Here is a 51645-nt window from a genome sequence, read left to right as displayed (position 1 = left end):
CAGATAGTCCAGCGTAAGGGTCTGGCCTTCCGGCAGGATTTTGCGCGTCAGGTTGCCCCAGTCATCGTATTCATAACGGGTGATGTGGCCGCACGGGGTTTCCTCCTGCGTGACCAGTTGCTCGGCATTGTGGTGCCAGGTGGTAACATGCCCGTCCGGGTCGATAACCCGGGTCATCCCCGGCGCATACTCAAATCGCCCCGGATAATAACCGCCGCTGCCCACGGTATAGGTACAACGCCCCTGCGCATCATAGCGGTACTCCACGGCGGTCTGGTCACCGTCCGACCAGCGGCTGATCAGCCCCTGGTCATTGTATTCATAAAACAGGTGAAAATGCTGGGTGCTGTCAGCGTCCGCCAGCCAGCCGTTGTCGTGATAGCCGTAGCGTGCCATCACTTCATCCTGTTCGTTATCACGGCGGCGTATTTCTTCCAGCTTACCATCTTCACGGTACAGCAGCGCCAGGGCCGGGCCGTCACTGTGAGTGACGCCGGCCAAGCGATGTTCGTCACTGTAGTGGAACTGGATCCGGTTGCCGTACACATCCTTCAGGGCACCCAGTTGCCATTGCAGCCCGCCATCTTCGGCCGGTACCGGCACGGTGAAATGCTGGCTGACCGGATTGTTACGCTCCTGCAAACAAAAGCCTGTCCCGTCCCGGCTCAGCGTGAAGTTCGGGTGTTCCGGGTTTCGGCTGCGCTGCTCATGCGGCATCAGAATAAAGTAAAGGCATGCGCCTTCGGTAGTACGGATGGCGATTTGGTCGCCATTGATCACCGCACTGCCCGAAAAGGTGTCGGTCCAGTTTTCACCCAACAGCCCCCGTTCGCCCGGTGACCAGCTGCGCATAAAGGTGAGGGGAATGGTCTGTCCCAGTTCGATATCAATGCGCTGGTCAAACAACATGCCGGTTGTCACGTCGATAGGGTCTTTACAGAAGAAACGTTTGGAGGCCTCCTGGTAACGTTTTGCCCCCTGTGTTTCAAGGTAGCCGCGTCTCGCACTCTGACAGCGTTCGGATAAATCTTTTTTGACTGCCTTGCCGGCTGTATTGGCCCCTTTTTGGGCGCCGTTCAGCACCCTGGCGGCACCGCCTTTCATACCACGCCCGGCATTGCTGATGCGCTTTCCCGCCTGACTGACACGATTTTTGGCGTTTGCTGCCACCTGTTTCACATGGTTTTTGGCCGCGCTGGCGGCCACTTTTGCCCCCGCCCTGGCGCCTTTTGCCGCACTTTGGGCCGCCCATTTCGGGTTTTTGGCCGCTTTTTGTGCCCATTTTTTGGCGTTCTGCGCCGCCATCTTCGCGCCCGTGAGCACCGCCTTCGCATCCCGGATATTGGATTTGGCCTCTTTCACCGCCAGCCTCAACAGGGCTTTTCGCCCGCCCTTGGTCAGGAGCTTGAGGCCGACTTTCATCAGTCCCCGCTGGGGGGGCACCAAAAATTCTACCGCCACCAGCAGCGCCCGCTGCCAGGGCGAGAATTCTTCGGCAATGTCCATGTAGGTGCCCTGCCCGGAGCCGATAAGGACGGTACTCGCCCCGCCCTTGATGGTCGCCCCGCACACCAGTTTGTCCCCCTCCCGCGCGGCCGCCTGGCTATTGATAAACACGGTTTCGCTGCCTTGCGCAATCAGCGACCCGGGGTGTTTACTGCATCCCGATGTATCGACTTCGGCGCGGGCCGCCTCTTTCCCCTCGATTTTGACGTTTTTCGACCCGGACGTCAGCGCCCCGTCCGGTGAGCACACACTGTCACACATTCGCGTCACGGCGGCACTGGCATTGGCGATAGTGCCGGCCATTTTGCTCACGATATAACCACCAACGAGCAGCCCCCCGATCGGGCCCAACAGGAGACCGACCGCCCCGATAACCGCCGCCGCAATCAGGGCACCGGCGACTACCCCCGCCAGCGCGGCCAGAAAGCTGCTGTGCTGGATAGGGTCATCGACCCGGGCCGCTTTCGGCCCGTTGCCCCCCTTGGCTGACGCGGTACCGGCTCGAACGGCGGCCATTCGGGCGGCGCGTACAGCCGCCCCTTCCAATAATCCCATGGCTGGCCTCCTGTCAGGCAGCGTTAAAACTGCTCACCACACGCAGCAGAACATTGCGCCGGCTGTCGTTAAACGGCTGTGTTGAGGTCAGGTTAAAAGCCAACAGTTGATCACCCCTGATTTGTAACACCACGATCTGGTGCATCTCACCCTCCGGGCTCTGCCAGTGGTAATCCAGCCGCCATGCCAGCTCGCCGCTCAGTTCCATCTGCGACCGTCCCTGCTCCTGATACCCCGGCAGGTGGGTGACGAACTGGCTCAGCGTCTCTTCGTAAAAGCTGGCGTGGTCGGTCCCCACCGGCACCGGCGTGCGGTTAATCACCAGATTCGCCCCGCTCTCGTCGGGCAGGACAAACACGTGCATCGATTCGTCGCGCCAGTCGGCCGGGATTGTCAGGGTGCCTTCTTTCATTGGGTAAGTTTGTGCGCTCATGGCGTTTCCTTTTTCTCTTTGTTTATTTGTCAGTGAAATGGCGGGGTCAGTCCGCCGTTAATTCAGGGTGATCAGCGTGCCGTTGATAAACACCCCTTCGGCGTTCATCAAAATCGTGTTGTCGTTAAAGGCCAGCGCGATCCCTTCGGTGTCCAGCTGGATTTGGCTGTTCCCCACCATCAGGCTGATCGCATTGGCCGCTTTATAAAACTGGGTGCCCGGCTCTTCCCCTTTCTCCCCCTCCGTCACGACAACGACCGAACTGGCGGCCGTACTGCGGGTCTGGCAGATTTCTTCCGACAGGTTGCCTTGTGCCACTGTTTTTTGTTCATCCCCCGTCTGGATGGTCAGCGTCCGGTTCCCCTTTTCCACCACCAAACTCTGGTTGTCTTTCACCGTGGTGTGCATGTCCTTCTGCGCATGCAGCGACAGCCGTTCACTGCCTTTCGCATCCTCAAACAGCAGCTCGTTGTACCCTTCCCCTTTGTGGGTCTTGGAGCGGAAGGCCATCTGGGTTTTGCTGCCCGGCAGCCCGCCCGGCGGGATGTTGCTGGCGTGATAGGTGCGCCCGGTGACGATCGGCTGGTCCGGGTCGCCGTGCAGGAAGTCCACCACCACTTCCTGGCCGATACGGGGGATGGCCAGCATGCCCCAGCCCTGTCCGGCCCACGGCTGGGTGACGCGTATCCAGCAGGAGCTGTGGTCATCACTGTTGCCGTAACGGTCCCACGGAAACTGGAGGCGGATGCGCCCGTACTGGTCACAGAAGATTTCTTCCCCCGCCGGGCCCACGACTTTGGCGATTTGCGGGCCGTCAACCACCGGTTTCGGCAACGGGGCCGGGCGCCAGCTCTGGTTATGGCGGATAAAGCTGAAATGGCTGTGCAGGGTGGTGCCGCTGTCACCGGTGGCGGTTTCCCGGGCCTGCGGCTGGCTGCCGGAGTGGCTGGCCCCCACAACCTGCCACGGCTGGTTGAGGTCAGGGCGCGGGTGGTTGGTCAGGGTGAACAGCCGGCCCGGCTGGACCGCGATGGCGTGTCCGCTGCCCTGCCCCATTACGGCGTCGTTGCGCAGCGCTTCAAGGCGGTAGCGGGTGAAGGCTGCGCCGTGCGCTTCGTCCTTAAAGCGGCCCGGGTAGTCGTAATGCTCGTAATACATCTCCTGCAGGGTTTCTTCCTTCATCTGCGCCCGGAACTCGGCCCCCCAGGCCGGGTTTTTGAAGGTGTAGTCTTTGAGTTCAACCTGGGCCGGGCGCACCTGTGCGCTGTAGGTCAGGCTGCTCACGGAAGGCTCGCCCAGGGTGCTGCCTTCGCCGGGCTGATAAGGGATGACGATGCCCGGCGGGACGGAGCCGGCATCGTCGGCAAACACCAGGGTGTTACGGCCGTTACCGCATTCAAAGAAGTAGAAGATGCCCTCTTCCGCCGTCAGGCGTTGCAGGAAAACAAAGTCACTTTCCTGATACTGCACGCAGAATTCCCGCTCGGGATGCGGATGGCGCAGGCTGAACACCACGTCGCGGATGCCGTGCTCTTTCAGGAGGGTGGTGACGATGGTGGCAATGTCCTGCTGCTGGAAGATGCGCGAGTTCTGGCGCAGGGTCGTGCGCCACAGGTCAGGGCGAATGGTCATCTGGTAGGTGGTCTGGTGCAACCCGGTGTTACCCTGCTCAAAGCGGGCCACCATTCCCGTGATGCTGCGCTGTTCAACGCCCTCCTGCAGGATGGTCAGGGTCGCGGCGCGGTCAAGGACGGCCGGAAAGTCAATGGCCGGGTCGGCACTCGCCAGCCCGACATTCAGGTGGAACGGCTGGGAAAAGCCTTCCGTCAGGTCGAAGTCGGTGACGACAAAGGTCTGCGGCGGCAGCCCCGCCGCCGCCTAACATGGCACCGGCTTTTTGCAGGGCTTTGGTTGCGGCGTTCTGGCCGCTGGCGGCCCTGGCCGCTGGCGGCCCGTGCCGCCAAGCCCTGGCCGCCCGCCGCACTCTGAGCGCCGCTGACAAAGCCGTCGGTGCTGCCGGCAATGCCGCCTCCGGCACGGCCGCCGCTTAAGCCCCCCGGCATCCCCGCCACCTGCTGCACCATTTGGGCGGCCTGCTGCCCCTGCCGGACAAGGGCCTGCCCTTTCTGAAGTTTCGCAATGCGCTTTTTCATCGACATACTGTGTCTCCCTGATTAATGCCCGCCGTCAGTGCTGACGGCCTGTTCATGGCGTTGGGTACTGCTTTCGCTATTTTTTTCAATCTTGTTATCGGTGCGGCTTTCCCGCGGGTCTGTCGCCTGACGCAGCCGGTCATAGCGGCCGAGCAGGGCGTTAAAGCGCTCATCGATGCCTTTCAGCAGCACCGGCGGGGCGGACTCGCCTTTCGCCGCGTAGACGCTCAACTGACGCAGCAGCTCTTCCAGCGGGATGTCACTGCCGTGGCTGCGCTGAATGTCATAGATGGCGGTTTTCAGGTAGGACAGCGTGAAGCTGCCGCGGGTCCGCTCCTGCAACAGGATTTTGTCCGCCAGTTGCTGAAGCTGGTCGCGGGTGGTGTTCCAGCTTCCTTTCAGGGGCACGCTGTCAATACGGGCAGCCATCGCCTGTTCCCACTGGCGGGTGATGTGCCGCTGGCTCGGCGACGCGGGCCAATGTTGTTCAGCCGTGCCTTTCAAGGTGCGGGCAGCTTCCCATGTTGCCAGCGGGGGTGTTTCCGCCAGCCTATCCAGCTGGTTCTGATAATTTTCCAGTTCGGGCCGATACAACCAGGCCAGCCGGGCCCCTGTGGGTTGGGCCGTGATGGCGTTGAGTTGTTGTTGCAGCGGTTTGTAGAACAGCAGCCAGCTGCCCACCAAAACCAGCAACCCCAACAAAGCCCCGAGGCCAAACCCTTGCCATGCATTTAAACCTTTCGGCGGTTGTTCAGGAAATTGGACGTGAACCCGCTGTGGGTGCCCGGCCGCTGGCGGGCTGTCAGTGCGCGGCGGTGGCGGCGGTGGCGGCGCAGTTTCCTGTTCCGCTTCCGATTGTTGGGACAGATAGACTAAAGGCGGCATCTGTACCGGCTGTGACGCCGGTTTGGCGACTTGCCGGGGTTTTTCCAGCTTCTTCGCTGAGTTCTGGAAGAACCACAACAAGTTCTCAACACGCGGCAGGCGTTTCAGGTCGGATTGCTGTAACCGGTCGATAATCAGCTGGAGTGCCCGTTCAGCGCGGTAAATCATCCGCAGGTCACCGGCGGCAAAATCCAGCTGACGTAACACACTGCCGGTACGGGTGTGGAACCACTCCAGCAAGTCAGTCCGTACCTGCGGCTGAGGCGGCCACAGCGTGTCCCATTCGCTGACGATAACCCCGGCCAGCAGTTCACAGCCTTCAGTGAAACCCGCCAGCCCGTTCAGTTGCATCCGCGCCAGGGTGTAGTAAATCGCCGTCTGCAAATCGACGCCGTTGGTTTTGAATATCGTCAGGGACAGGGATTCCACCAGCGGCCAGTTGACTTCCGGTTGCGCCGGATGGCTGGTTTTGTTGATTTCATCGCGGATAACGGCAAATTCCGGCAGGTTCAGCGGACTGCCGCCCGCCCGGATGATGAGATTTTCAGGGTGCCCGCTCATATTCTCGCTTTTCTCCTTAAAAAAACCCCTGCCCGAAGGCAGGGGGAGGTACAGAAGGTCGTCACCTTAATAGAGGGTGTCCGGCAGTTTGAACTGGCTGAATAGCCCGCCCGCAAATGGATTGTCCGATTCGTCAACGTAGATGCGGTAGGTCATCTCACCCCCGTCCACGTTGAAACGCACGTCAAAGAAGCCCGGCTGAACGTTGGTCAGCTTACCGCTGTTGATCAGTCTCAACTGGGCCCACGGCCCCGTGAAGCTGATGGCGCGCGGGGCCTGATTGCTTCGGTCCGGCATCAGGGTCAGCTTGCTTTCGGTGCCGGCCCGCATGGAGTTCGGCCAGACCAGACGCGCCACATTGCTGCGGCCGTGAGAGTAATCCACCAGTTGGCCGTCGAGGTTCAGCAGGGCGCGGCGTTTGTTGCCGGTCAGGCTGACGGGTTCGATGGCAAACTGCGTGCCGAGGCCGTTCTGCGGGGTAAAGAAGGTGGTCCGGATACGATTCGCCGTTTCCAGCTGTTTCATCACATCCGGCCGGATCAGGATCTTGCCGTCCGTGCCCGTGGTCAGGCCATTATCCACAAACGGTTTCAGGCTCTGTTGGTAGAAGACATCCAGTGTGCCGCCCGGGCGGAAGAAGCGCTCAAACTCACTCAACGGCACTTCTTCACGCGCGTTAGGGTTGAACGGATAGCGGCCCGCCAGATAGGTCTTGTACTGTTTGACCACGGAGTCGTTCCACTCCACTTCCAGCGAACGTATCGCTTCCATCATCACCACACGCCACGCCTGTTCAGCCAGCTCACCCACCCAGCGGTTCAACGGCTCCGGCAAGGTTTTCGCCATCTGCTGCACTTCAAAAATGGCATCACTGTTGTTCTTGTCCAGACGCATCTGCACCGCTTGCAGGGCGGCTTTGCCCGGTACCGGCGAGTTCTGGATCGCCAGCAGGTAACGGTGCAATGCCGTCAGTTTTTGGTAGACACTTTGCAGTGTGCTGCCCTTGTCACCGCGTTCAACCAGCACCCCGGTTTCCGGCGCAAAGTCATGGCTGATGCGGTTTAACAGCTTATAATCCGACTGCGCCAGCAAAGCATCTTTTTCCTTTTGGCTCAGTGAATTACCCATCACCGGCGGGTTGGTGTTATCACTCAGGATTTGCAGTGCCCGCTTGACAGGCTGCTCACCACTGATCACCTGTTCGATGGCACTGATGGCCTGCGGCAGATCATCAAAGTCACGTATTTCGAGGTTATTCATCGACGCCCGCCATGTGGCGGTGTACTCGGCCAAATACAGTTCATTGATTTCGCCCTGAATCCTTTCCTGATCTTCTTCACTGTACTGGTCGTTATGCTGTGATAATCCCGTCTCGTTGGATTTATCTTGATTATTCTTTGTGATGTTCAGTACCCAGCTATCCATCTCGGTCAGTTTCGTCAGTTCACCTTTCTGCCGGACGAAGTAATCCATCAGACCGTGGCGGGTCAGTAACTGGGGGATCACCAACCGTTTTTCGTTGCTGGCAATAAACACGTCGTCAAAGCTCGGGCCAATCTGGTCACGCAGGTTGATTGGCGCTGACAGTACGTCCTGTGCCTTGATCCGCAGGTTCTGGTAAACCCGTTGTTTGACGGAGAGGGTTTTCAGCTCCTGCTGGGCCTGTCGCATCGGCTTCACAAACGGGGTGAAGCGATCGATAGCGTCCTGATCGCCTTTATCCCGCTTCTCTTTCCAGTCGGTCGTATCCAGAGCGTAATCCAGATGAGTCAGCAACGCTTCCTGCACATTACGCTGGCCGTGAAACGCTTTACTCCAGCGCTCACGCATGTACTGCTCGACCAGCCCATTATTACGTTTGCTTTTATCTTCCATCATGCGCATCACACGCAGGATCTCGAGTTTTTCCTCACTGCCTGCCGGGGCGTTATTCAGATCATCCAGCAGCCCCTGCATCAGGGACGGCAGGAAACGCTGTTCCAGCAGTTCTACGTAGGTGCTTTCCACACGTTGCCCAACACTACTGCCCTGATACAACGCCATGTCAGTCAGGAAGGATTTGTTTTCACGGTGGTTGCCGTAAGCCAGCGTCGCGTCACGGATCGGGTTAAGCTGTGACAACTGGAGGTTACCGTAGCGGTCATCGCCTTGCGGCGGGGGAATGGACAGGAAGTTTTTCGCCTGTGCCAGTACCTCTTCACCCGCCCGATAGTTTTTCTGGTAGAAATAATGCCAGCCGCCCCACATCGCCATGATGACCAGTGCGCTCACCGTGGAGAAGGTATACAACTGGCGGCGGTTGCGGCTCAGCCAGATACGGTTTTCAGCCGCCAGATTCGGCTCTGCCAGTAAAACATCTTCAAACAGGGAGTGGGTGAAGTACGGCAGGGTGTCGCCCGCTGGCCAGGTCGGGAACGCCTGCGAGCCCAGATGATACTGCGCCGAAGCAGATTGGGTGAACAGGTCGTCCATCTGCCCTACCTGATGCGCCGAGGTCAGATAAACCCCGCGCAGGGTCGGGCGATGGTGTTCGTCGTTATACAAAATGTCATCCAGCATCTGGACGATATAGCTGTACAAGCCCTGAATCTGACGGGTGAAACTGAACAGGGCGCTGCGCTGGTTGGCATCCACATTGTTCAGCATCATGTCTGGCATGGCCGTGTTCAGGTTGTTCATCCACTGCTTCCAGAACTGTTCCAGTTCACCGCGCCACGCTTTTTCATCACGGTTATTCAGGCTGAATGTCACACCGAGGATCTCGTCACGCAGTTTGCGATCCAGTGACTGGTACATCGCTTCAAAGCCGTACAGCAGGTCAATTTTGGTCATGACCAGATAGAGCGGTAACTGGCTGTGGAAGGTCAGACGAATGTCTTGCAAACGCTGGTGAATTTCACGCACGTAACGTTCACGCTGTTCGCGGCTATCCGTCAGCAGGCGCAGGGTATCAACGGTCAGAATAATCCCGTTGAGTGGCTGGCGCTGACGGTTTTCGGTCAGCCAGTTCAGCAGCGATTCCCACAGGCGGCTGTTGATTTGTGGCTTGTCACTGTTAAGCGGGACGGGCTGGTCAATCAACTGGCCTTTCGGATCGATGATGACCGCTTTTTCCCCCAACCAGCAACGCAGCATCAGTGGAATGTCTCCATCCTGACGCAGATATTCCGGTGCCGCGATTTCGGATAGCTTATAGCCTTCCTTAATCAGTGAGGTTTTACCGCTCTTCTGGCTACCGATCACCATGTACCACGGGCGTTCGTACAAGTAATTGTACGAGTCCAAGTGGCGTTGCAACTGGGATTTCCAGTGGTCGAGGTAGCGATCCTGATGTTCAATATCTACCCGAACCGGATCTACCACTTTCAGTTCAACGTCAAGATTGAGTTTTTCCAGTGTCCGCAAGCGACGCCACGCTTTCATGCCAATCCAGAACAGCACTATCATGATGATGATGGCGGTTGCCAGCCAGCGGGCCGCGAGACTTTCCAGCGGATAGTCATTGCGGATGTTCCATTCTGGTCCCCACCACCAAACCGCTATCAGGAGCAGGCAGGGGATAAGCGCCAGAATCAGTGCCATTGTAGCCTTGAGACGTGGCAACGACTTAAACTTCGACAGCGCCGGTAAGGCCGATTTCAAAGGTGCCAAAGATGACAAAGAGGGCCATTTCATGGGTTAACGCTCCTGTTTGAAGCCGTATCCTTAGAGGAGGAAGGAAGTTTTTCAGCCAGTAAAGTCAGTAGGCCGGGTTCCCATTGAGTGAGTAACATGTGTTGTCCAGTGTGTAACAAGTTCCGGTAATGCTGTTGAGCCAGCGCTGTCATGCCCGCTTCTTCAAGCAATTGGGCATTGAGCAATTGACCGTAGAATTGATCCCGTGGCTCAGTAAGCTGTTGCTGGTGTTCTTCCAACATTTTCAGGGCCGCTTCTAACCCCTGTTGCTGGAAACACTGCCAGATAGCTTCCTGATCAGCAGAAACGGAACCGTTGCCCGTTGCCGCTGGTTCAGGTGTGAGCCAGTTGAGGGTTTCTGGAGAAATAAACGGACTCATGTCGGAAAAACTTAAGGTTTTCAACACAGGTAACCGTTCCAGAAATGCGTTCAGTTCGTCACGAATGGCCAGCGCGACGTTCACATAACCCAATTGTGCTGCGGCCTGTGCGGCGATGACATGCCCATCCAGCCAATAAGGTGCCAGCGTCAGGCTTTGTTCAATTTGCCGGAGCAATTTGTTGTCCGCCGTCGGCAATCGCGCCAGATAATCGGCTGTGCGATCCGCAGCAGTCGGTGCCAACGGGGTTTTTCCTGTCGCATTCGCCATGGGTGCCGTGGTAATGGTGTGCCAGACAGCGTGACGGCGCAGGGAGTAACCAATGGGAGATTCGGGATGCCGTTCACACAGCAAGTCGGCTACCGTCATCAGGGTCTGCTTCCACGCTTTTTCGCTTGAGCTGTTGACGTCCACTTCTGGCATCGGCGCAGCTGCGTAGGTCTGGGACGTGGGTTCCCCGGACTCCATCGTGGATGCCGGCGCAGTCGCTACCGGAGCCGGTTTTGGGGCTGTCGGTGCGGTTTCTGGCTGACGGTTATAACGAATACGCAGTTGATCAACTTCTTTGGCAAGTTCCGGTTCATTGGCATGCCAGCATTGAGCCAAGTGTGCAAATGCACCTTGTGCATCATCCCGTTCATTTTTGTTCGCCCGTTCAATGAAACTGCCTTGCGCGGACTCAAAACGCTTGAGTACCTGCTGCGCCAGCCGACGCTTTATCAGCGGTTTGACTGGCCAAGCCTTTTCCCAGTAGTTTTTGACATACTCGGTCAATAATTCCAGGGCGAGGATCAACTCAGCCGCATTGCCGGCATGTTGCAAAGTACGCAACAGGTGCACCATCAACCGGAAATCCTTGCAGTTTTCGCTCAACAGTTGCAATGCCTGCCGCTGGATCTCTTCAATATCCAACGAACTATGCGACAGCGAGCCAAATTTGATCATTTCGCCGTCAATGTATTCCCATGAAGGTTCACCATCTCCCAGCGCTTTGCCAATCTGTTCATCGGACAAAGGAGCCAACAGAGAGCCGAACCAGTCAAATTGTGTTCTGATGTCCATGTCGATTACCAACGACAAGCAGCGCGCAATGGTTTGGCTGCCTGCTCCAACTGAGAAATGTTAAAGGTTATCTGGTGACCATTACTGCCCGTAATGGTCACCCGTTCGCTGTTCATCAGGCGCTTGATTTCCTCAATGCCCGGTAAGCCACGGCTGGATTCCCATAAGTAACCGTGTTCGCGCACAAACCATTCCGTTCGGTACTCGGCTTTATCTGTTGTCACGGTGACAACACCGGATTCCACGGCTTTAGGCAGTGCCACCTGCAAACGGGTGATACTGTCGATGCAACTCAGCATTAATACGGGACGCGGGGGTGCTACCCCAAGCGCGGGCGTGGTCAGGATAACCGGGGCCTCACCGTTCTCTCCCTGCTTCACTATGAAATCAGTGGAGTAATCGGTGCGTTTCATCTCCTGTTCCATCGCCTGCCGCCATGAAGGCCCCATATTTTCGATAGGAATTTGTACAGTTTTGAACTTGAGGTTATTCAACGCACTGTCATAACATGCCAGCCGGATAAGAGGAGAAGGCTCAAAACGGCAGTTATACAGTTCATCTAAATTTTGTTCTTCCTTTACCGCGACTGCTTCCTTTGGTTCTACCACCGCCGCAAGCTTAGGATTCCCTGCCAATGACGCGAGTAATGAGCTGATAATTAAAACAATATTCATAATCTACACCCGTATTTAGCCAGTTTGTAAACCAACGTCCGCTGGGCAATGCCCAAGCTTTGCGCAATCAATCGGGTGTCGTTACCAAACTGACGCTGACGTTGAACCAACACGGCGCTTTCAAATTCTTCTATGGCCTTTGGCAGATTATCGATATGACTGTAATCCACGGAGATACTGCTGACTGCCGCTGGGTTTTTCGATTCACTCAGGGAAGCCAGCAGTTCATCCAATTGTTTTTCTTTCTGGCGTTGAACCTGAAATACCTGGCGGATTTGGCGTAACTGTCCACGCAGTTGTTCGAGTTCCTGCAATTTTTTCAGGCGATGTTGCATAACATGGCAATAAATGCCGAACATGTTTTCATTGTTGGTGAAATGGTTGACATTTTCGGCAAATATGGCGATTACACCGCAAGCCTGCCCGTTGCAGTCAAACAGGGGAATGCCGTACAACCCACAGTTATGCGGTAACTCTGCAATAAACGTGCGGAAGTAAGGATCATCAATGCGCGCCCCGTGATTAAGGGAATCCCAAACTGTTGGGGTTCCCTTGCGTAATACTTGTATCAACGGATTATTGACGTCATCGATAGCCACATGCAGCCGACGTGAATTGGTCTGCTGAGGTTCCGGCAGGTTGTAGCTTTCCAGCCTGTTTTCAGTGATGTTAAGCAGGAAAACCAACAGGGCATCAAAACGCGAGCTATGGCTGACCTGCAAAAAATGGTCAACCAGTTGTTCTATAGTGTCATCGTCCAATAACGCTAACGCGCTTTTCAGCCGCTGTTTCATTATTCTGCCTCCTCAACCTCTGCCTGAAACTCGTGCTCTGCTACGGTTAAGCGGATAGCGCTGATTTGTGTCCCCGCAGCCATTTTCTGCAACAGCAGTAATGAAACCGGCGGTAACAGTGCGCCATCAATGATGGACTCCAGCATACGGGCACCGTTTTCTGCACGGGTAGCACGTTGCAGGATCTCTTCCGAGACTTCATCACTGATAGTGACTTCGGCGTTGAAACGTTGAGTCAGCAGCGTATACAGTCGGGCCAGTTTGCTCTGAATGATGGTTTTCAGTGTTTCATGGCCCAGCGGCAGATAAGGAATCACTTCCATACGTGCCAACAGTGCCGGCTTGAAGAATGCCGCCAATTCGGGATAAAGCAGGTCGTTGAGCTGATCCGGCTGTTCAGCATTGTCTATGATGGTTTGGTAGCCCAGATTAGAAGTCAGGAAGAACACGACGTTTTTACAGTCGATGATGCGCCCTTCTCCATCAGCCAGTTCCCCTTTGTCGAACGCCTGATAGAACAGGTTCAGTACATCCGGGTGCGCTTTTTCCACTTCGTCCAGCAAAACAACGGAATACGGTTTCTGGCGGATAGCTTCGGTGAGCACGCCACCTTCTCCATAACCGACGTAACCCGGAGGTGAACCAATCAGGCGGGAAACCGTATGTTTCTCCTGAAACTCAGACATGTTGATGGTGGTGAGGTATTGGCGACCACCGAACATCAGTTCCGCAATTTGCAGGACAGTTTCGGTTTTACCGACACCGCTTGGCCCCACCAACAGAAATGCCCCCAGAGGACGACCGGGACGGCGCAAGTCCGCACGGGCGGTCAGCAGGTGTTTATGCAGGCATTGGATTGCCGTTTCCTGCCCTTTGATGCTTTGCCCCAAGTGAGTCGGCAGTTCAGTGACGATGGACAGTTCGCTCTGTGACAAGCGGTTCAGTGGAACGCCTGTCCACTCAGCAATGACCGCCGCAATCTGGGTTTTGTCCACGTGTGGAGAAACCAGAGTTTGTTTCTGCTGTAGCTCTGCCAGTTGTGCGTTAAGCACCGCCAGTTTTTCGATCAGGGATTGTTCATCGGTAGAGCGCTCACCGGCAGTTTCTTCGACTGCTTCAGCTGCTTCGGCTTCTTCAACGGCCTTGTCTTGCTCGTCCGCTTCATTTTCTTCCGCGTTTTCAGCAACTTCTTCAACCGCTTTTTCAACGGTGGTTTCGGCCGTTTTTTCTGCATCAGCCGATAAAGAATCATCAGCCAGCAATTGGCTGCGCAGGTCGATGATCTGTTTCACCAATTCCTGTTGCTGTTGCCAGTTACTTTCCAGCTCAGCAAGTTGCCCCTGAATCTCTTTCTGCTGGTTTTGCAGCTCTTCCAATCGCTCCGCATGGACGTTCAGCCCCATACGCTGCTCTCTTTCCAGCACGTCGATTTCCATTTGCATCTGGTGCAATTCGGTCGTCAACGAAGAGATCTGACGTGGTGGTGAAGTCAGGTTGATAGCAACACGGGCACAGGCCGTATCCAGTACATCAATCGCTTTATCCGGCAATTGACGGCCGGAAAGATAACGGTCACTCAATACCGCAGAGGATTTCAGCGCTTCATCATCAATCAGAACACCATGTGCCTGTTCATAAATGGCACGCAGGCCACGCATGATAACTGTGGCTTCGTCTGCGGTTGGCTCAGAAACTTTCACCAGTTGGAAGCGACGGGACAGGGCAGCATCTTTTTCGAAATACTTTTTGTATTCACTCCATGTAGTCGCCGCGATGGTTTTCAGTTCGCCACGTGCCAGTGCAGGTTTCAGCAGGTTGGAGATATCCAGACCACCCGCTTGGTTACCGGCACCAATCAGAGTGTGGGCTTCATCGATAAACAGGATGATGGGCTTTGACGACTGGCTAATTTCAGCCATGATGCCTTTGAAACGTTTTTCAAATTCACCTTTAACCGCAGCACCCGCCTGCAATGCCCCAAGATCCAGTGTCATCAGTTCACTGTTGCGCAATTTATCCGGTACGCGATCGTTAATGATGCGCAATGCCAGACCTTCAATCAGGGCACTTTTACCTACACCGGCTTCACCGACAACGATAGGGTTGTTTTTGCGACGACGGCAAAGAATGTCGATCATCAGATCGATTTCATTATCACGGCACAAAACCGGATCGAGTTTGCCCTGACGGGCTTGTTCGGTCATGTTTTGGGTAAAGCGAGCCAGCAGGCTGTCGCTGTTTGCCGGATGTACCCCCTGCCCCTCTTTATCGCTGGCAGCAAAAGGTTGCTCGGCAGAGCCATTTGTCCATTCAGCAAAATTCTGGCGGAGCAATTCACGGTTGATACCCGCCAGCAAACGCGCAGTTTGTGGTGCCAGATAACGCAGTGGGCTGAACAGCAACGCAATCAGCATAACGCCGCTGCGCAGTTCGCTGTGCTGCATTTCTGTAGAGGCCAGCAGCCAACTATCCTGCAACCACTCCACCAGCATCGGGGAGAAATTGGGGTAAGCCTGCACAATCGACTGATGATGCGTCATCACCTGATCGAGTTGTTCTTTCACTAGATCTTTATCAATGTCTACTTTATTTAGAATCAGTCGCACATCACTGAGTGGGGTATCGATCATGTGAAGCAGCAGTTGTGCAACTGTGATTTCAGGTTGTTGCTGACTGACGCAAGATGCCGCCGCCGCTTCCAGTGCATGGCGGGTCATCGGGTTTAAACGATTTACAAGAGTGGGCAGATCAATCTGAATCATGGCGACTTCCTATCTCAATAAGTTACTTAGCTGCTTTAATATGTCTTGGGTCTGATCACCGAGGCGAATGGCATAGAAGCTGTAAATGGCAATCAGCAAACCTGCGCTGATACAGAACAGGTGTTTGATAGTCCATCGTCTGCTCAGGCGATAACGCGCATCACTCTCGTTGATATTGACGTACAGCGTGGTCGGCGGCGCATCTCCGCGCAGTGAGTGAAGCTGTTGTTGCAAGCGGCGGAACAGGCGCTCAAAGTCATCGCTTTTCTGGGTGCTGACTTTGTAACGTCCGCGATATCCCAGACAGAGACAGAGGTAAATGAACTCCAGCAGATGCTGGTAACGCTGCGCCTCTCCCATTAAGCGTTCAAGCAACACGAAAACTTTCTCACCTCCCCAGGTTTCATTGTGGAAGTGAACCAGCAGTGATTGCTTCAACCAGCCATTCTGACTGTTCCAACCGTGCCCCAACGCGGTTTCATCAATGAAGGTGCACAGTACGTAACGAAATGAAACAATCGCGCCGGGTTCATAACCCTTCGTTTGCAGAAACTGCTCAATGGCTCGAATGTCAGTCACAACCTGTTGGTAAAGCTTGTCCGGCAGTGCCTGATCATTCATGTCCTGTAAGCGTAAAACCATCCCCAACAACGGGGTGGCGGCATCGATCATTGGGTTGAGGCTTTCACCCCGCAACGGTAGCTGGTACTGATGCTGAAATGTTTTCAGCGTTTCAGACTTTTCCAGCGACAGACTGTCAACATTGATATCACTCATGATTATTCCTTACCGCCCCTGATAGCCCAGAGCTGCATATCTAAGTCAGGGAAATCCCCTGATACGTGGAATGCGATGGAATTTCCCTGCTGGATTTCTTTCCATGCCGGGCTCTTCTGATCCAGACGGAAGTAGGTATATCCAGAGTGATACGGCAACTGGCGAGGTGCTGCGGACAGTGCAATCAATGGCACGCCCGGCAACTGAACGCTGACCAGATCGCGGATTTTTTCCATCGAAGTGACTTTGGTTTGCTGAACGAACTGACGACGCAATTGTTCCTGCGGCGTGCTGGCGCTGATTGCCAGTACGAATTCGGCTTTACGCAGCAGATCGTTGTCGTGGAGCGTTGCCACACGGATACCGCCTTCGTTCTGTTTCAGGGCAATCGACGTTGCACGCGGTGTCAGAACGACGTTCAACGCATCACGGATTGCGTGCATTGCATCCTGAAAAGTATCTGTCAGGTTATTGTGGTCATACGCCAATACATTCCCCGGCAGGCGGCTTGCATCGGTGAAGGTTCTCAGCTCACCACACGTCTGGAGCAGTTCGGTATATAAATGCAGCGGGTGCAGAACGGTTTGTTTTGCATAATGGTTGAACAACGGCTGAACACGGTTAAGCAATTGCAGCATCATAAATTCCGCGACATCCGCAACACCTTGCTGACCCGGCGAACCGATACGTTTAGCCAGTGTTCTTGAACGCTCTGTCAGCAGGCCATCGATTTCCACCATGAAACGCTTGAGCTTGTCAGCCACGAAGATCGACAAACACGTCGGGATAAATTCGTTATCCAGAACGATAGTGCCGTCTTTTTGTTTTTCTTTGATACGGCACAATGGGATCGCAGTGTACGCACTCATATCCTCTGAACCTTGCATCAGGACTGGCGTCAATTGAGCAAGGTTAAGCATGAAGGCATCACCGCCCTTGGTATGCAGGTCACGAATATCCGTCGGCAGTTCCCGATAACGCACCGCACTCTGGATTTCTGCATCCCGATCAGCAATTTCCCGGATGGTATCGCTGGACATGGGTAACGCCAGATAAATATCTTTGCTTTTCAGGTCATTGATATTTTCAATATCCAGCGGTTTTGGCAGCAAGTCCTGGCTGGGTGCCGAAAATAAGGTGCCATCAGGCATAATGCCGCTGGCTTCGGTAATCCCAATGCGTCCCAGTTTAAGCAGATCATCATTGATGCTCAGAGAGCTGAAACCATGCGCATAAGGTGTCAATACTGAAACAAGGCTATGTGCCAAATAATCAATGTGTTTTTGTTGTTGCTGAAAATGTTGTGGCTTGATGAATAATCCTTCGTGCCAAATCACCCGATTTTTACCTGGCATGATTACTCCTCCTCTTTTCTAAGTTCGACGTCGTTATTTCTGACATGCACCAAGATGTGGTAATGGCGACCGATGTCTTTTACCCGGATGATCTTTTTCCATTCAGATTGGTTTGCATCTGCATAGTGAACGATGACACCGATGTAACGGTTCTTCTTTTCCAATGTGATGGCTTCCAGAGGCTTGTATTGCCCCGGCAGCAGCGTGTAATCCTGATGATCGATGTAGTTTTTCCCCAGTGCCTTTTCGAGTTTGTCGCTTTCAAGCTGGTCGTAATCCGCTGCCAGAAAACGAGAGTCTTCACTGAGATAAACCAGATTCATTTCAACAGGCGCCGCTTCACCACTTTCATTGGGGTTGATGTCGGGTTCAGCCAGCAATGTAATGTTGGCAACAGAAGCCTGATCATCAGGTTTACCTACCGGTGTGGAAGGGTCCCAGATAACCTGACCAACTTTTTTTGTTGCGTTCCATGCACTGCTACAGCCGTTCAACAACATCACTGACAGCAATAAAATCCCTACAGCCCATATACGGCGACTAGCGGAATGTGTCATTGCTGGATTCCTCCAAGCCCTGACGCAATGCACGGTCATAAGCCTGCTCATACACCTCGCGGAATAACTTTTCGAACCCTTGTTGACGGCTGGAAGCTAATTCGCGGTAGTAATTGGTGTACATTTCCCACGCCCAGGATGCGTCTTTATTTTTGACTTCGTTACTGCGGCGATAATGTGAGAAACGGCGGAGCAGTTGATCTGGGGAAAAAGCTTCCAGCATAGTGTCCAGCGCGGCAGAAATGGCCACGCGGTTGGCCTGATAGTGCAGTTGCAGGTTTTGCAGGCTTTCCGCTACTGCCGCCGGCGCAGACAAGTGAACAGGGCTTTTCTGATCTGAGAACATCACCTGCATGGTCGTGTCATAATCCATGTTCAGGCGCAGCGGGTTATCTTCGATAGGACGAAGTTGTTTATCACGCAGCCCGTGTTGTTCGCGTTGAAGCGCCAATAACCCTTCAATCGCGGCTTTCATGGTTTTGCCCATCTCTTGCAAAAAGTCATTCGCCTGCTGGCTATCATGCAAAGGCAGTCTGGCCCCCAGACCACGCATAAGAGGGGTAATAGCAACATGATCAACATCCATATCTTCGTACTGCCGATCGGAAGCGATATCCGGTAAATCAAGGAACTCCTGATCCATAACACTGCCTCGGTTATCAGAAATAGGGTTAGCAAATGGCGGTGATTGATAATGATCCGGTGGCAACAGTTGTTCCGTATCGTCGGCCTCAACTTCCGGTTTCAGCGTGGTCAGGCTTTCACTGTCAAGTACCCGAAGCGGATCATCACTGAAACGGTGCATCACCGTCGGAGCAATACTTTCATCATGGGCAAACACGGATTTTTGTAGCAGCACGCCTTCCATCATGGCATCCAGCGGGTTGCTGTAACTGGAAACCAATGATTCCGGTGATACGGTTGAAGGATCAACGCGATCTGATTCAGAAAAACTGATGTGGATCTTGATCGATAAATTGCCGACTTTGATTTGATCGCTTTGCTGCAAACGGATCAGACTTGACTGAGGCGTCAGGGTCGCCTTGTTGATTTGCACCGGCTCAGCAAGCACTTGCAGGCAGAATGCCCCATCCTGCCATTTAATGGCGAATTGTGACGGACGAACATTTCCCTGCTGATCCTGCACAGACCAAAGGTGGCTTTCACTGCTACCGACCGTACCGCCCTGTGTCGAGAACTGGCAATTGGCAGCTTTACCACTTTCCAGCTGTTCACTATTAAGAACCCGCAATGAAAGGGTTGGTTGATGTTTTTCCATAGTCGTTATTCCATAACTGAAATTGTGACAAAGGGTTTCTTTTCCGGTTCGCCGAGAAAACTGGTCCACCCCAGATGGTTATTCTGCTTCGCCCCCAGCACCATGCCGCCGACTTGATTCTCAGCCAGACCGAGACGCAGTTCCCAGGCAAACTGGCTACGCATGACGAAGGAGATAAACATCACCAAAGGAAGATAGTTCTTTCCATCAGGCAGGAATGACAGAAACCGATCACGCGTCAGGTCGTTGATGCTAAGCAGGAATTTTCCGCTGTAATCCCCGACCCATGAACCGATGGTGAAGTTTTGTCCCAATACAGACAGTTCGGTATCACCGATTTTCTGCCCTTTATTGGTTCCCCCCAGACGATTCTGCTGATCCATCGGGATGGTGACTTTTCTGAACTGCCAACCGTGCAGCGTGACATCCTGCAAATCAAAACAGTGGGAAACGAGGCTGCATATCACTTCCGGTGAGCGGCCCGGGCTTGCCAACAATCCTGCATACGCCAGCATCTTGCTGTGGTTGATGTTCAGCATCCGGCGGTTGACATCACTGCCTAAACCGACAAGGGAGAACATGCGCTGGGAAAAGTTATCTTCCCCGCCCTTCTTGAAGCAGATGTAATAGCGGTATTTCCGCCAGATCTGATGCAGGAGCGTAATTAAGCGATGGTTGAAAAGGTTGAGAAAATCCGTCAGGCGGTTTTCTCCCTGAGCATCTTCCCATGCCAGCGAATCCAGATAGTAGCCCGGCATCGGAGACTGGCTACCGTGCAATCCCATAAAGGAAACTTCCAATTCGAAGTATCCCTTTCTGGATTGTGCGAGTGAGATGACATCACGCGTCGGAAACGCCAGACTGGCACTGGATCGGAAACGGACAGACTCCAGATCGGGACGATCTGTCTCTCCGGTTTTTTCCCACGCTACCGCTAGCTGGTTAAGTAACTCAACCAACTGGTAAAAGTTGTATTGTGAGATGTCCAATGCCAGTGGCTTGGCAGGATCCTGTTCCGTGATTACATCAACGAGTGTTGACCTATCTGTACCGGCCATTCATAACATTCCTGATTATCTAGATTGATTACCTTCAACATATGAAAAGCATTGACGCTGGCATACAGTGAGAAAAACCGTGACAGAATCGTACTGAACAGATAAAGCTCGCCTTCTGAACTGAATGCCTGTTGCCGGATATATAGCGTTGAGCGCAATCCACGCACAGGCTGACCACGGAACAGACGATCTGTCGGCTCTGTTTCAATCTTTTCAATGGCATCAAGACGTTTCTGCGATGAACGCTTGGACTGACGGTTGTGAATACTTGGAAAATCGTAAGTACGCAGTACCTGTTTCAGCGCGTCCCTATCCAGCAATGACATGTAGTTCAGCGACATATTTGACAGCAGTGACCAATGCAATCCGCCATCCAGCAGAGGATAGAGAGGCACTGACGGCCGCGTGATATTGCGGAATGTCGCAAATGACGGGCTGCCGATTGAGGGATAATTAATATCGCCAACACGCAGTTCCAGCGGCAATTCACGGTTGGTACAGGTCAAACTGATAGAGACATTCTCTTTCAGCTTGAGTCTGAGCAGATCGGATTCATCTCCCCGCACAAATGAGATGAAATGTTCCAACCCCCTGCGGAAAGGCGATTCTTTCACCCGAAGGCGGTAATAACGCATTGAGCGTTCGTCTTCGTTATCAATCTGGTGATTGAAACTCTCAAACGGGGTATAAACACGTTCGCCGATACGGGCACGGCTGCGTTCACCATTTTCACCTGTCAGCCAGCTTTCCACGCCGTCAATGGAGAAAATGTCGTAGTTATCCGGAAAACTGTAACTGGCCTTCAATGGATATTCAGTCTGGCTGCCATTAAGCTCAATAGCTTCACTGTCCATAGGGAACAGGTTGATTGCCGGCGTACAGTGCAGACGAAAAGTGTCATGGCGGACCTTGGCTTCTGGTGGCAGTGCCTGAGAAAAATGTAAATTCAGTTTGAAGTCTTTGGTTTTAAGATCTTCAGGCAGTTCCGGGAAACCTTTCACATCAAAAAACAGGAAGCTTTCCGCGAAACAGAAATATTCCTGCAAAATGCGATATCCCATGTAGGCATTTTTCGGGTAAGGCAACAGCGCATCTTCCCGCTCAAATCCCACGGGCACAAAATCAAAATCGGGCAGCGGGATCACGGTATCGCCCACGACCAGTTCCGCTTTTCTGAAGTAATAACAGAGCCAGAAATAGAGCTGGGAAGTGGTATAGTTATCACCACTCAGATAAAAGCGCAGTTTGCCCAGCTCCAGTTCATGCAGGTTCAGTTCGGTTTTCGACGCAAAATTCAGGCCGATGATCCCGTTCTCATTACTGTTATTGACGGAAATGTCGCGGATGGAAAGTGGAAATAACCACACATCACGGCAGAGCGTGAAGGTACAGCGACCGTGATCGTCTTTTTTACCGCCCGATTTTTCGTTCGAATAAATATCATCCTGAGTTGACAGCGTGTGGCTCATAATCTGAGTACCACGCTTAACCTGTGTCGCTTTCGTCACAACACTCTCATCAGGGGTATACTCAATGATGGTCATGCTGGGGGTTGGACGCAGGTAGTTCGGCCACAGCATATTGAGCAGGCCGTGGGTCAATTCAGGGAACTGATCATCAATCTTTGCCCGCAGGTTGCCGGTCAGGAACGCAAAACCTTCAAGCAAACGTTCAACGTCGGGGTCAGAACCTTGTTCTGACAAAAATGCGGCAAGATGAGGACGCTCAACTGCGGCTTCTTTCCCCAGTTGTCGCAGATAGTTCAACTCATCTCTGAAATATTTTTCAAATGACATTTATTGAGATCGCTCCAGGCAGTAGCGCCGGTTGTTATCCAACTGGATGCTAAATTCCACAAGGTCGTTGATATCATCCAGAGAGATTTCAGCGCTGATATGAAAGCTCAGCAGCAACGGATCTGAATCATCATTGATAGCGCTGACAGAAACCGCTGATATTCTGGGCTCATAATTTCTGATGCACTCTTCAATCGCCCATTCGATACTTTGCTTGAAATCCACCGATGTTGCGGTCGCGTCATTAAGATCAATGACACCCAGGTCAATGGCGCTTTGGCACGCACCGGGACGGGAATTCAACACTTCATTCAAATGCTTCTTGATAGAATCAAGCAGTGCACGCATCCTTGACTGATGGGAAGAGCCGGAGCTCTTCCCTTGAATGCGCTCAAACAGACTGGCAGAGCTGCCTCTGTTCCAACTGTACAGCGCAGCCATGATTATTCCTTATCCAAACGTCCAACCAGAGACAGTTCGAAGCTTGCACCCATGTACTTGAAGTGTGGGCGAACCTGCATCGCAACCTGATACCAGCCTGGATCGCCTTCAACATCCAGAACCTTGATTTCTGCTGCACGCAGAGGACGACGGCTGCGAACGTCAGTTGGTGGGTTTTCCTGATCAGCAATGTACTGTTTCAGCCACATGTTCAGTTCGCGCTCCAGATCCTGGCGCTCTTTCCAGGAGCCGATCTGTTCGCGCTGCAATACTTTGATGTAGTGAGCCAGACGGTTGATGATGAACATGTACGGAAGCTGTGTACCCAACTTGTAGTTGGTTTCCGCAATTTTCCCTTCACGGGTATTCGGGAAAACTTTTGGCTTCTGCACTGAGTTTGCAGAGAAGAATGCGGCGTTATCGCTGCCCTTACGCATGGTCAGGGTGATGAAGCCTTCTTCTGCCAGTTCAAATTCACGACGGTCAGTGATCAGCACTTCAGTTGGGATCTTCGCCTGAACCTGACCCATTGCTTCGTACAGATGAACAGGCAAGTCGCTCACGGCACCACCGCTCTGTGGGCCAATAATGTTTGGACACCAGCGGTATTTAGCGAAGCTGTCAGTCAGACAACTTGCCAGCAGGTACGCAGTGTTACCCCACAGGAAGTGCTCGTGGTCACGGCTGACATTTTCCTGATAGTTGAAGTTTTTGATTGGGTTTTCAACATTGGAATAAGGCAGACGCAGTAAGAAACGAGGAGCGGTCAGACCTAAGTAACGTGAATCTTCAGATTCGCGCAGTGCACGCCATTTAGTGTGTGAAGGGCCTTCGAAGACAGACTTCAGATCTTTGATGGCAGGCAGATCGGTAAAGCTGTTAACACCGAAGAACTCAGGTGAAACAGAAGACAGGAATGGCGCGTGAGCCATCGCACCCACTGAACTGACGTACTGCATCAGTTTGATGTCAGGCGTGGTGTTGCCGAACGCATAGTTACCGATGACGGCGGCAACAGGTTCACCACCGAACTGGCCGTAGCCTGTGGAGTAAACGTGCTTGTAAAAACCAGACTGAATAATTTCAGGAGAGAATTCAAAATCTTCCAACAGTTCATCTTTAGTGGCATGAATGATGTTGATCTTGATGTTTTCACGGAAATCAGTGCGATCCACCAGAATTTTCAGTGAACGCCAAGAAGATTCCAGTTCCTGGAATTGCTTGGCATGCATAATTTCATCCATCTGCTCGCTGAGTTTTTTGTCCAACTCAACGATCATTTTATCAACAAGCAGTTTATTGATAGGTTCTTCGTTAGAGCCAGTATCCAAAATGCTGCCAATAAACGCGGCAACACCTTGTTTAGCGATGTAGTAGCCGTCATTTTCCGGTGTCATTCTTGCCTGGGACATAATCTCATCAAGCAAGGAGGTCGTTGCGCCAGAAGCAATAGCTGTGCTGTTTTCTTCGTGCTGAGCCATTTAAAAATTCCTTTAACCAGTTATTTTTTATTGACGATTTCAAGTTCTTTCAGGAGTTGCTCACGAACGGATTCATCATCCAGCAGTGACTGCAAGCGAGAACGAAATGCTGGGATATTTCCCAATGGGCCTTTTAATGCAACTAATGCCTCACGAAGTTCGAGAAGTTTATTTAATTCAGGGACTTTCTTCGCGATATTATCTGGTGAAAAATCGCTCAGAGATTTTATATCCACATTAACTGATAGATCTTCTTCACTTTTTTCATCGAGGCGGTTAGGAACATTAAAAGTCAGGTTGATGTTCGCTTCATTCATTACGGCATTAAAATTGTTCTTATTGATAGAAACTGTTTGCCGTTCTTCAATTGGCGTATCTTCGCTCTTTCCTTTCAAGTCACCAACAACCAGAAGATTCAGAGGTAATTCAACTTCTGCGGTTTGATCACCGGTGTTAGGAACATACTTAATATTAATTCTTTCTTTCGGAGCTACGCTACCTGGACTATTCTTACTCATATTTGAATCCCTTTGGCTAATACAACCATGAACTGTCTAACAACTCATTATTGGTGAGAGAATGATTCCAATGTTTACCTATATAACAAATACAGAAGATCTCCCTAAAAAAATAGGCAAAAGAAGACAACTATATTTGCAGGTACGAATAGTTTTATATCAACATATAGTTAAATAATCAGATATACCCTATCCAATCGTGGAAATAACATCGATATGAAAAATCGTCAAGTTCGAGTTTGACATTTTATTTTTTTGATGTAAAGCCAAAACACAAATTGATAAAAGCCTCTATTCAAGCTTTTAATCTATTCATATCCATACATAGCCAGTTATAACCAATCTTTTCTCCTAAAATAGAGAAAAGTTTGGTTTTACTCTCTACAAGAGTGTGCAGACCCATTACCTATTAATTGTATAAAAAGAAATATTTTTCATTTTCAACTGAATAAAATATAACCTTCAAGTCGTATTTTATAATTATCGTCAATATCATTTTTTATTCTATTTTGATTAATTAATTATCATTACAACCCAAATTATTTTCATTTTTTTGATCTAGTTAACACTTTATGAATGATCATGAAAAACATTTAAATAAAAAATAAAATATCATTATATATCAATAAATTAAAAACACACCAAAATCAAAGAACACTTTATAACCAGTTTAACCGGCTTATTGTTTATAAAAACTCAGTCATAAATTTCACAACGGCAATGATTATAAAATTTTTATTTGTCATTGAATTAGAGTGCGAGTTGCATTTTTCAAATGACTTTGCATTAGACAATTTCAGCTTTATTATTCGCCCCGAGTGTTTGGCAAGCGATAATTTCATTTGATTTATAAATGGGATAATCACGTAAGGAACGAACACTTACACTAATATTGGTAAAATTTTATAGGATATTCATATGCCAACTCCATGTTATATTTCCATCAATGGTAAAACTCAGGGCAATATTACCGCTGGCGCATTCACTGCTGAATCCGTAGGTAATATCTTTGTTCAAGGTCACGAAGACGAAATGCTGGTTCAAGAATTTGACCACATCGTTACTGTTCCGACTGATCCACAGTCTGGACAACCTTCTGGCCAGCGTGCGCACAAACCGTTCCGCTTTACCGTTGCATTGAATAAAGCAGTTCCTCTGCTTTACAACGCATTAGCTTCTGGCGAAATGCTGACAACTGTAGAGTTGAAATGGTACCGTACCTCTATCGAAGGTAAACAAGAGCATTTCTTCACTACTAAACTGGTAGATTCAACTATCGTTGATATCGACTGCAAAATGCCACACTGCCAGGACCCAGCAAAATCTGAGTTCACTCAGTTGGTTCGTGTTTCTCTTTCTTACCGTAAGATCGAGTGGGAACACACTACTGCTGGTACTTCTGGTTCTGACGACTGGCGCGCGCCAATTGTTGCTTAATATCTTATTCATTAAGTATTAAGTAATAACCTTTCAGCCAATGAATATTATTCATTGGCTGATTCAATCAGATACTTCTTGATTGCCCTGCTAATTTAATTTAATTCCCCTTTTTCTCTCTTATATTTGTTTTTCTGCTTTTTTCCCACTGTCAGATTTTTATGTGGTAATTATTTTTACAATGAATAAAGATGAATGAATTCATAATCACAGTTGTTATTAATGAACAATAAATCATCTAATGATAAATAAATGCCTTGCCTCATGTTTTTCACCCTTCTCCCTAAAAACCCTTTCATTAATATGACATAAGCAAAACTTTCAAATAAACAGCACAAAGTGAAATGGGCATTTTAATTAAAGCCAAATTAAATTTAATTTATGTCCTTAATAATAAGAGGGAAAATAACCAACTCGAGTTATTATAAGCCACTAAAGTAAATTTATAACTACAAATAATAGATCAGAACAAAAAGCAATCGTTAATCAGTGCAAAATAAAATATTTTCTATGCTCTAATGATTAATTAATAAACCAGGAAGGTTAATCTTAACCCAACACGATACTTTTTCCATCAACTATTGTCATTTGGGTACTCCCATGATTAAAAGGACGGCAATTTTCATATTATTAGGTACGGCACTTCAGGTAAACGCATCACCTGATGTGATGTCCTCTATTCTCCCTACAGATGAAACGAGAAGAACCTTACAGGACAGCTCGAGGGAAATAGATCAGTTAATTGAAGAACGACGCCATCAGGGGCTAATCAATCGTACCGATAGCGTGTCACCACAAAAAGTTTCCCCTGTACTGGTAGATGCACCTCCGTGTCTGGCTATCAACAGCGTTTATCTTCAGGGCATTACTCTACTTTCGCTGAGTGACCTGAATACGCTCAGCGCACTGCCCGAGAGTTGTATCACCAGTAATGAGATTAATAAGCTATCAGCAGAAATAACTAACCTTTATATTGCCAAAGGCTATATTACCGCGCGGGTGCAATTTATTCCCCCCAACCCGAATGGCGAACTGGGGATCAATGTGGTTGAGGGTTTTGTTGAAGCGGTAGAAGGCAGCGATCGCTGGATCAATAGCCAGACGCTCTTCCCGAACCTGACAAACAAACCACTGAACCTGAATCAACTTGATCAGGGTCTGGATCAGGCGAATCGTCTGCGCTCAAACAAAACAACGCTCGATATTCTGCCCGGCACAGTCAATGGTGGCTCCATCGTTAAACTGCACAATCGGCATTCCGCCCCGTGGAGAATAACCACCACAACCGATAATTACGGGCAAAAAAGCACCGGGAAATGGATTACGCGGCTTAATGCCAGTGTAGACAGCCCACTGGGATTATCTGACTTTGCCAGCCTCAGTGGCAGCAGCACGATTGATAAACCCAATCACCAGTACAACCGTGCCTATACCCTGTTTTATTCGATCCCTTACGGCGCCGTTACTGTCAGCGGATTCAACAGCTATTCCCAATATACCGGCCATCCACACTTACAGATACATTCGGTCAAAATACACGGAAATTCAAAACAAACAGGAATGCGTACCGATTGGGTGTTCCATCGCAATCAATATCAGATCGATACCCTACACGCCCAATTGGTTTATAAGAATTACAACAACTATTTCGGAGACGGCAAAATCGCCGTCAGTAGCCAGACATTGAGCATATTCGAACTAGGGGTTAATCACTTACGGCTTATTCCCGCAGGGTTGATCTCCCTTGATATGAGTATTGAACAGGGAATGCCGTGGTTTGGTGCTCAAACCTCCAGCACCAGTCTGAACAAACGATTTACCAAAGGGAAGTTATCAGCAAATTTACAGCGACGTTTCAAGCTCTTTGATAAGCCTTACCATTTTAATAGCCAACTTTACGCCCAGTACAGCCCGAACGGGCTGCCGGGTGTTGAGTGGATTAATGTGACCGACCGCAATACCGTACGAGGATTCAGCAAAAATGTGTCATCAGGCGATAACGGCTGGTATCTGAGGAATACGCTTTCCCACTCAATACCCATCTCTAACGGCTCACTGTCACTGCATACAGGTGTGGATATCGGACAGATCAAAAACCATCGCAGTCAGAATAGCAGACAAAGCAACCAGAATGGCTGGCAAAGTAGTGCCGGATTAAGTGCTGGTCTGACACTGCGCTATCAGCAACTGTTTGCCGATATAGAAGTAAGTCGAGGCAAATTGCTCTCCCATCAAAATAGGAACACGGATGAACCTATGCAACTGTTAACCCGCTTTACTTACACTTTTTAGTTTTTCGCACCATTTGACGTTTTTTAACGCAGCCAGTTTTGGGGATTATCCATCCCCAGAGCACTGCTCATGGCAATAAAGAAAGTAACTAAAGGTAATTATATGAAAAACAAAGTATTTAAACTCTCTTCCACAGGAAAACTCGCCGCATCTATGGCAATTATCCTGGCAACTTGTTCGGTCAGTTTTGCAAACGGTATTATTCCGGGAGGTGATGCAGCACATCGCCCGGATGTTATTCAGGCTGACACGGGTGCGGCAGTAATAAATATTGTCGCGCCTTCTGAATCAGGGTTATCACATAACCAATATCAGGATTACAACGTTGATCAAATGGGAGCGGTATTAAATAACTCATTAGTTAATGGGCCATCACAATTGGCAGGTGAACTATCAGCCAACAGCAACCTGAATGGGCAGGTTGCCAGCGTGATATTAAATGAGGTGATTAGCCGTAACCCGTCTTTCTTACTCGGGGAGCAAGAAATATTTGGTATAGCCGCCGACTATGTACTGGCAAACCCTAACGGTATTACCTGTAATGGCTGCGGTTTTATCAATACAAATCAGGCAGCACTGGTTGTTGGTAACCCACTGGTCGAAAATGGCGTGTTGCAGGGATTCAGCACTTTTGATAACCAGAATGCCCTGAAGATCGGCAACAGTGGTTTATCCCGCAGTAACGTACTGAATTTGATCGCGCCTAAAATTGGTAACGATGGTCAAGTCATTGCCTCAAAAGCGATCAATATCACGACGGGTAACAACCAAGTTTCAGCCGATGGCCGCGTTTTGGCTTCACAGCAGGAGAATATCACTGCACTCGACAGCTACTATCTTGGCAGTATGCAGGCCGGACGTATTCGTATTCTGAATACGGCGGAAGGCAGTGGTGTGAATCTACAAGGCAAAATGACCGCTAATGAAGGTATTGATATTGAATCCTACGGCGATATAAAACTGGAAGCGGCGGCCTTGAAAGGGGGTGATATTACTTTACAGGCTAATAATTTGCTGTCTCGGGGACGCCTGAATCAATCCATTTCAGGTACTCCCGGCAGTGATAACAACCAAGACCATTTCAAGGGCGTTGGTATCCAGAAAAAACAAATCAGTGAATCTGTTGCCCGTACCCAGTTGGAAGGCAAGAACATTAAGCTGGATGCCAAACAACACAACCGTGTAGTAGCCACTGATATTGATGGGGATAATGTCAGCCTGACCGGTGCCGATCTTAAATTGGATGGGCAAGAACTCCACCAACTTGACAGAAGCACGAACAATCAACGGCAATTGATCTGGCGATATGATGTTACCAATGAAAGTGAAAAATATCAGCATGAAGGCAACACCATTAATGCTCGTCAAGACGTTCATCTGAAAGCCAGTGAAGGTAATGCAGAAGTCCTTGGCAGTAAAATCAATGCGGGTAATAAACTGACCGTATCTGCCGAAAAGGATGTGAAACTGGCAGGGTTGGTGGAATCAGAAATAACCACAGAGAAGGGTTATAAAAAGAACCATTCTCTGTCATTGCAAACCGGTCACTGGAACAAGGCCAATACGGCTCAGAGAAGCGTCGGCAATGAATTGAATGCAGGTGGTGATATAGGTATTGAAGCAGGCGGCAATGTCAACATTACGGGTACTCATATTCATTCCGGTAATAATCTGATTGTCTCTGCCGGTCAGCAAACCAATATTAACGTTCAATCTCTGGTTGATGACCAAGTCCTTAAGAAGGATAAAACCTATTGGGGCGGTGTTGCCGGTGGCAGCAAGAAAGATAACCATGATAAATCAGAAACTCACCATATTTCCGAAGTTACGGCGGGTGGGCATTTACTGCTGTCTGGCATGAATGGTGTCACGATTACAGGCAGTAAAGTCAAAGCTGAGAAAGGTGCCTATGTTAAAGCCAATGATGGTCAATTAACGATCGACAATGCGGTCAGCCACACTTATAAAGAAGTGGATGAAAGAAAAGGAACGATCTTCAACATCACCAAAAATACCAATCAAGAAAAGAATAAGCAGCAGAAATCTTCCGGCAGTCATTTGGTTTCCGATACAAATCTGCAATTACTCAGCAATAAAGATATCAATGTGATTGGCAGTCTGGTGAAAAGTGCCGGTGAACTGCAACTTAACACATCGGGCAATATCAATATCCTGAATTATGGCGAGAAAAATCAGTATCAACAGGAGAAAACCAATCTTGACTGGCAGTATTACGCTAAGGAGGCAAAAGATAAGCAATACCGTGCTGGGGTAGGTTTCGTACATACTCTTGATAAACAGCAAAACGAAAATACAACGCAACGACCATCAGAATTGAACGGTGGCAATCTCACCGTGAATGCCGGCAAAAATGTCACAGCCACGGGTGCCAATTTAGTGACAACAAAAGGTGATGCAAAAATCACCGGAAACAACGTTTCTCTGCTGGCGGGTGAAGAGAGTACCTCAACCTCAACGTCACAAGAAAAAGTCGATAGCAGCGTGTTTATCACCGGCGGTATGGACAAATTCGGCAGCGGTGTTGAAGGTGCCCATAACCGCAATGGTCAGTCCCAGAACCGGACAACCGCAACAGTGACAAAAACGCAGGTCACCGGCAACCTTGACCTGAATGCAATGGGTGAATTGAAGCAACAGGGTACTGACCATCAAGTACAGGGTACTTATCAGGCCAATGCCGGCAGCATTAAAAATGTGGCAACAGCCAATACTGAATCCGGCTCTACCAATCAATTACAGGTAGGAGGTGAGATCAGTGCTACAGCCGATTACAGTGCAACAACCCGCCCAATCGAAAAAACAGCCAAAGCTGCCTCAGACAAGAAGCTGGACACTGCCATTTCAAAAACAGGTTTGCCTAACGTAGGTATTGAACTGGAGATGAATGGCAACAGCCATTACACCAATAACCATAAATCCGATGCCGTGGTCACTTCAGTTAAAGCTGGCGATATCAAAGTGACAACAAATGGCGATGTTTACGATCAGGGCACGCAATATCAGGCCAATAAAGGCGGCGTATCACTGACCGCAGGCAGCCATACCAGTGAAGCGGCTGTAAACAGTCAGAACAGCCAATCTTCTGATACCACTGGCAATGCACGTCTCCGTGTTTACACCACCACAGGGGCAGATATTTCCGTCAACGGTAAAGGCAATGGCAGCTATAAGGAAACATCCAACAGCAATTCCAACGCAGTCACCGGCAGCATTAATGCCCAAAACGGCATTAATGTTCAGGTAACCAGAGATGCACGTTACCAAGGCACATCAATGAATGCGGGCAAAGGCACAACCAACGTTGATGCTGGCGGAAATATCCAGTTCAATCAGGCCACCAACCGTAACGAGCAAAAAAACACCGGTTATAATGGGGAAATTTCCCTGACAGTAGGAACCAACCCGGATGGCAAGAATTTTGATGCCAGCCTCGGTGGCGGTTATAACACCAGCAATCAGAATAAAACCACGGCTCAGACCAGTGCTATTACTGGTGGACAAGGTGTCAACCTGAATGCGGGCAATAATCTGGCATTACAAGGCGCAAATGTATCCGGCAAACAGGTAGACTTAACTGCCCAACGCGGGAAAATCGATCTGACTTCAGCCCAAGATACAGATAATGCCAATGGCTGGAATGCCGGTGCTAAAGCTAAAGGAGGGTTCTCTTCCAAGGCTCGCAACAACGAAGGTGGTAACAGCGCAGCAAACAACACTGCCGGCGATAATTCTGCAACAGGCAATACCGCAGCCGCTGACCGTATCGTCGACAATAAATATAACATTGGCGGTGAATTAAAATTCGGGGTCAACCGTCTGGATCAGACAACGCACCGTAACACCCAAGTTTCTGGTGGCAATGTTACGTTGACCAGTGCAGGCGACACCTCACTCAAAGGCGCGAATGTGACAGCAGATCAAGTCACCGGTAAAGTCGGCGGCAATTTTAATGTTGAAAGCCTCAAAGACAGTACCCACAGCTTGAATGCAGGACTGGATGCTGGCTTGGGTTATAGCAAAACCGTCAAAGGCGATAACCCGTCTAAACAGGCTGTTCCTACCGCAGCAGAAGGTTCATCAGTAAATGCCGCAACCGATAATGCCAATGGTAAGGCTCCGGGTTTGAAAGACCGATTGACAGCAGCGTTCAAGGGCTTCAATGGCAAACTCAAAGGCAATTACGATACGCTCGATCGTGAAGCAGTAGGTAAACAAACAACGCTGAACGGCACTCAAGGCGTTAATCTGGATATTTCCGGAACAACGTATTTAGTAGGCAGCAAAATTGACAGCGCACAGGGGCCTGTCACTGTGAATACCCAGCAAATTAATCAGCAATCTGTGACGGGATACGACAAGGGCAGAAATTTGGGCGTTAACGCACCAGATTCCATCATCGGCCTGGCTGCCTCTGCACAAAAAGATATTTTCTCTGGCAAAGTACCTTTTGTGAAAAATGAAAACCACGACACTGAACTTCCAACTATCCGCAGCGAAGTTAAAGGTCGTCAATTAGATTGATCATCATGATCCACCATTGATCTTCAATACGGTAGCCAATCATTTGGCTACCGTATTTTTTCGCTTCCCTTCCCTTGTTGCCTTTTCCATTTTGCCTGTTACTCTTTTTTCCCATGCATATATAAAGAATGGATTTCAGAGACACGTGCTTCAACAGCTATATATTTCAAGAAATATGTATTTTATGAAATATATAACGAGTAATGATAGTCTAAACCAGATTTAAGAGGATGTAATGCCAATTGACCATAAAAACAGGGAACAATCCGGTATAGGGAGAATCCCCACCCCATTAGCGAAAGGGCTACATGGCAGTAAAAAAGCGCTTTCCGTGACGATTCGCATTGGCAACGCTATCCGCCGTATTCCTTTTATTGCCCACTTAATCCGGGCGGCACAACGCTTCAACGATCGCATGGGTAGCCAGTTTGGTGCTGCAATTACCTACTTTTCCTTTCTCTCCCTGATTCCGATCCTGATGCTCTCTTTTGCCGTTGCAGGTTTTGTACTGGCATCCAACCCGGACTTGCTGGCACGCTTAATCAATGGCATCGCCAGTAGCATCAGTGATCCCTCCCTCGCCAACACGCTAAAAAACAGTGTAGACACTGCGGTCAACCAGAGAACAACTGTCGGCCTGACTGGTTTGGCAATCGCCCTCTATTCGGGTCTGAACTGGGTGGGAAATTTGCGCGAAGCGATCCTCGCGCAATCCCGTGATATTTGGGAACGCAACCATGAAGATAAAGAGAAAATTTACTTTCAGTATATTCGCGATTTTTTCTCTTTATTCGGCCTTCTTTTTGCATTAGTGATGACACTATCGCTGACTTCCATTTCAGGCTCTGCCCAAGCCACCATCGTCCATGCCCTCGGATTGGAAGGCATAGAATGGCTCCGTCCTGCATGGACATCAATTGGCATGACTATTTCCATTTCTGCCAATTATTTGTTATTCCTATGGATACTTTGGATCCTGCCGCGCCATCGGCCTGAAAGAAAAGCGCTATTCAAAGGTACGTTAATGGCAGCCATTGGATTTGAAGTCATCAAATATATTATGACCATGATGCTGCCACGCCTTGCCAGTTCCCCTTCTGGCGCTGCTTTTGGTTCCGTCATTGGTTTAATGGCATTCTTCTATTTCTTCGCCCGGCTGACGTTGTTTTGTGCCGCGTGGATTGCGACCGCAGAAGAGAAGAAACCAGAGCAATAACCGCATATCAAAAAGCCAGACTGTTTTTTTGCTGTACCTACATTCCCGTATCAAAGTGGGAATGCTTCATCAGAAGCATTTCATAACAAATCAAAAAAGGAGTCATTTTATGCCATTTGTGAACATCAGAATTACCCGCGAAGGCGCAACCGCTGAGCAGAAACAAAAACTGATTGAAGGTGCAACCCAACTGCTGGTGGATGTACTTGGGAAAAATCCTGCCACGACTTTTGTGATCATTGACGAAGTGGAAACAGATAACTGGGGGATTGGGGGTAAGAACGTAACTGAGCTGAGGGCGGCAGCGAAAGCAGCAAAAAAGTAACAGAATGAATTAAAGGATAAGAAAGAGAATCAGCTAGTCAGTTTGATGGCTTGAATTTTATAGGCCGCAGCCTATAATAATTATAGACTGCGGCCTATAAAACAGCATTAGAATGGTAATGGAGAAGGCTACGTGTGTGGGAAATAATAACAACAGAATTATTTGGCCTATGGTTTGATGAGCAATCTAATGAGCTACAGGAAGATGTTTTGGCTGCCATGCACGTTCTGAAAATCAAAGGGCCAATGCAAGGTCGCCCGCTCGTAGATACCTTAAATGGCTCGCGATATCCAAATATGAAAGAGCTTCGAATTCAACATCGTGGTGATCCTATTCGAGCTTTTTTCGCATTTGATCCGAATCGTAATGCAATTGTACTTTGTGCTGGTAATAAAGCAGGGCAAAACCAAAAATTGTTCTATGCAGAAATGGTTAATATTGCTGATGAACAATTTAAAATTCATCTAGAGAATTTGGAGAGATGAGATGGCCACTTTAACAGAACTGATGGCAAAACGAAGTCCTGAAAGCAGAGCACGGATTAAAGAAAAAGCCGATGCTTTGCTGCTTGAAACACAACTGTACCAAATTCGTGAAGAGTTGGAACTGTCACAAACTCAAGTTGCTAAAAATTTAGGCATAGCACAGTCATCAGTTGCTGCTATTGAGCAACGTGGAAATGAATTAAAAATATCCACACTAAAAAAATACATTGAATCTATGGGCGGTGAAATGACTCTGGGTGTTAAACTGCCCGGTGGTAAGTCAATGAATTTTACTATTTAAAACAAGCGGGACCACGGTCCCACCTCATTCTATCGTAATTTCACCTGTCCCTAAGCACTTGTCGCAAGAACCCGCAAAGTAAGAGCATAGCTACAATACTGGTTTATTATTAGCCGGTGTTTTAAATAGAGTCGCGTCTCAAGGCTTCTCCGGCAATGGTCCCGGTCTCATAATCTGGTTAAAGCTATTTTTGAGCTGATTAATATCAACTGTTTCTTCGCCTTTTGGTTGCACCAGAATAAAAGAGATTTCCTGAGACAACATCTCTTTCAGTTTTTTATTCAGGATCTGTGGTGTCAGGGACGATAAAAATACCTGTCTTAATCTCTGGAATTGTTCAGGGGCGATATCTATCACATTATTTTGTTGTGACAGCAGGCGTTGGTTAATCAAGATGTCAGTATCAGTACGCGCATACATCGCAAATAGTTGCTGGAGCTGAACTTTCTTCTGGGCATAAAGTTCATCAAATTGCCCCTCCGGCAACCCATTTTCACGCAATGATGACAACTGGGAAGCCAGATAAAGCGTGGATCCCATCAGCTTGTCCGAGGAGGCATCCAGATTTAATGAGCAATTCGCACGCTGGTAAATCACCCGGCAATCCAGCCCCAACTTCATGTCATCCTGCTTTTCCTGAAGCCCGGATTGCAGATAACGGTAAAGTGCCTCACGTGCCAGATCATTCAGCCAATACTGCATCAGCGTCTGCGAATCGTTAATAGGCAGCCAATTCAGGTTCCAGGTTAAAGACAGGCGATCTTGTTTGATCTTATCACTCACTACGCCAATCGTTGCTGCTTTCAGCGGCAGCAGTGTAGGAACAGGAACCGGTGTTTGACGCTTTCCTTCCAATGGCGAAAATGTCTGGTTAATCCGTTCTGACAAGAATCGCCTGTCAACATTTCCCACAACGTACAGCGTCATCGCGTCCGGCGTGTACCACTGATGATAAAAATTTTCGACTTTCTTCACATCGACAGGCTTGGATGCCGGCATTCCGGGATCATGGTCTATCAGCGTCGAACCTTGCAACCGCATACGCCATACCGGATCCTGGACATCAGGCGGAAAAGTTGTAACAGGATATTCCTCTTCTTTCGTGGCCTGTGCCAATGTTTCCGGTATAAATACAGCACCACCAGCGATATCAGAAAGCCATATCAGCGCATCTTGCAGTAGCTCAGGGCGGTTATTCGGCAAGCTTAAGCTATAAAGGGTGAAATCGTATGAAACAATGGCAGGAGGAAAGGGGTTTTTGGTGTCAATCGCGTTATGCCAGAGGTTTTCAAGTTTTTGTGATGATAAATCTTTACTGCTGGATAAAACAACTTTCGGGATCAGGTAGGTATAACCCTGTTGATATTTTTTTTCGACCAATGAACCTGTTTTTACCAATAACCGCAACTGTATTCTGTCATTGGGCCGCTGTGGTGTTTGCAGGATTTGCCAGCTAAACCCATTTTCAAGTTTACCTTGTTGCCAGGCCGGATCGGGCTGCAAGATTTCTGCCTGAGCCAAGCAAGTCGTCGCCAGAATTGCGCCACCAATAAGATATCCGATTTTGTTGCCCTGCATTATCACTTACCCCTACCTGTTTAGTTTTATCCTTCAAAACCTGAGACAATCAGAAATATCTAGATATTATCACCAAGGATTAGACCATTATTCATCTTGTAAGGTTTCATTTTGATGGCGTTTCTGCTTATTAACCTGACGATTATAGCCTTTTACCAGTAACCCCAGCTCATCATCCTGATGGCTTTTAGGGCAAGACATAGGCTCTGGTGGCTGTTCTTCATTCAGTTCCCGCGCAATATAGCGTAGTGGATGGATAATAATGCGGTTCACACACCAGCTTATCGCCACCGTAAGAATAAGTGCGAGTAATAAATAGGTTGTCAACATTAATGCAAGTGTATTCAAAGCAAAACGGTATACTCGGTTGGAATCGACCTGCAAAATGAGATGTCCCTGAGGTTCTGCGGTTTTTGGTGAAACACCATAGACATATAGCGGGATATTGACCTCAACAGGAATGCCAAAAACCTGCTTTGCCAACTCAGGTATAGGGCGATGAGTTGCAAAGTCCAGACTCATCACCCGAACGTTATTAGGTAATACCACATCGGCCCGACCCAGAATGCCTGAGGTCTTTAGCCCAATCAACAATGCCTTCGCTTTATTGAGATCTGAGCTCAGCAGCGCTTCCGCCAAAGGAGTCTGGATGTGCACAGCCGCGTTATTAAGCTGGCTGATGTAATCATCTTTCCGCTGCTGCAATAAATGAGATAGCTGGATAGTGATGAAAATGGCAATAGTTACCAAAGTGACTCCTGTCACTGCGGCCATTTGTTTAATAGTTAACGAACGTTTGACACGCAACTTCATCTTATCCAAACCGATAATTGTGAAAAGACTGGCTAGTACACCTTAATAATGTGACTGAGTATACTTGATTTTAATTGCGGTCGTCTTATTTTGATGAATTCAAAGTAGAAAATGACCGGGATATAACGATTGTGCTCTTTCATGTACTTACATAACGTACTGCTATGTTTACACGTTATACCACGGTCAGGTCAATCAGGCGGATGGTTTTTCATCCTGTTCGACCGCGAAACACGCGATCAGTTGTTCGCCATATTGCTTTAACTTAGGCTGGAATTGGTGACATGAGCTAAATGCACGACGGCAACGGGCCGCAAACGCACACCCCGGAGGTGGGTTCATCGGACTGGGTAATTCTCCCGTCAGCTTAATACGCTCACGACGCAATTCAGGGTTCAGGCGAGGCGTTGCAGACAACAACGCCTGTGTATAAGGATGGCGCGGATTATTGAAAATCATATGCTTGCTGCCTTTTTCAACGCAGCGCCCCAAATACATGACCATCACTTCATCTGCAATATGCTCAACGACCGAAAGATCGTGGGATATAAAGACGTAAGATAAGCCCAAATCCTGCTGCAAGTCCATCATCAAGTTTAAAACCTGTGCCCTCACCGAAACATCCAGCGCAGAAACGGGTTCATCCGCAATCACAACATCAGGGTTTAACATCAACCCACGAGCAATAGCAATCCGTTGACGCTGCCCACCCGAAAACATATGGGGATAACGCGAATAATGTTCGTGCTTCAACCCCACTTTATCCATCATTTGCAAGACTTTTTCCTTGCGCTCAGATGCCGTAAGCGAGGTATTAATCTGTAGCGGTTCCTCCAGAATCTGACCAACTTTTTTACGGGGATTCAAGGAGGCATAGGGGTTTTGGAATACGATTTGGATTTTCTGGCGACGCAGCTTCTCAGCTTCTTTATTTGGCACTAATAGATCCTGCCCCAGATAATAAAGCTCCCCATCGGTCGGTTTTTCAATCATGGTCAGTAAGCGACCCAGCGTGGATTTTCCACATCCTGACTCCCCGACAACGGCCAGCGTTTTGCCTTTCTCCAGCTCAAATGAAACACCATCCAATGCCTTAACCATGCGCTCAGGTGAGAATAAGCCCGTTTTCACCGGATAATATTTCTTCAACTCAGTGGCTTTCAGCAAAGGCACTGTTGCTGTTTCCCTCACTGGATTTGCTTGTACATGGTTTTCATTTACATGATTTCCATCTACGAGGTTCTCTTCTATATAGTTTTGTTGGACACTCATACTGTCGGCCTCCCCCCATCATCCAGCGGCATATGGCATTTAACCTGACGACTCCCCACTGATTTCAATGGAGGTTCCTCCTTATGGCAATGTTCATTGGCATAAGGACAACGAGGATTGAGCAGACATCCTGTTGGGCGATCATATTTTCCGGGGACAACACCGGGCAACGATGCTAAACGGGATTTATCCACCGCAAATTCCGGCAATGCCCGCAGTAATGCCTGTGTATAAGGATGGCGCGGCGCGCGGAAGATTTCTGTTGCTTTGCCAATTTCAACTACCTGACCGGCATACATCACAATGATATGGTGAGCTGCTTCTGCGACTAACGCCAAATCATGCGTGATCAAAAGTAATGCCATGTTTTCCTGCCGCTGCAACTCCAGCAGCAATTCGATGATTTGCGCCTGAATCGTAACATCCAGTGCCGTCGTAGGTTCATCAGCAATCAGGAGCTTCGGGCGACAGGCGATAGCCATGGCTATCATCACGCGCTGGCTCATCCCGCCCGACAATTGGTGTGGATAAACCTCCAGACGGGAAGCCGGATCGGGGATACCCACTTGTGTCAATAAATCGATTGCCCGCTGATGCCGGGTTTTTCGATTACCGCCCTGATGTACTTTCAGCGCTTCCATGATCTGATAGCCGACGGTGTAGCACGGGTTAAGGCTGGTCATGGGGTCCTGAAAAATCATCGCTACTTCCGCCCCCACCAACTGGCGGCGCTCTCTTTCTGAGATTTTAGTCAGATCACGACCATCGAATTCCATTTTCTTAGCCATGACCCTGCCCGGATAATCAATCAGCCCCATAATTGCCAATGAACTGACTGACTTACCTGAACCTGATTCTCCGACAATCCCGACAACCTCTCCCTGCTCGATACTGTAGCTGATACGGTCAACGGCGCGGAAAGGCGCATCTTCATCCCCGAAGTGCACCGATAATTGGTCTACATTCAACAATGCCATTTCACAATACCCCTACTGCTTGAGCTTAGGATCGAGTGCATCACGCAACCCGTCTCCCATCAGGTTAAACGCCAGTACCGTCAATAGAATTGCCACCCCCGGAAAGGTCACAACCCACCATGCACTCTGGGCAAATTGCAAAACATCCGCCAACATGGTTCCCCATTCTGGCGTCGGTGGCTGTGCCCCCATTCCCAGAAATCCTAAGGCGGCCATATCGAGAATGGCGTTTGAAAACCCTAATGACGCCTGCACAATTAACGGTGCAAGGCAGTTTGGCAGGATATTGATGAACATCTGTCGCATGGCTCCCGCGCCAGCCACTTGAGAGGCCGTCACGTAATCGCGGTTGACTTCAACCAACACGGCTGCCCTCGTTAGGCGGATATAATGGGGCAAGGCGACAAAAGTCAGAGCCAGTGACGCATTAACAATGGATGGGCCAAAGATCGCAACCAATACTAATGCCAGCAACAGGCTTGGCAAAGCCAGCATAATATCGACGATACGCATGATAGTGGTATCCACAATACCGCCGAAATAACCCGCCAGCACTCCCAGCGTAATCCCCATCAGCAATGACATTACTACGACCAGACAGCCCACCAGCAATGAGAGCCGTGAGCCATACATCAGGCGGGATAAAATGTCGCGTCCGACATCATCGGTACCGAGGATAAAATGCCAGCTTCCACCTTCCTGCCATACCGGCGGGGTCAGTAAAGCGTCACGAAACTGTTCTGCCGGGCCGTGTGGTGCCAATATTCCCGCCAACAATGCAACCAGCAACATCAGGACAACATAGACAAGGCCAACCACTGCACCTTTATTACGTTTAAAGTAATGCCAGAACTCCTGCATCGGCGTCATCAATTTTGGCGCACCCGATACCGCTGTCTCAGTTGTTTGAGTCATCATGTGCTCCTTATTTATTATGACGAATACGCGGATTGACGACGCCATACAGCAAATCAACCACCAGGTTGACCAGAATGATCATCGTCGCAGCCAGCAATACCCCACCCTGCACCACCGGATAGTCACGACGCTGCAAAGCATCAATCAGCCAACGTCCCAATCCCGGCCACGAAAAAATAGTTTCGGTCAGAATTGCCCCCGCCAGCATAATGCCCACTTGAAGGCCGATTACCGTCACCACCGGTAACAACGCGTTACGCAACGCATGAACGACAATGACACGGATACGGCTCAAGCCTTTTGCACGAGCGGTACGGATATAATCTTCACCCAACACTTCCAACATGGAGGAACGGGTCATACGCACAATCACCGCCAACGGGATCGTCCCCAGCACAACCGCCGGCAGAACCATATGCATCACGGCATCAACAAAGTCCCCTTCTTCTCCCCAAAACAGCGTATCAATCAGCATAAATCCCGTCAGGGGATTGCTGTCATCAAGAAATACGCTGTCGCTTATTCGGCCGGAAACGGGGGTGAGATCCCACTGGACGGAAACCAACATAATCAACATGATCCCCCACCAGAAAATTGGCATGGAATAACCAGTCAGAGACAAACCAATCGCTGTGTGATCAAAAACAGAACCCCGTTTGACCGCCGCCAATACCCCGACAGGAATACCCACGGAGATGGCAAATAACATGGCACAGAATCCCAATTCGAAAGTCGCTTTAAACCGTGGAACAAATTCATCCCACACCGGAATGCGACTTTTCAGGGAAATCCCTAAATCACCATGCAGTACGCCATTGATATAATGAAGATATTGCTCCCAGAGAGGTTTATCCAACCCCATTTCTGCCATTAATTGGGCATGTCGCTCAGCAGAAATACCGCGTTCTCCCGCCATAATCAGCACGGGATCACCGGGGATCATATGCACGAAAGCAAACGTCAGCAGCGTAATACCAATAAACGTCGGGATCACTAATCCCAAACGTCGAAGGATAAATTGCAGCATATCCTGAATTCTCTTTTTAAATACCAGTTACGGCTCTTCAGGCCGCTTGGTGTGATACACGTGTTTACTTGCCCATCAGAGAAGCGAAACCATCCCCGCAGAAAAATCTGGGGGATGGTTAATCACAACAGCTCAATAGCAAGAATTATTTGAGTTCAACGTTGTAAAAGTGATGCTTACTAAAAGGATCGACCACATAACCCTTCACTTCTTTACGAATAGGTTCGTAAACTGTGGAGTGAGCAATGATCAATGCAGGTACTTGTTCATGCATAACAACCTGCGCCTGTTTATAAAGCTCCGTGCGCTTGTTGATATCGGCAGTTTCGCGTGCAGGTTGGATAATGTCCTCAAATGGCTTATTACACCATTTAGAATAGTTGGAACCTTTTTCTTTGGCTGCACAACTAAACAGGGTGCCAAAAAAGTTATCTGGATCACCATTGTCACCAGTCCACCCGATCATCATCGTCTTTGGTTCACCATCTTTGGCCCGTTTCATGTATTCGCCCCATTCATAACTTACGATCTTGGCTTTCACGCCAATTTTCGCCCAGTCAGCCTGAATCATTTCCGCCATACGACGGGCATTCGGGTTATACGGACGCTGTACTGGCATTGCCCACAAATCCGTTTCAAAACCATTCGGGAACCCGGCTTCTTTCAACAATTCCTTGGCCTTGGCAGGATCATAAGCGTAATCCTTAATGTCGTTGTTATAACTCCATATGGTCGGTGGGATCAGGTTTTTCGCTTTTTGTCCCGCCCCCTGATAAACAGCTTCAATAATGGCATCTTTATTTACTGCCATCGTCAACGCCTGACGAACTTTCTGGTTATCCATCGGTGGCTTGGTGACATTGAAAGAAAGGTAACCGACATTCAACCCTGCCTGCTCTTTTAGAACGATATCTTTATCCTGCTTCATACGGGCAATATCGGCAGGATTTGGATATGGCATCACCTGACATTCGTTTTTCTGCAATTTTGCATAACGCACAGACGCATCTGGGGTAATTGAGAATACGAGACGGTCAAGTTTCGCTGGGCCTTGCCAGTAATCCTTAAATGCTTTGTAGAGAATGCGGGAGTCTTTCTGATATTGCTGTAACTGGAACGGGCCTGTCCCGATCGGATTCAGGTCGACTTTTTCCGGTGTACCCGCCTTCATCATGATATCAGCATATTCTTTGGACAGAATCGAGGCAAAATCCATCCCGATATTGGCCAAGAAAGGGGCTTCAGGGCGGGAGAGCACAAAGCGGATGGTATAATCGTCGACTTTTTCTACTTTACTGATGATGTTACCCAGATCCATGCCAACAAAGTATTCATAGCTGCCACCTGAAACTTTATGGTAAGGATGGTTTTTATCCTTCTGACGCATGAAGGTAAAAATCACATCATCGGCATTAAAATCGCGGGTTGGTTTAAATTCTTTACTACTTTGCCATTTTACTCCCTTGCGTAAATGGAAAGTATAAATTTTGCCATCGTCGCTCACGTCCCAACGTTCAGCCAAACTTGGAATGATCTCTGTTGTACCTAATTTAAAATCCACTAAACGATTATAGATTGGTACAGAGCTAGCATCATAGGTTGTACCAGTTGTAAATAACTGCGGGTTGAAGCCTTCAGGAGAGCCTTCAGAACAGTAAACCAACGTTTTTGCCTGAATACTGGCCGTGACAGCCAATGCGACAAGGGCGACTCCCAGTTTCAATAAACTGGACTGTTTTTTTTTGGAGATTGCCATTACTTGAACTCCGTTTGTGATGTTCATTGTGTCTTAGCCAGCCCAGAGTTTTCTTCCTAAATGCTACTGTCCCAGCCCGTTTTATTGTTTTTCGTTTATCAATTAAGCAATTGTTATGCCTGACGTCAACATAATCACACATAACACCAGAAACATTAGGAAAACATAAAAGAAAAAATTTTTTAACAAAAATGGTTAAAAAATATGATGCCGTGCACATGAAATAGACAAATTCACTAAAAATGCGGTTAATGCAAAGAATTAATCTCTGGTGATTATAATTTTGAATTTGTGACCAATTACTTAAATAATGAGCAAAAAGGGTTATAAGAATGGCGGAGTAATACAACATAGTGAATCGAGACAGAAAAAATAAATATTTTTTAATTCATTCAATTCGGATGGGATTAATAACATCATTATTAAATTAACAACTTAGCACTACCGTCGTAATCACTATTTCCTGATAGGAAATCAACCATAAAAAGATTGAAATTTCATAGTTACTTAATCTAGCTTACAGCCTCAAGCAAGGAGTTTTATCATGTCGCACAGCAACCACGAACTTCTAGATGGCTAAAATAAAACTTGCTTAATACTCGGGACCATGCGTTAATAGCCCCGTCGGTTTGAAAGACAGACCTCATACAAAGCAGTTTATTAAAGCAGTTCTCATCTCCAGGCGTTATCCCAGATATCCCCTTCTTTTTGAGTTTCTCCCTTAAGCGCTAAGTAGTTTCTGTAAAACAGGCCATATTCGCCTAAAAGGCTCAATCAAAGGAAATATCACATGTCTAATAAAATGACTGGTTTAGTAAAATGGTTTAATGCAGATAAAGGTTTTGGTTTTATCTCCCCAACAGATGGTAGCAAGGATGTGTTCGTGCACTTCTCCGCTATCCAGAGTAACGACTACCGCACTCTGTTCGAAGGCCAGAAGGTCGAGTTCTCCATTGAGCAGGGCGCCAAAGGCCCAGCAGCAGCAAACGTTGTGCCTACAGCGTAAAATCGCTCCTGAATCCCTTCCTCTGCGATAACGAAGACGGCCTCCGGCCTGAGTGGACAGAATGACTGGATATCAGAATATTTTCAGAAACCGGTTGTATCCATACCGGTTTCTGAAGCAACACAAAAAGTCAGTATACCGGATAGTCATGCCGGTTTGTTTTTTCCTGATATTTTCCCAAACGGGACCTTCCTCCACTGCTGTACTGTGATGGCGTTAAACCAAGCCATGCAGCCAGTTGACGACCATTTTTAAAATCATGCCCATTACCAATCCCCGTAATCAATGCACTGCGCACTGGCTGTTGTCGGCCCTAATACAATAACCAAATTGAAGGGAATTCCTTTCATTCGCTAAACCAATTGGCATGAAAGGAAGATGCAGGATTTAAGCAATTTAAGCCACTGACATAAATGTTGGTTTCTGCTGGTAGCATCTTTTCGGAATATGGCATTTGATTAATCAATGCCCGGCTGTAAACCCAATAAGTGTGTGATTCAGTGTTTCTTTATCACAAAGAAAGAAATCACAAAAGAAAAAACCCCGCTCAAAAGAGCGGGGTTTCAGAATGCTGGTCGGCGAGAGAGGATTCGAACCTCCGACCCACTGGTCCCAAACCAGTTGCGCTACCAAGCTGCGCTACTCGCCGAAAACGAAGCGCATCTTACTGCCAGCGCAGCAAACCGTCAATACCTTTTTAAAGATAAGTGATTAGTTGATGATTATCCATCCAAAACAGACGTTTTATAGCCTATTGCACGCAGTAAAAAGCCCCGCTCTGGTTGGCGGGGCTTTGCATCAGGCGATAACACTGAACCAATAAATCAAAAATTACTGGAGCAATGAAATATCCGCTACACGCAGGAACAGATCACGCAGTTCACTTAACAGCGTCAAGCGGTTGATCCTAACCTGACTGTCTTCATCCATCACCATCACATTGTCGAAGAACGCATCCACCACTTCACGCAAAGAAGCCAATTCAACCAACGCATCCTGATAGTTGCCTTCAGCAAACAGAGGAGCCAGTTTTTCTTTCAATACGACCAGATGTGTTGCCAGTTGGATCTCTTCTGCCGCTTTCAATACGGAAGCAAGAACCGCATCATTCAACTGCTCTTCTGATTTTGCCAGAATGTTGGAAACACGTTTATTGGCAGCCGCGAGAGAAACCGCCTCATCCAGAGTACGGAAATGCGTAACTGCTTTCATGCGGGCATCAAAATCTGCCGGCTGAGTCGGACGACGCGCCAATACCGCTTGAATGGTGTCTACACTATAACCTTGCTCTTGATACCACGTGCGGAAACGACCGAGCATAAACTCAACAACATCATCCACCACTTTTTCGTTGGTCAGCTTGTCACCGTACAGGTGCACCGCTTCTTCCGTCAAAGTCTGGAGGTCGAGAGGCAGTTTTTTCTCAACGATAATGCGCAGAACACCCAATGCCGCACGACGCAGAGCAAACGGATCTTTATCCCCTTTCGGGTGCTGACCAATACCGAAGATCCCCGCCAACGTATCCATTTTGTCTGCAATGGCAACCGCACAGGCAACTCCGGTAGATGGCAATTCATCCCCAGAGAAACGTGGCTGATACTGTTCATTCAGTGCCAGTGCCACATCTTCAGCTTCTCCGTCATGACGAGCATAGTGCATCCCCATGACGCCCTGCGTATCGGTGAACTCAAACACCATGTTGGTCATCAGGTCACATTTGGACAATAAGCCCGCTCGCGTCGCATGATTGACATCAGCACCGATTTTTTCAGCAATCCAGCCAGCCAGAGCCTGAATACGATCCGTTTTGTCACGCAACGTGCCCAGTTGTTTCTGGAACAGTACAGTTTCCAAACGCGGTAGGTTATCTTCCAGACGCTGCTTACGGTCAGTCTTGAAGAAAAACTCTGCGTCTGCCAGACGTGGACGAACAACTTTTTCGTTACCTGAAATAATTTGCTGGGGATCAGAAGATTCAATATTGGTAACAAAAATAAAGTTCGCCATCAATTTGCCCGCTTTGTCATAAACCGGGAAATATTTCTGGTCGCCCTTCATGGTATAAACCAACGCTTCCGCAGGAACTTCAAGGAATTTTTCTTCGAATTTTGCGGTCAGCACGACCGGCCATTCCACCAGAGAAGTCACTTCTTCCAGCAAACTGTCACTCAGATCGGCCACCCCGCCAAGCTGCATCGCGGCTTGCTCCGCATCACGCCTGATGATCGCTTTACGGGCTTCGTAATCGGCGATAACCCGACCACGCTCCTGCAAAATAGCCGGATACTGTTCTGCATTCTCAATGGCGAATTCCGCTTCACCCATAAAACGGTGACCACGAATAATGCGATCAGATTTGATACCCAGAATTTCGCCTTCGATCACTTCGCTACCCAGCAGCAGAGTCACCGTATGCACCGGACGAACAAATTGAGTTTCTTTATCGCCCCAGCGCATTAACTTAGGAATCGGCAATTTGCTCAGAGAACTGCTCACCATATCCGCCAGCAGCTCTTTTGCCTCACGGCCTTTGACCTGAGCGCGATACAGCAGCCATTCCCCTTTGTCCGTAACCATGCGTTCAGCCTGATCAACGGTGATACCACAACCACGTGCCCAACCTTCCGCCGCTTTAGTGGGGTTGCCTTCCGCATCGAACGCCTGAGCAATCGCAGGGCCACGTTTTTCAACTTCGCGATCAGCCTGTGCCGCAGCTAGATTTTCCACTCTCAACGCCAAACGACGAGGAGCAGCAAACCAGCTAACTTCACCATGACCCAGATTGGCGTTTTTCAGTTCTGCTTCAAAATTGGCCGCAAAGGATTCAGCCAGTGAACGCAGCGCCTTTGGTGGCAGCTCTTCTGTGCCGATTTCCACAAGGAAAGTCTGTTGAGTCATGATGGCCTCTTATTTTTTGTTACACATAGGGAAGCCAAGCGCCTCACGGGAGGCATAATAAGCTTCAGCAACTGCTTTGGTCAGGGTACGGATGCGCAGGATATAGCGCTGACGTTCAGTCACAGAAATTGCTTTACGGGCATCCAGCAAGTTGAAGGTATGGCCGGCTTTTAGAATGCGCTCATAAGCCGGCAATGGCAGTGGAGTCTCCAGTGCCAGCAGTTCCTGTGCTTCTTTTTCGTACTGATCAAAGCAGGTAAACAGGAAATCGACATCGGCGTGTTCAAAGTTGTAAGTAGACTGCTCAACTTCGTTCTGGTGGTAAATGTCGCCATACGTGGTTTTACCCAGTGGGCCATCACTCCATACCAAATCGTAAACACTGTCTACGCCCTGAATGTACATCGCCAGACGTTCCAGGCCATAAGTAATCTCGCCAGTCACTGGCTTACACTCAAGACCGCCAACCTGCTGGAAGTAAGTAAACTGAGTCACTTCCATGCCGTTCAGCCAGACTTCCCAGCCCAAACCCCAAGCACCTAAGGTTGGGTTCTCCCAGTTATCTTCAACAAAACGGATATCATGAACGGTAGGATCAAGTCCCAGCTCTCTCAGGGAACCAAGATAGAGTTCCTGAATATTTTCCGGTGAGGGCTTGATGATAACCTGAAATTGATAGTAGTGCTGGAGGCGGTTCGGGTTTTCGCCGTAACGGCCGTCAGTTGGACGACGTGAAGGTTGCACATAAGCTGCTGCAATAGGTTCTGGCCCCAAAGCACGCAGACAGGTTATAGGATGAGAGGTCCCAGCGCCGACTTCCATATCCAGTGGTTGGACAATGGTACAGCCTTGACGCGCCCAGTAATCCTGTAATGTCAGGATGATTCCCTGAAAGGTTTTGGTATCAAACTTTTGCATGTTGAATCCGCACGCGATGCATATGAATTTAAACGAAAGCGATCAGTATACCCTTTGACTGTAAGATATACAGCACTGATCGCCTCTCAATTTTGCCGCAGTATAAAAAAATCTTATTCAAGCTACTTTACTTGTATATTTATCCAGTTATTATTGGTGCAATTATTAATCACCACCTGAGGAGAAGTTCGATTCATGAACAAGGAAATAATTCGCTGCGGTTGGGTTACATCTGATCCTGAATATCTGGCCTATCATGACAATGAGTGGGGTAACCCACTGAAAGATAGCAAGCAGCTTTTCGAGCTGATTTGCCTTGAAGGACAGCAGGCGGGCTTATCATGGCTTACTATCCTGAAAAAACGGAAAGGTTATAGAAAGTGCTTCCATCAGTTTGATCCCGTCAAAATAGCCAAAATGGATGACACCGATGTCGATCGGCTAATGCAAGAACCCGCTATTGTGCGTCACCGCGCCAAAATCAATGCGATTATCCATAATGCCCGTGCTTATCTGCAAATGGCCGAACAAGGTGAAGATTTCAGCACATTTATCTGGCGCTTTGTCGACGATTCTCCCCAGGTAAATCACTGGAAAACACTGGCAGACGTTCCTGTCAAGACCGTCATTTCCGACGCACTTTCCACTGATCTGAAAAAACGGGGATTTAAGTTTATTGGTAGTACTACCTGCTATGCTTTTATGCAAGCGGCAGGTCTGGTAAACGATCACCTTGTCGATTGCCTGTGCCGAAAATAAGTTTTTACGCCGGAAGTTATCAGCATACGATATATAACAACATAGGCTCTCCATAATTCCCGTTGCGCCCTAATAATGAGCGGGGTATGGTGTCTTTTTCTCATACAAAAAACAGACGCAAACACCGTTATGAAATTTTCGCAATTCGGAAACAAATTTACGCAAGATTCGGGAATTACCCGTCTGATGAATGATTTGAATCAAGGTCTGAGAACACCCGGCGCAATTATGTTAGGTGGGGGTAATCCAGCACATATTCCTGAAATGGATGAGTATTTCCAACAAATACTGGCTGATATGGCGTCGAGCGGTCAATTGAGCGAGACCCTATGCAACTATGACGGACCACAGGGGAAAAACACCCTGATAACAGCCTTGGCTCTGGAGTTACAGGAAAAACTCGGTTGGGAGATCCACCCGCAAAATATTGCCCTGACCAACGGCAGCCAAAGTGCCTTTTTCTATCTGTTCAATTTATTGGCTGGTCGCACTGAAGATGGCTCAATGAAGCGAGTTTTGTTTCCTCTTGCGCCAGAATATATCGGTTACTCTGATTCGGGTCTGGATGAAGGGCTATTTGTCGCCAATAAACCCAATATAGAACTGTTACCTAACGGTCAATTCAAATACCACGTTGATTTCGACCACCTCAATATTTCTGAAGACATCAACCTGATTTGTGTTTCCCGTCCAACTAACCCAACGGGCAACGTTATCACTGACGAAGAATTACTGCGTTTGGATGGGCTGGCTCAACAACATCAAATCCCTCTGTTGATCGACAATGCCTACGGTGTGCCATTCCCCGGTATTATCTTTAGTGAAGCGACCCCTCTGTGGAATCCCAATATCATTCTGTGCATGAGCCTGTCTAAACTTGGCCTACCGGGTTCCCGCTGCGGAATCATCATTGCCAATGAAAAAATCATCAATGCAGTCAGTAACATGAATGGTATTATCAGTCTGGCTCCGGGCGGTGTTGGACCAGCTATCGCGCTGGAAATGATTAGACGTAATGATCTGTTTCGTCTATCGCAAAATGTCATTAAACCGTTTTATAAGCAACGGGTAGACAACGTAATTGAAATCATTCGTCGCCATATATCGGAAGATCGTTGCCTTATCCATAAACCGGAAGGCGCAATATTCCTCTGGCTCTGGTTCAAAAACCTGCCAATCACGACAGAAGTGCTTTATCAACGATTGAAAAAACGAAACGTACTGATGGTGCCGGGGCATTTCTTCTTTCCGGGATTGGAACATCATTGGCCTCATGCCCATCAATGTATGCGTATGAACTATGTGCCTGACGTGGAAAAAATCGAAGAAGGTATCCGCATTCTGTCTGAAGAGATAGAAATAGCCCATAAAGAAGCAGAACACTGAATAACGCAGAAAGCAGAAATACAATAAAAAAAAAGCTCCCTCATTTAGGGGGGAGGGAGCAAGATGATAACGAGGACTTTTACCTGCGAACAGGACAGTAGTTATTAGAATCCAAAAAGAATTCTTCACACACAATTAGGAAAGGAAAACAATCCTTGTTTATATACCTTCCCTGAACTGAGTATATTTAACCAGAAAAATATTTATATAATGGCTTGAATAAGCAGGGATTTTTCACTTTAAATTACCTCTACTATCTCAAATTAAGGCCAAATTTGAATGGTCAGGCCATATTCTGTGATCTAAAGCACACTTAATGGATTAAGTAAGTATGCTTAAGTAGCTGGCATTGATTTAAGTCATAGTGCCCAGAAAATAACAGCCAAAATTTGGGGCGACATAATCCTTAAAAACATCGCCAGTGGATAAACCGTCGCATACGACAACGCAGCCGCCCCGCTGTTACTGTGAATGGCATTGGCAAAAGCCAGCGCTGGGGGATCAGTCATTGACCCTGCCAACATCCCACACAAACTAAGGTAATTCATTTTGGCAACAACGCGTGCCAGCAAGCTCACGATCAATAGGGGTACTATCGTTATCAAGACCCCATAGCCTATCCATGCCAACCCTTCTCCATGCACCAGTGTATTAATGAAATTGCCACCGGATTTCAGCCCGACAACGGCAAGAAACATGACAATCCCTAATTCACGCAGTGCCAAATTCGCGCTGGGAGGCATAAACCAATAGAGTTTACCAATCGTGCCAATACGCCCCAAAATCAGCGCAATCACCAAAGGCCCGCCCGCTAACCCAAGACGTAAGGCGGCGGGAAAACCGGGAATAAACAACGGAATGGAACCCAGCAAAATTCCCAACCCTATTCCAATAAATACGGGCAGCATCTGAACTTGCTGGAGTTAATGAGATGGTCTTCCCCACCTTGTGAACCATACTCTTTATAGAGTATTTTTTCTGGAGAGTCCATCATGCAAAACGTCACCCTTATTGGTATCGATCTCGGCAAGCAT

36 protein-coding genes, 1 tRNA gene and 3 pseudogenes are annotated in these 51645 nt (G+C 48.8%); 10 read left to right on the top strand and 30 right to left on the bottom strand.

The window, feature by feature from the left end; genetic code table 11:
- The 18 genes and pseudogenes from AAC854_RS06400 to tssB all read right to left on the bottom strand — a co-directional run.
- Positions 1-2061 (bottom strand): PAAR domain-containing protein (locus AAC854_RS06400; RefSeq protein WP_340616372.1); only part of this gene is annotated, 2061 nt, incomplete at its 3' end.
- Between the two features lie 13 nt (positions 2062-2074).
- Complete coding sequence (locus tag AAC854_RS06395) at positions 2075-2494, bottom strand: DUF1795 domain-containing protein (RefSeq protein ID WP_273547050.1); 420 nt, start codon at positions 2492-2494, stop codon at positions 2075-2077.
- A gap of 57 nt (positions 2495-2551) precedes the next feature.
- Positions 2552-4369 (bottom strand): annotated as a pseudogene (locus tag AAC854_RS06390) (type VI secretion system Vgr family protein); the annotation flags it as partial.
- Between the two features lie 299 nt (positions 4370-4668).
- Positions 4669-6093, bottom strand: coding sequence for a VasL domain-containing protein (locus tag AAC854_RS06385; RefSeq protein ID WP_340616371.1), 1425 nt, complete (start codon positions 6091-6093; stop codon positions 4669-4671).
- 66 nt (positions 6094-6159) lie between these two features.
- Positions 6160-9768, bottom strand: a complete 3609-nt coding sequence (gene tssM, locus AAC854_RS06380; protein WP_340616370.1) for a type VI secretion system membrane subunit TssM — start codon at positions 9766-9768, stop codon at positions 6160-6162.
- Complete coding sequence (gene tssA / locus AAC854_RS06375) at positions 9765-11210, bottom strand: type VI secretion system protein TssA (RefSeq protein ID WP_047964015.1); 1446 nt, start codon at positions 11208-11210, stop codon at positions 9765-9767. The genes tssM and tssA overlap by 4 nt, the downstream gene beginning before the upstream one ends.
- A gap of 5 nt (positions 11211-11215) precedes the next feature.
- Entirely contained in the window at positions 11216-11884 is a 669-nt protein-coding gene (gene vasI, locus AAC854_RS06370; protein ID WP_340616369.1) for a type VI secretion system-associated protein VasI, read from the bottom strand.
- The gene (locus AAC854_RS06365) at positions 11881-12678 is read right to left on the bottom strand and encodes a Fis family transcriptional regulator (RefSeq protein ID WP_273547045.1); all 798 of its coding nucleotides are present in this window, start codon (positions 12676-12678) and stop codon (positions 11881-11883) included. The genes vasI and AAC854_RS06365 overlap by 4 nt, the downstream gene beginning before the upstream one ends.
- Positions 12678-15440 (bottom strand): type VI secretion system ATPase TssH, encoded by a 2763-nt coding sequence (locus AAC854_RS06360; RefSeq protein WP_340616368.1) that lies wholly within the window; start codon positions 15438-15440, stop codon positions 12678-12680. Before AAC854_RS06360 ends, AAC854_RS06365 begins: the two co-directional genes overlap by 1 nt.
- Before the next feature lie 9 nt (positions 15441-15449).
- Positions 15450-16217: a type IVB secretion system protein IcmH/DotU gene (gene icmH / locus AAC854_RS06355; protein ID WP_047964019.1), complete on the bottom strand. Its 768-nt coding sequence runs from the start codon at positions 16215-16217 to the stop codon at positions 15450-15452.
- Between the two features lie 2 nt (positions 16218-16219).
- Positions 16220-17572, bottom strand: coding sequence for a type VI secretion system baseplate subunit TssK (tssK, locus tag AAC854_RS06350; RefSeq protein WP_047964020.1), 1353 nt, complete (start codon positions 17570-17572; stop codon positions 16220-16222).
- A gap of 2 nt (positions 17573-17574) precedes the next feature.
- Positions 17575-18129, bottom strand: coding sequence for a type VI secretion system lipoprotein TssJ (gene tssJ / locus AAC854_RS06345; RefSeq protein ID WP_047964021.1), 555 nt, complete (start codon positions 18127-18129; stop codon positions 17575-17577).
- Positions 18113-19408: a type VI secretion system-associated FHA domain protein TagH gene (gene tagH / locus AAC854_RS06340; protein ID WP_340616367.1), complete on the bottom strand. Its 1296-nt coding sequence runs from the start codon at positions 19406-19408 to the stop codon at positions 18113-18115. The genes tssJ and tagH overlap by 17 nt, the downstream gene beginning before the upstream one ends.
- A gap of 5 nt (positions 19409-19413) precedes the next feature.
- Entirely contained in the window at positions 19414-20466 is a 1053-nt protein-coding gene (gene tssG, locus AAC854_RS06335) for a type VI secretion system baseplate subunit TssG (protein ID WP_047964023.1), read from the bottom strand.
- Positions 20430-22262 (bottom strand): type VI secretion system baseplate subunit TssF, encoded by a 1833-nt coding sequence (gene tssF / locus AAC854_RS06330; RefSeq protein WP_047964024.1) that lies wholly within the window; start codon positions 22260-22262, stop codon positions 20430-20432. The genes tssG and tssF overlap by 37 nt, the downstream gene beginning before the upstream one ends.
- On the bottom strand, positions 22263-22703 hold the full coding sequence (gene tssE / locus AAC854_RS06325; protein WP_047964025.1) for a type VI secretion system baseplate subunit TssE: 441 nt from the start codon (positions 22701-22703) through the stop codon (positions 22263-22265). It abuts the gene before it with no gap.
- A 2-nt stretch (positions 22704-22705) separates the two neighbouring features.
- Positions 22706-24184, bottom strand: coding sequence for a type VI secretion system contractile sheath large subunit (gene tssC / locus AAC854_RS06320; protein WP_047964026.1), 1479 nt, complete (start codon positions 24182-24184; stop codon positions 22706-22708).
- Positions 24185-24204: 20 nt separating this feature from the next.
- A complete protein-coding gene (gene tssB / locus AAC854_RS06315) occupies positions 24205-24702 on the bottom strand; it encodes a type VI secretion system contractile sheath small subunit (protein ID WP_047964027.1) in 498 nt (165 codons plus the stop codon).
- Positions 24703-25620: 918 nt separating this feature from the next.
- On the opposite strand from tssB, the gene AAC854_RS06310 reads away from it, so the two are divergent.
- The 7 genes from AAC854_RS06310 (at position 25621) to AAC854_RS06280 (ending at position 35300) form a co-directional block, all read left to right on the top strand.
- Positions 25621-26139 (top strand): Hcp family type VI secretion system effector, encoded by a 519-nt coding sequence (locus tag AAC854_RS06310; protein ID WP_047963887.1) that lies wholly within the window; start codon positions 25621-25623, stop codon positions 26137-26139.
- A gap of 600 nt (positions 26140-26739) precedes the next feature.
- Positions 26740-28431, top strand: coding sequence for a ShlB/FhaC/HecB family hemolysin secretion/activation protein (locus AAC854_RS06305; RefSeq protein ID WP_340616366.1), 1692 nt, complete (start codon positions 26740-26742; stop codon positions 28429-28431).
- Between the two features lie 102 nt (positions 28432-28533).
- Positions 28534-32973: a hemagglutinin repeat-containing protein gene (locus AAC854_RS06300; protein ID WP_340616365.1), complete on the top strand. Its 4440-nt coding sequence runs from the start codon at positions 28534-28536 to the stop codon at positions 32971-32973.
- Between the two features lie 235 nt (positions 32974-33208).
- On the top strand, positions 33209-34189 hold the full coding sequence (gene yhjD / locus AAC854_RS06295; protein ID WP_340616364.1) for an inner membrane protein YhjD: 981 nt from the start codon (positions 33209-33211) through the stop codon (positions 34187-34189).
- A gap of 61 nt (positions 34190-34250) precedes the next feature.
- The gene (locus tag AAC854_RS06290; RefSeq protein WP_072061445.1) at positions 34251-34514 is read left to right on the top strand and encodes a 2-hydroxymuconate tautomerase family protein; all 264 of its coding nucleotides are present in this window, start codon (positions 34251-34253) and stop codon (positions 34512-34514) included.
- A gap of 134 nt (positions 34515-34648) precedes the next feature.
- Positions 34649-34999 carry a type II toxin-antitoxin system RelE/ParE family toxin gene (locus tag AAC854_RS06285; RefSeq protein ID WP_340616363.1) on the top strand — a complete coding sequence of 117 codons (351 nt, stop codon included), beginning with the start codon at positions 34649-34651 and terminating at the stop codon, positions 34997-34999.
- Between the two features lies 1 nt (position 35000).
- Positions 35001-35300: a helix-turn-helix domain-containing protein gene (locus AAC854_RS06280; protein WP_273547040.1), complete on the top strand. Its 300-nt coding sequence runs from the start codon at positions 35001-35003 to the stop codon at positions 35298-35300.
- A 138-nt stretch (positions 35301-35438) separates the two neighbouring features.
- Here the strand turns inward: AAC854_RS06280 and AAC854_RS06275 are convergent, their stop codons facing one another.
- The 7 genes from AAC854_RS06275 to dppA all read right to left on the bottom strand — a co-directional run bounded on the left by AAC854_RS06275 (position 35439) and on the right by dppA (position 43641).
- Positions 35439-36878 (bottom strand): insulinase family protein, encoded by a 1440-nt coding sequence (locus AAC854_RS06275; protein WP_340616362.1) that lies wholly within the window; start codon positions 36876-36878, stop codon positions 35439-35441.
- Positions 36879-36965: 87 nt separating this feature from the next.
- Positions 36966-37691, bottom strand: coding sequence for a HAMP domain-containing protein (locus AAC854_RS06270; protein ID WP_340616361.1), 726 nt, complete (start codon positions 37689-37691; stop codon positions 36966-36968).
- Between the two features lie 195 nt (positions 37692-37886).
- Entirely contained in the window at positions 37887-38963 is a 1077-nt protein-coding gene (gene dppF / locus AAC854_RS06265; RefSeq protein WP_340616360.1) for a dipeptide ABC transporter ATP-binding subunit DppF, read from the bottom strand.
- Positions 38960-39940 (bottom strand): dipeptide ABC transporter ATP-binding protein, encoded by a 981-nt coding sequence (gene dppD / locus AAC854_RS06260; RefSeq protein WP_340616359.1) that lies wholly within the window; start codon positions 39938-39940, stop codon positions 38960-38962. Before dppD ends, dppF begins: the two co-directional genes overlap by 4 nt.
- Before the next feature lie 12 nt (positions 39941-39952).
- The gene (dppC, locus tag AAC854_RS06255; protein WP_340616373.1) at positions 39953-40855 is read right to left on the bottom strand and encodes a dipeptide ABC transporter permease DppC; all 903 of its coding nucleotides are present in this window, start codon (positions 40853-40855) and stop codon (positions 39953-39955) included.
- A gap of 10 nt (positions 40856-40865) precedes the next feature.
- A complete protein-coding gene (gene dppB / locus AAC854_RS06250) occupies positions 40866-41885 on the bottom strand; it encodes a dipeptide ABC transporter permease DppB (RefSeq protein ID WP_340616358.1) in 1020 nt (339 codons plus the stop codon).
- Positions 41886-42030: 145 nt separating this feature from the next.
- On the bottom strand, positions 42031-43641 hold the full coding sequence (gene dppA, locus AAC854_RS06245) for a dipeptide ABC transporter periplasmic-binding protein DppA (RefSeq protein WP_340616357.1): 1611 nt from the start codon (positions 43639-43641) through the stop codon (positions 42031-42033).
- A 790-nt stretch (positions 43642-44431) separates the two neighbouring features.
- Here dppA and cspG point away from each other — a divergent pair.
- A complete protein-coding gene (gene cspG / locus AAC854_RS06240; protein ID WP_340616356.1) occupies positions 44432-44647 on the top strand; it encodes a cold shock protein CspG in 216 nt (71 codons plus the stop codon).
- A 151-nt stretch (positions 44648-44798) separates the two neighbouring features.
- Here cspG and AAC854_RS06235 read toward each other — a convergent pair.
- The 4 genes and pseudogenes from AAC854_RS06235 to glyQ all read right to left on the bottom strand — a co-directional run.
- Positions 44799-44939, bottom strand: a pseudogene (locus AAC854_RS06235) (transposase); the annotation flags it as partial.
- 280 nt (positions 44940-45219) lie between these two features.
- Positions 45220-45296: transfer RNA gene (locus tag AAC854_RS06230), tRNA-Pro, on the bottom strand.
- Positions 45297-45478: 182 nt separating this feature from the next.
- Entirely contained in the window at positions 45479-47548 is a 2070-nt protein-coding gene (gene glyS, locus AAC854_RS06225) for a glycine--tRNA ligase subunit beta (RefSeq protein ID WP_340616355.1), read from the bottom strand.
- Positions 47549-47557: 9 nt separating this feature from the next.
- Positions 47558-48466: a glycine--tRNA ligase subunit alpha gene (gene glyQ, locus AAC854_RS06220; RefSeq protein WP_273547033.1), complete on the bottom strand. Its 909-nt coding sequence runs from the start codon at positions 48464-48466 to the stop codon at positions 47558-47560.
- Between the two features lie 195 nt (positions 48467-48661).
- On the opposite strand from glyQ, the gene AAC854_RS06215 reads away from it, so the two are divergent.
- Positions 48662-49225, top strand: coding sequence for a DNA-3-methyladenine glycosylase I (locus tag AAC854_RS06215; protein WP_340616354.1), 564 nt, complete (start codon positions 48662-48664; stop codon positions 49223-49225).
- Positions 49226-49354: 129 nt separating this feature from the next.
- Positions 49355-50611 carry a valine--pyruvate transaminase gene (locus AAC854_RS06210; protein WP_340616353.1) on the top strand — a complete coding sequence of 419 codons (1257 nt, stop codon included), beginning with the start codon at positions 49355-49357 and terminating at the stop codon, positions 50609-50611.
- A 359-nt stretch (positions 50612-50970) separates the two neighbouring features.
- Here the strand turns inward: AAC854_RS06210 and AAC854_RS06205 are convergent.
- Positions 50971-51534, bottom strand: a pseudogene (locus AAC854_RS06205) (aspartate-alanine antiporter-like transporter); the annotation flags it as partial.
- Positions 51535-51645 lie beyond the last annotated feature (111 nt).

The organism is Xenorhabdus entomophaga (assembly GCF_037996725.1).
Taxonomy (GTDB): Bacteria; Pseudomonadota; Gammaproteobacteria; order Enterobacterales; family Enterobacteriaceae; genus Xenorhabdus; species Xenorhabdus khoisanae.
This window is presented reverse-complemented; position numbering and strand designations above follow the sequence as displayed.

What these genes read in the sequence shown, in the direction of transcription:
- AAC854_RS06395 (WP_273547050.1), bottom strand. Translation starts at nt 2,494, where the DNA reads ATGAGCGCACAAACTTACCCAATGAAAGAAGGCACCCTGACAATCCCG.
- AAC854_RS06385 (WP_340616371.1), bottom strand. Translation starts at nt 6,093, where the DNA reads ATGAGCGGGCACCCTGAAAATCTCATCATCCGGGCGGGCGGCAGTCCG.
- tssM (WP_340616370.1), bottom strand. Translation starts at nt 9,768, where the DNA reads ATGAAATGGCCCTCTTTGTCATCTTTGGCACCTTTGAAATCGGCCTTA.
- tssA (WP_047964015.1), bottom strand. Translation starts at nt 11,210, where the DNA reads ATGGACATCAGAACACAATTTGACTGGTTCGGCTCTCTGTTGGCTCCT.
- vasI (WP_340616369.1), bottom strand. Translation starts at nt 11,884, where the DNA reads ATGAATATTGTTTTAATTATCAGCTCATTACTCGCGTCATTGGCAGGG.
- AAC854_RS06365 (WP_273547045.1), bottom strand. Translation starts at nt 12,678, where the DNA reads ATGAAACAGCGGCTGAAAAGCGCGTTAGCGTTATTGGACGATGACACT.
- AAC854_RS06360 (WP_340616368.1), bottom strand. Translation starts at nt 15,440, where the DNA reads ATGATTCAGATTGATCTGCCCACTCTTGTAAATCGTTTAAACCCGATG.
- icmH (WP_047964019.1), bottom strand. Translation starts at nt 16,217, where the DNA reads ATGAGTGATATCAATGTTGACAGTCTGTCGCTGGAAAAGTCTGAAACG.
- tssK (WP_047964020.1), bottom strand. Translation starts at nt 17,572, where the DNA reads ATGCCAGGTAAAAATCGGGTGATTTGGCACGAAGGATTATTCATCAAG.
- tssJ (WP_047964021.1), bottom strand. Translation starts at nt 18,129, where the DNA reads ATGACACATTCCGCTAGTCGCCGTATATGGGCTGTAGGGATTTTATTG.
- tagH (WP_340616367.1), bottom strand. Translation starts at nt 19,408, where the DNA reads ATGGAAAAACATCAACCAACCCTTTCATTGCGGGTTCTTAATAGTGAA.
- tssG (WP_047964023.1), bottom strand. Translation starts at nt 20,466, where the DNA reads ATGGCCGGTACAGATAGGTCAACACTCGTTGATGTAATCACGGAACAG.
- tssF (WP_047964024.1), bottom strand. Translation starts at nt 22,262, where the DNA reads ATGTCATTTGAAAAATATTTCAGAGATGAGTTGAACTATCTGCGACAA.
- tssE (WP_047964025.1), bottom strand. Translation starts at nt 22,703, where the DNA reads ATGGCTGCGCTGTACAGTTGGAACAGAGGCAGCTCTGCCAGTCTGTTT.
- tssC (WP_047964026.1), bottom strand. Translation starts at nt 24,184, where the DNA reads ATGGCTCAGCACGAAGAAAACAGCACAGCTATTGCTTCTGGCGCAACG.
- tssB (WP_047964027.1), bottom strand. Translation starts at nt 24,702, where the DNA reads ATGAGTAAGAATAGTCCAGGTAGCGTAGCTCCGAAAGAAAGAATTAAT.
- AAC854_RS06310 (WP_047963887.1), top strand. Translation starts at nt 25,621, where the DNA reads ATGCCAACTCCATGTTATATTTCCATCAATGGTAAAACTCAGGGCAAT.
- AAC854_RS06305 (WP_340616366.1), top strand. Translation starts at nt 26,740, where the DNA reads ATGATTAAAAGGACGGCAATTTTCATATTATTAGGTACGGCACTTCAG.
- AAC854_RS06300 (WP_340616365.1), top strand. Translation starts at nt 28,534, where the DNA reads ATGAAAAACAAAGTATTTAAACTCTCTTCCACAGGAAAACTCGCCGCA.
- yhjD (WP_340616364.1), top strand. Translation starts at nt 33,209, where the DNA reads ATGCCAATTGACCATAAAAACAGGGAACAATCCGGTATAGGGAGAATC.
- AAC854_RS06290 (WP_072061445.1), top strand. Translation starts at nt 34,251, where the DNA reads ATGCTTCATCAGAAGCATTTCATAACAAATCAAAAAAGGAGTCATTTT.
- AAC854_RS06280 (WP_273547040.1), top strand. Translation starts at nt 35,001, where the DNA reads ATGGCCACTTTAACAGAACTGATGGCAAAACGAAGTCCTGAAAGCAGA.
- AAC854_RS06275 (WP_340616362.1), bottom strand. Translation starts at nt 36,878, where the DNA reads ATGCAGGGCAACAAAATCGGATATCTTATTGGTGGCGCAATTCTGGCG.
- AAC854_RS06270 (WP_340616361.1), bottom strand. Translation starts at nt 37,691, where the DNA reads ATGAAGTTGCGTGTCAAACGTTCGTTAACTATTAAACAAATGGCCGCA.
- dppF (WP_340616360.1), bottom strand. Translation starts at nt 38,963, where the DNA reads ATGAGTGTCCAACAAAACTATATAGAAGAGAACCTCGTAGATGGAAAT.
- dppD (WP_340616359.1), bottom strand. Translation starts at nt 39,940, where the DNA reads ATGGCATTGTTGAATGTAGACCAATTATCGGTGCACTTCGGGGATGAA.
- dppC (WP_340616373.1), bottom strand. Translation starts at nt 40,855, where the DNA reads ATGACTCAAACAACTGAGACAGCGGTATCGGGTGCGCCAAAATTGATG.
- dppB (WP_340616358.1), bottom strand. Translation starts at nt 41,885, where the DNA reads ATGCTGCAATTTATCCTTCGACGTTTGGGATTAGTGATCCCGACGTTT.
- dppA (WP_340616357.1), bottom strand. Translation starts at nt 43,641, where the DNA reads ATGGCAATCTCCAAAAAAAAACAGTCCAGTTTATTGAAACTGGGAGTC.
- cspG (WP_340616356.1), top strand. Translation starts at nt 44,432, where the DNA reads ATGTCTAATAAAATGACTGGTTTAGTAAAATGGTTTAATGCAGATAAA.
- glyS (WP_340616355.1), bottom strand. Translation starts at nt 47,548, where the DNA reads ATGACTCAACAGACTTTCCTTGTGGAAATCGGCACAGAAGAGCTGCCA.
- glyQ (WP_273547033.1), bottom strand. Translation starts at nt 48,466, where the DNA reads ATGCAAAAGTTTGATACCAAAACCTTTCAGGGAATCATCCTGACATTA.
- AAC854_RS06215 (WP_340616354.1), top strand. Translation starts at nt 48,662, where the DNA reads ATGAACAAGGAAATAATTCGCTGCGGTTGGGTTACATCTGATCCTGAA.
- AAC854_RS06210 (WP_340616353.1), top strand. Translation starts at nt 49,355, where the DNA reads ATGAAATTTTCGCAATTCGGAAACAAATTTACGCAAGATTCGGGAATT.